Origin of the sequence: Streptomyces sp. NPDC017225, assembly GCF_044331465.1 — a bacterium.
Taxonomy (GTDB): domain Bacteria; phylum Actinomycetota; class Actinomycetes; order Streptomycetales; family Streptomycetaceae; genus Streptomyces.
Genome location: NZ_JBIRNE010000002.1, coordinates 112,680 through 154,958, shown reverse-complemented (window position 1 = coordinate 154,958; position 42,279 = coordinate 112,680). Strand labels below are relative to the sequence as shown.

The following is a 42,279-nucleotide window of genomic DNA, read 5'->3' as shown; positions in this document are numbered from 1 at the left end:
GCCCCGGGGCACCGGCCTCCGTCCCCGTCCGCCGCCCCCCGGCCGCGGGGTCGCTCCCCGCCCCGCCCGGGGGCCTGCGGCGGGCCCGGCGCGCGCCCCGCCGCGCGCGCGCCGGCCCGGCGTCGGTCACCCGGCGGCGCAGGCCCCGAGGTCTTCCCAGACGCCCCACTCACCGGTGGAGCCGGGCTCCTCGCCCGTCACCCACCACTTGGCGCGCCAGTTGTGCCCGTCGAAGGAGACGGTGTCGCCGCCGTTGTAGACGCTCCCGGCGGTCCACGCCGCCGCGGCGCAGTCGCCCTGCTCACCGCCGCCGTCGCCGCCGCCGTCGCCGCCGCCGTCGCCTCCCCCGTCGCCACCGCCGCCGATGCTGACGTCGATGCAGGAGTAGAAGGCGTTGCCGGTGTCCGCGACGTTCCAGACCGCGAGTACCTTCTGACGGCCGGTGAAGCCGCCGAAGTCCACCTGGTGACTGACGTCCGGGGCGGGCTGGGCGCCGTGACCGTCGTATTCGGCGATCTTCTGGTTCCCGATGAAGTACTGCCAGGTGTCGGTGGCGTGGCGCGCCGTGTGGTGCCAGGTGAAGGTGTGTGTCGCGCCGACCGGCGTGACCCGCCAGCCCAGGCTGTCGTCGTCGAGTTCGGAGAACTGACTGTTCCCGCCGCTACAGCTGCTCAGGCCCTTCGGCCCCTCGACGCTCTGCGGCTCGTACTTGATCTGGCCGCAGTCCACGACGCCCGCGGCGCACTGGTCCTGCCGGCTTCCGGGCGAGGTCACCCAGCCGTGGGCGTTCGCCGTGCTCGCCGGCAGGCTGACGGCGAGCAGGGGGGCGACCAGCGCTCCGACCGCGAGAGCCACCCGTCTTTTCGTGTTCATGCCATGCCCTTTCTTCCGATACGTCCATGCCGCCGTCCACCCCGCGGGGCTTGCCGTCGCCGGCGCGAGTGGCACCGGTGACCGAGGACGGAGGCCGATATAGGTCTAGACCTAGCAGCACTAGGTCTAGACCATAGCCATGGACGGGATTCGGTCAAGGGCTTGCGTGAAGCGAACCGGCGAGCGCGGACGCCGGCTTCGGACCGGATACCGGCCCCACGCCCCCATCGGCGGCCAGTCCCCCGAGGTCGCCCACGAGAGAGGAGCACCACGATGGAAGCGCTGGACAGAAGCCGTGAGTACGTGATCGGACTCTTCCGCATCGTCATGGGCCTGCTGTTCGCCTGCCATGGAGCCGCCACCCTGTTCGATGTGCTGGGCGGGCCGCACGGAGCCGGGCCCGAGTTCGCCGCGTGGCCCGGCTGGTGGGCCGCGGCCGTCCAACTGCTCGGCGGCGCGTTGGTGCTGTGCGGCCTCGCAACCCGGGCCGCCGCCGTCCTGTGCTCCGGGTCCATGGCGTACGCCTACTTCACCGAGCACCAGGCCGACGCGCTGTTCCCGCTCGAGAACGGCGGCGAACCGGCGGCCATGTTCTGCTGGTCCTTCCTTCTCATCGCCGCCATCGGCCCGGGCCGCTGGACGCTCGCCTCCCTTCTCCGCCTCCGGCGACGGGCCGGCGCCCGGCGGATCGGGACGCCGTCACTTCACTGAGCGGCGGGCGCTCCGTAGACACCCAACTCGTGGATCGAGTAGCCCCAGGTGGTCTTCCGCTCGACACCCCGCACACGGACGTACCGCACCGCCTCCGTGGCGGTGAGCCGGACGACGTCGAGGCCGCAGACATCCGGGCGCCGGGTGGAGGCGGTGGTCCAGTTCACGCCGTCCGGGGAGGTCTGGACGGTGTACTCCCTCGCGCACGCGCTCTCCCACGCGACGGTCACCGCCGCGACCGTCGCCGGAGCGGAGAGCTCCACCTGCACCCACTCGTCGTCCGAGTAGCCGGAGGCCCAGCGGGTGCCCGTCAGCCCGTCGTTGACGTGCCGGGGGGCCAGGCGGTCGAGGTTCTGCTCCACGCTGGACGCGGACGCCGTCCCCTCGAGGGCCAGGTTCTCCCCGCCTCCCGCCGTGTCCCACAGCCGCAGCCGGACGTCGGCCCGCACGAGGAAGGAGTCGAGTACTCCGTCGCCGACCTTGGGCTGGACCTTGCCCCAGGAGTTGTGCGGGGGGTCCACCCGTACGGCACGGGCCTGCCGCTGGAGTTCGTTCGATTCGGCCAGCAGCCGGTCGGACGCCTCCTTGTCCCCGGCCTGGCGTGCCGCGAGGGCGTCGAGCATCGTCACCATCGCCTTGCCCCACAGCTCGGTGGCGTCCAGCCAGTCGGCCGCGTCGACGGTGAACCCCTCCTCCACCTCGCCGCCGCGGATGGTGGCCGGGGCCTGTTCGACGGCCCTCGCGTAGGCGCGCAGTGACGTGACGGCGGCGGCGCGGTCCCCTTCGTCCCATGACGTCCAGAACTCCGTCACCCGACGGGCGAGTTCGGGTGCCTGGGGCTGCCAGGGGGTGGCGCCGAAGGTCGGGGCCAGGTGTTCGAGGTCGCCGAAGACGAGCAGGGCCTCGGTGGCCTCGCGGTCACCGCCCGCGAGGTAGGCCATGGCACGCGGCCAGTTACTCCTCGCGTCGTAGGCGCCGTCGTTCCAGGCGAAGTCCGCCGTGCCGAAGACGGCGACCTTGCTGGCGTACGGCTGGTTCATCGGGTTGGCCACGACGCCGGAGAGGTGCGCCGACAGGCCCGCCTCACGCTTGTCGTAGGGCGCGAGCAGCAGCCGGCCGCCGGTGTTGCCGAAGTCGTTGACCGGGTAGTTGTCCCACACGAAGACCTTGCGCCCGAAGAGCTCCGACGCCTTGTCGGCCTCCTCGTTGGTGATCTTCGGTGGGACGACGTCGGTACCGGTCCACATCACCTCGACCGCGGGGTCCAGGGTGTTCCGCAGGGTCTGTTTGTAGGCGGTGTCGGTGAGGTCGCCGTACTCGGTGGGCACCATCTGCAACGGCTGGGCGCCCTCGTGCGTGGCGACGAAGTCCCGCTGCACGTCGTTGAGCAGGTCGGCCTGTGCCCGCGCGGCCGCTTCCCGGCCGGGGTCGCCGAACGCCTCCCGGTCGCCCTCGCAGTTCCACCGGGTGTAGCTGATGTCGTCGAGCGGGACGGAGAACGCGCGGGTGCCCAGGTCGTACAGCGCCTGGAGTTTGGCCTTGAGGGCCTCGCGGTCGGCGGGGTCGGAGTAGCAGATCGACTCCCCGGGCGAGACGGCGAAGGTGAAGCGCACGTGGTTGGCGGTGGCCCGCCGCACCAGCTCGCCCAGTTCGTTCAGCTTGTCCGCCGGGTAGGGCTCGCGCCACTTGCCCCGGTGGTACGGGTCGTCCTTGGGCGCGTAGATGTAGGTGTTCGCCTTGACGTCTCCGTAGAAGTCCATCTGGTCGAGGCGCTCGGCGTGCGTCCACGGCTGCCCGTAGAACCCCTCGATGGTGCCCCGCAGCGGCATCGACGGGAAGTCGCTCACCCGCACGCCCGCGACCTTCCAGGACGTGCCGCCGGCGCGGACGAACAGCTGGCGCAGGGTCTGCACCGCGTAGAACTGCCCGGCCGCGTCCTCGCCGCCGAGGGTGATCTCCGCGCCCGGCCGGGCTCCCTCGACGCGCAGGGCGTAGCCCTCGTCGTGGCCGGGTGTACGGGTGTCCCCGAGTGCCGCCGCTATGTCGGGGCGCGTGGCCGGGCCGAGCCGTACGGTGAGCAGGCCGGCGGCGGCAGCGGGGACCTCTTCGGGGGCGACGACGTCCACCCGGTGGGCGCCGTGCGCCTTCAGTTCCCGGACGAGACGGTCGCGGGCACCGGCGTCCGTACCCTCGTCGGCCACGACGAGCACGCGGCCGGTCACCACGGCGTCGCGCCCTTCGCGGGCGAGGGTCTGCGGGGTCGGTGACACCGGCGGCAGCGGGGACGCGGCCGCGTCCCCGGCCGCATGGGTCACGGCGGTATCCGTCACGGCGGCGGCCGGTAGTGCCTCGAGCATCATGGTGCTTGCTATTGCGAAGCAGAGACCGGCTGCGGCGGCGGCTTTCGCGCGTCTTGCCATGAAACCTCCAAGCATGGTCTGGACCATTACTTTCCCTTGTCCCGACGATGGTGAAGGATGGAGACGGACAGAGGTAAGACGTATGGGGTCTAGACCTCTCGCCCGGTCACCTTTACTCTGGCCAACGCCGCCGACCCGACCGGCGCCGTGCTGGCGCGGACGATCAACGCGGGCTCGACGGACGCGGGTTCCGGCGTCGCGCCCGGGTCCGTGATGTGCCGCAGCAGGTGGGCGACCGCGAGGGCCCCCATCTCGGTGAAGGGCTGGGCCACCGTGGTCAGCGAGGGCGAGCAGTACTCGGCCAGCGCGATGTCGTCCACACCCACGACGGAGATGTCCTGGGGCACCCTCCGGCCGAGTTCGTGCAGGGCGCGGATCACGCCGAAGGCCATCTCGTCGCTCGCCACGAACACCGCGGTGACGTCGGGGATCTTGCCCAGGACCAGCCCGTTGCGATACCCGGAGGCCGGAGTCCAGTCGCCCTCCAGCACCGGCGGCACGGAGAGCCCGGCCGCCCGAAGGGTGTCGCGCCAGCCGACGCGGCGGCTGGCGGCGTCGAGCCACTCCCGGGGCCCCGCGACGTGCCAGACGGTCTGGTGGCCCAGCTCGATCAGGTGACGTGTCGCCAGGCGTGCCGCCAGGGCCTGGTCGACGGCGACGACCTCGGTAGCCGAGGTCCTCGATCCGTCGACGGTGACGGTCGGCACCGAGCGGGTGAGCCGCTCGATCCTCGGGCTCACATGGACCAGCGGCACCGAGAGGACGACCCCCTCGACGCCCTGCTCCGCCAGCCGGGACAACGCCCCCTCGATCGCCGCGGTGTCCAGCGAGGCGGTGGTCGCGGTGCTGACCGCGTACCCGGCCTCGCGTGCCGCGGTCTCGATGCCGAACGTCAGGTTCGTGCGCGAGTAGAAGTTGGTCCGCAGCGTCACGACCCCGATCGTCCGGCTGCGCCCCGACGACAGCACGCGCGCCGCGTTGTTCTTGCGGTAGCCGAGCTGTTCGACGGCGGCGAGGACCTTGGCGCGGGTCCCCTGCTGGACGTTGGGGTGGCCGGCCAGGGTCCGGGACACCGTCTGGGCGGAGACCCCGGCGAGCCGGGCGACGTCGGCCATGCCGGGTTGCCGCGCGACGCCGTCGTCGGCCGTCCGCCTGCTCGGGGGCCTCTTGCCGGCACCCGGTGTTTCCGATGACATCGCTCGCCTCTCCGGAGACGGCGCGGCTCCGGCCACGCCGCCGCAGATGGTGGTCCCGCTCGGCAGTCTAGCCACGTAGGCACTGTTGGCATCGATAACATCGCGGCTCGGCTCGGTGAGCGGCCCCGCCTGGCAGGGCTCCCGTCCGGTGAGCGGCGCTCCGGCCCGGTGAGCGACGGGACACCGCACTTTGGGTGCGCGGCGGCAAGGACCCGGCGGTGAAGACCTTCGACATCACTCCGGCGGTCAACAAGATGGCGGCCGACGAGAAGCGGGACACCTGCTCCCAGCGGGCCGCCGTCGCCTTCACGGCACCGCGCGGCGGCAGGGTCACCGTGGAAGAACACCCACTCCCCTACGACTCCGGCGAGTCGGAGGGCAAGGCGGTCGACGACGTGCTCGCCGGGCGGCACTCGCTGAAGTCCCACGCGGAGAACACGGGGCTGGTCCACCGCACGACCCCGGCCACGGTCCCGTTCGAGGAGGGCCACAAGTGGGTGGGGCCGAGGACGGTGCCGTCCGGCGCCGAACTGAGCCCCGGGGTGCCCGGTGAGTACGGACCCGCCGACGGGGCACCCCCCGGGCGAGCGCCCCGCCGACGCCCGCTGAGCCGGCGCGCGTCGGCCGTCCGCCCCGGCCGGCGGGCCGCCGACGCGCGCGGGGGTGAGGAGCTCACTCGAACGTCTCGACGTGCTCCTGCGGCGGTCCGAGGTCGGGCCGGTCGTGCAGGGTGATCCGGTCGCCGAGGCGTTCGAGCTCCAGCACGGTCAGGGTGTTGTCGCCCGGGTGCAGCAGTGGGCCGGGCAGATAGAGCGTGGTCTGGGGTCCGATCTCCCAGTAGCGGCCCAGCAGGGTGCCGTTGACCCAGAGGAATCCCTTGCCGAATCCCGGCAGGGCGACGAAGGTGTCCGCGGGCTCGACCACGGTCAGCGTGGCGGTGGCGAAGCCCGCCCTTCCGTCCGGCGGGGCCGCCGACGCGACGCGGGCGGTGTCCTGCCGCGTCCACTCGTCGAGCGGCAGCGGACGGATCGTCCAGCCGTGCACCAGCCGGCGTTCCACCCGCACCCCGCCGAGGATGCCCTTGCCCTGGCCGAGCAGGGGGCCGTAGTTGATCCGCCCCTGGTTCTCCACCAGCAGCGCCAGCCGGACGCGTGCTCCGGTGCCACGGACGGTGAACGAGGCGCTCTCGCGGTCCAGTACGGCGGCGGGTGTGCCGTCGACGAACACCTGGGCGCGGTCGTGCAGACCCGTGACGGTCACCTCGTGGTCCCCCGGCGGCAGCAGCGGCTCGGCCTCGTAGAGCACCAGGCCGGAGGCCAGGGAGAGTTCCTCGAAGCTGAGCGGCAGCGGTGCGTGTACCGGCTCGGCCGCCGCGCGCAGCGCGTCCAGCAGGGCCGCCTGCCGGGTGACCGGGAGCCGACGGGGCGCCAGCAGCGGCGGATCGGCGGGCAGCGGACGCTCGGCTCGCTCCGCTCCGGCGCCGTCGAGCGCGGCCAGCTTCTCCCTCAGGGCGTGGAACTTCGGTGTCAGGGCGCCGTGCTCGGCGATGGGGGCGTCCGAGTCGTAGCTGGTGACGGTCGGCTGGATCCGGCCGCCGTCGTGGTTGGCGCCCGCCCACAGGCCGAAGTTGGTGCCGCCGTGCGCCATGTAGAGGCTCACGGAGCCGCCCTCGTCGAGGATCTCGCCGACGGTCTCGGCCGCGCTCCGCGCCGACCGGACGTGGTGCTTCTCGCCCCAGTGGTCGAACCAGCCGTTCCAGAACTCGGCGCAGAAGAAGGGCTCCCCGGGCCGGCGCGAGCGCAGCAGCTCCGCGGCCCGGTCGGGACGTGAGCCGAGGGTCGCCGCGGCCAGTTCGCCGGGCAGGTCGCCGCCGTCCTGCATCAGCGGGGTCGGTCCGTCCGCCGTGTAGAGCAGTTCGGTGACTCCGCGCGCGACGAGGGCGTCACGCACGTGGCGGACGTAGGCGTGGTCGTCGCCGTAGCTGCCGTACTCGTTCTCGATCTGCACGGCCACCACCGGCCCGCCCCGGCCGGCCTGGAGGTCGGCGACGCGCGGGATCAGCTCGTCGAACCAGCGGTCGACCGCTTCCAGGAACGGGCCGTGCGAGGTGCGCAGCCGCATGCCGGGCGTGCCGGTCAGCCATGCGGGCAGACCGCCGTTGTCCCACTCGGCGCAGATGTACGGGCCCGGCCGCACGATGACGTCCAGCCCCTCCTCCTGGGCGAGCCGGGCGAAGCGGCCCAGGTCGCGCGGGCCGTCGAAGCGGACGTCGCCCTCGGCGCGCTCGTGGAAGTTCCACGGGACGTAGGTGTCCACCGTGTTCAGGCCGAGGGCGGCCAGCCGCCGGAGCCGGTCGGCCCACTGCTCGGGGCGGACCCGGAAGTAGTGCAGCGAGCCCGAAAGGACGCGGTACGGGCGCCCGTCCCGCAGGAGGGCGCCGTCGCCGTACGTCAGGGCGGCGGGGAGGGACGTGCTCACGTGACGGCTCCAGCGGTCGGGAAGGGGCGAGGACGACACAGGAGGGCACCAGCGGTCGGGGGTTGGAACTATGGCAGAGAATGTTATCGATGCCAATCGATTCGTCCGCCGTGCGCCAGTGGTTTGCGCCCCGCTGCTTCGCCCTGTAGGAGCGAGGCCATCAGCTCGTCCATCGGCTCCGAACACCCGGTCGCCTTGGGCACGGTGGAGCCCGTCCGCTCCCGGCGACCGGGCGGGCAGGATGCGGCCGACCAGTCTGGTGCCGTGCTGCGCCACCTCTGTCCCGAAGCGTTCGTACAGGGCGGTGGTGAAGCAGGCCGTATCTGTCCTGGTGCAGCGCGCGGACCGCCCTGCCCTCTCGCTCGGTGGGGTCGAGGGGCCGACGACCCCGCCGTACGCAATATCCGGTCACCGAGCATCTCGTCCGTGCGGCGGACCGGGCTGCTGCCGCCGACGGGCGTGACGTTGTCGGAGCGCCCCATCGCGAGGGCCGGCGGCGGCTGTTCGAGAAACTGCCTGAGCACTCCGGTCGAGCGCGTCATCGGGGAGACCCAGACGGCACTGAAGACCCTGCCGGGGGCGAGCTGATTCGACGGCGCCCGCACAGGGGCGGCGGAGGAGGGTTCCGGCACTGGAAGGGTGCCGTCACTCCGGGCCGCGTCTGCCGAGGAGGTAGGCGGCGGTGAGCGCGACGGCGCGGTCCTCGTCGTGCGTCAGCTCCGCGAGGGCGCGGGACGTCGTCGCTCCCGGGACGTCGGCGAGCGCCTGTGTCAGCCGTCGGCGCACGGACGGTTGCGCGGCGCCGTGGGCGAGACGGTCGACGAGCCCGGTGGCGATCCCGTCCGCCAGCTCCGGACGACTCGCCAGCGCGCTCAGGGCGTCCGCCGCGTCGACGTCGTTCGCGCCCTCGGCCACCATGTCGACGAGGGTGGGGACCGCGTCGGCGTCCCCGCGTGCACCCAGTTCCAGGGCCGCGTACCGGCGGACCCCGAGATCCGGGTGCGTGAGCGCGTCCCGCAGCAGCGCGGTCGCCGCGCCGTCCGGGACCTCGGTGATGGAACGCACCGCGCGCTCCCGCACCGCGGCCACGGGTGAACCGAGCCCCTCCGTCAGCAGTGCCAGTCCGCCACCATCCGATTGCGCCAGAGCCCAGCGGAGCGCTCCGGCGACGTTCGGGTCCGTCTCGTTCAGCACTGCCTCCACCAGTGCCTCCGCGGGCACCGGGACCTTGTCGGCCAAGGCCAGGGCCGCGCTCTGACGCCTGCCCGCGCTCTGTGATCCCAGCGCCTGGAGGAGGGCGACGGTCTGGAGGACGTCCTCCCAGCCCTCGGGTTCGGCGCTACCGATCCGACGGAGCCGGGTGAGCAGCTCCGTCTCGGCCGCGATGCGCTCTCGGGTCCGCCGGATCAGGTCCTCGACGAGGTCGGACGGCACGAAAGCGGGGTCGTCGAGCGCGCGCCCGACCTCGCGCAGGGACAGCCCCAGTGACCGCAGGCTCTCGATGTGGAAGACGCGCCGGCAGTCCTCGCCGGAGTACTCCCGGTAGCCGGCCCCGGTCCGGCCCGTGGGGCGCACCAGGCCGAGCGACTCGTAGTGCCTGAGCATGCGGGCGCTGACCCCCGACTTCCGTGCCACCTCACCGATCAGCACCGCCCGTCACCCCTCCTGGCCGTACGGGCCGAGGGCCACGACACGCTTCGCCTCGTCGATCGCGAACCCGAAGCCGGCATCGGGATCGCGCAGCAGCCGTTCCGTGGCGATCGCGTGCGCGCGCACCTGCGGGGCGGCGTCCGTCATCGCCGCGCGCAGCGTCGGCAGGATCACCTCACCGAGCGCGATCAGTGCCCTGCTGAGACTCAGCCGCGTCTCGCGCCCCCCACGTCCGAGCTGTGTCGCCAGCGCGTCGGCCAGCTCGCCCTCCTCATCGTCGGGCACGAGCACGACCGCCGCCCGCCAGGCGCTCCGGGCCACCTCGTCGTCGGCGTCGGCGAGCAGCGCCCGGGTGAGGGCCGGCCACGCCCGGCGGTCACCGATCTTGGACAGTGTGTGCAGGGCCTGGCCGCGTGCCTGCGCACGCTCCGACCTCACCTCGTCGACCAGCCTCGGGACCGTCGTGGACGCCGGGTGCCGGGTGAGCGCCCATGTCAGCATCTCCCGTACCTGGAAGTCGGGTTCGGTCGCGCAGCGTTCGACGAGCCTGCCGACGTACCGCGGGTCGGGGGCCGTTCCGACCGCCATCGCCGTACGCAGCCGCACCGACGCGTGGTCGTCCTCCAGCCCCCGCAGGGCCGGCGGCGTGTTCATGTCCTGTTCCGGCAGGGTCATCGGGACCACCTCCTCGACCCAGTGAAGGCCTTGTCACCGTGTCAAGGTCAAGCGGAGCGCGTAAGAGATCACCCGGCACCCGCTCCCGTCCGGTCGCCGAGGCCCCCCGGATCAGCCGGAAACCACCGGCGCGCTCCCGGTCGGAAGCGTTCTACGCGGGAGTCACCGACGACGAACCGGGCGCACCCCTCCAGGAATCCGCGGGCGTGGTTCCGTCCACCCGGCGCCCGCGGCCGCGGCCGCGGTGATCATTACCCGACCGCCCGCCCCGGGCCTCTCGTCGCGACGGCAGGAGCGGGGAGAGGCCCGGGGCGTGGGCCCGGTCAGGCCAGCAACTCCCGCGCGATGGCGCGGGCTTCCGTGAGCAGGCTCCGGCCGTGGACCCCGTGGTGGGCGAAGGCGCCCTCCAGGAGGAGGAAGAGGTGCCGGGCGAGGCGGTGGGGGCCGTCGGCGACGGGACGGTCCTCGGCGATCAGCTCACCCAGGCGCCGCTCGACCGCACCCTTGTGCGCCCGGATCACGGCGAAGGCGGGGTGCTCCACGGGCAGTTCGGCGGCGGCGTTGAGGAAGGCGCAGCCACGGGTGCTGGTCAGGGCGTCCTCGGTGTAGACGTCGAAGAGAGTCAGGGCGCGAGGCGCCGGGGCGGTGGCCAGGCCCTCCTCGAGGCGCTGCCACCAGTCCGCGTGCCGTTGCCGGAGGTAGGCGACGACCAGGGCGTCCTTGGAACCGAAGTTGTTGTAGAGGGTGCGCTTGGTCACCCCCGACTCGGCCGCGATCAGGTCGACGCCGACGGCGTGGATGCCGTTCTCGTAGAAGAGCCGGGACGCCGTCGCGAGGACGAGACGGGCGCGGGGAGTGAGGCTCGGGGCCTCCACGGAGGGCGGGACCGTGGCGGCACGCGGGGCGTCACAACGCTCCGCCGACCGGCTTCTTCGCTGCTCCAAGCCCTGCCTCCGGACTCCGCCGTTTTGACTTCCACTGATCTGTATACCTAGCCTGCCAGACGAATTACACAGATCAGTGTAGCCAGGTGGCGTCGAGTGCGCTCCGCCACCGACAGTGCGAGGCCGAGTGCTCGGGGGCGGGGTACAGCCGGGCCCGCACGGCTGCCGAGCGAAGGGAGTACGTGTGGGCGCCCAGTCCGCAACGCGGCCGGAAGCGAACCCCGTCACCGCAGCCTGGCGAAGCCTGAGCAAGCCGGTGTTCCTGCCGGCTCTGGCGATCATCATCGCCGCGCTGGCCTTCGCCACGTGGTACGGGTCCGTATACGGAACGGACGCGCAGGACGCCTTCACCGAACTGCGGGACGGTATCGGCCGGACCATCGGTTGGTGGTACGTCCTGCTGGTCACCGTGTTCGTGGTCTTCGCCTTCTGGGTGGCGTGCTCACGGGCGGGCGCCATCCGCCTCGGCCGGGACGACGAGCGCCCCGTGTTCTCCCGGTTCGCCTGGTTCGCCATGCTGTTCTCGGCGGGCATGGGCATCGGGCTCGTCTTCTGGGGGGTGGCCGAGCCGCTGACCCACATGATGTCGCCGCCGGAGATCGCCGGTGTGGAACCGGGCTCCGCCGAGGCCGGCCGCTTCGCGATCGGCGCCGCCCTGTTCCACTGGGGTCTGCACGCCTGGGCCATCTACGCCGTCGTCGGCCTGGGCCTCGCCTACATGTCCTTCCGCCGCGGCCGCCCGCTGTCGATCCGCTGGCTGCTGGAGCCGGTCTTCGGCCGCAAGCTGATCGAGTCCTGGGCCGGCCACGCCATCGACGTCTTCGCCATCGTCGGCACCGTCTTCGGCGTCGCCACCTCGCTCGGCCAGGGGGTACTGCAGATGCAGGCCGGCCTCGCCCATCTGGGCTGGTTCCAGCCGTCCAAGGGGCTGCTGCTGGTCCTCGTCGTGATCGTCACCGTGGCGGGCACCATCTCCGTGGTCACCGGTCTCGACAAGGGCGTGCGCTGGCTGTCCAACGCCAACATGAGCCTCGCCGCCTTGCTGGCACTCGCCGTCCTCCTGATCGGCCCGACGGCCTTCCTCTTCCAGTCCTTCGTACAGAACTCCGGCGAATACCTGCAGACCCTGCCGAAGCTGGCCCTGGTCACCGGCGCCGGCGCGGACGACGGCTGGACCCTCGGCTGGACCCTGTTCAACCAGGCGTGGTTCCTTAGCTGGGCGCCGTTCGTCGGCATGTTCATCGCCCGCATCTCGCGCGGCCGCACCATCCGCGAGTTCGTCTTCGGGGTCATGCTGGCTCCCACCCTGATCGCCGTCGTCTGGTTCACGGTATTCGGCAGCACCGGCATCCTGGAACAGCTCAAGAACGGCTCGATGGTCGGCGAGGGCGGCTCGGTCGACACCAACACCACGCTCTTCACCCTGTTCGAGCAGCTGACCGGCGGGTCCGGTATGGCCGTCGCCCTCTCCGTCGTCGCACTCCTGGTGATCACCCTCTTCTTCGTCACCTCCTCCGACTCGTGCGCGCTGGTCATCGACGTCCTCTCCCACGGTGGCAGCACCGAGACTCCGCGAACGACACGCGTGTTCTGGGCCGTGATGATCGGTGTCGCCGGTGCGCTGCTGCTCCTTGCGGGTGGCGAAGCGGCCCTGACCGTCCTCCAGGTCAGCTCCATCGCCAGCGCCGCACCCCTCTCGGTCGTCTACGCCCTCGCGGTCGTCGCGATGATCCGGATGTTCCGCCACGAGATCGCGATCATGCCGCGTTTCGTCCGCGTCCACCCCAAGGCCACCCCGACGGCGCTGGTCTCGGCCGCCCGTGAGAAGGCCCGGGGCGAGGACACCCGGGGCGGGGCTGCCCCTGGCCAGGAGGACCTGGAGCGTGATCTGCGCGCGCTGCTGCGTGCCTGGCGCGACGGCGACGGAGCGGGAGGAACCGCAGGAGCGGGAGAGACCGCAGGAGCGGGAGGAACCGGTGACGCGGAAGGAACTGCCACCCGGCGACGGCCCGCTGCCACCCCGCCCGGGGCACCATCGCCGGCCCCGGCGGCCACAGCCGTCCTGGAACAGTCCGCAGGCGCCCTTGCCCCTTCCGCCGCGCTGGCCGCCGTCGGCGCCTCCCCCGACCGTCCCGTCCGTGTCCTCACCGTCCTGGACGTCCCCGCCTACGCCACCACCGTGGACACCGCCACGGGTGCCGTCGAATGGGACGAGACGGCGATGCCCGGTGACCCGATCGAGGGCGAGGTCTTCGACACCCCCGAGTTCGCGTCCTCCGCGGCCGGGGTGGAGGAGCGCACGGCCCGGCTGCTGCGCGGCGCCGCCGACGGCGACGGCCCGGCCGGCTGAGCGGCCGCACCCGGCTCGAGAGGGCATCCGATCAGTGTTCACACGCGGAGGCGTTGCCACGCGTGACCTTCGCCGCCACAAGGCCGATACTGCCGACAGCGGCGCCCCGGCCGGGACTCGTCCGGCCGCCCGGCCGTCCAATCGATCTGACGCTCCGTCACCGAAGTCGGCACTAAGTAGGAGGAACCCTTGAGGATGCTCATCAACGTCCCCGAGACCGTGGTCGCGGACGCGCTGCGCGGTATGGCGGCCGCGCATCCCGAGTTGACCGTGGACGTCGAGAACAGGGTGATCGTGCGGCGGGACGCTCCCGTGGCCGGGAAGGTCGCCCTGGTGTCGGGGGGCGGCTCCGGGCACGAACCGCTGCACGGTGGGTTCGTGGGTCCGGGGATGCTGTCGGCGGCCTGTCCGGGCGAGGTGTTCACCTCGCCGGTGCCGGACCAGATGGTGCGGGCCGCGGCGGCCGTGGACAGTGGGGCCGGGGTGCTGTTCGTCGTCAAGAACTACACCGGTGACGTGCTCAACTTCGACATGGCCGCCGAACTCGCCGAGGACGAGGGCATCCAGGTGGCCAAGGTCCTGGTCAACGATGACGTGGCGGTGACGGACAGCCTCTACACGGCCGGGCGGCGCGGTACGGGGGCGACGCTGTTCGTGGAGAAGATCGCCGGGGCCGCCGCGCAGGAGGGCCGGCCGCTGGAGCGGGTGGAGGCGATCGCCCGGCAGGTGAACGACAGTTCCCGCAGTTTCGGCGTCGCGCTCGGCGCGGTCACCACGCCGGCCAAGGGCAGCCCGACCTTCGACCTGCCGGCCGGTGAGCTGGAGCTCGGCATCGGGATCCACGGCGAGCCCGGCCGGGAGCGGCGCCCGATGATGACCTCGGGGGAGATCGCCGAGGCGGCCGTGGACGCGGTCCTGACGGACCTCGGCCCGCGCGGTCCCGTCCTGGTCCTGGTCAACGGCATGGGCGCGACGCCGCTGCTGGAGCTGTACGGCTTCAACGCCGAGGTGCAGCGCGTACTCGGCGAGCGCGGTGTCGCCGTCGCCCGCACCCTCGTCGGCAACTACGTCACCTCGCTGGACATGGCGGGGGCCTCGGTGAGCCTGTGCGAGATCGACGAGGAGCTGCTCGGACTGTGGGACGCGCCGGTGAAGACGCCGGGCCTGAGGTGGGGCATGTGACGGTGGGCGGGGAAGGGATCACCACGTACCTACCAGGCAAGGAGATCCAGTGCTCGACGCCGAATTCTTCCGCCGTTGGATGACGGCGGCCGCCGCGTCGGTCGACCGCGAGGCGGAACGGCTCACCGCCCTCGACTCGCCCATCGGCGACGCCGACCACGGCAGCAATCTCCAGCGCGGGTTCGCGGCCGTGGTGGCCACGCTGGAGGAGGAGGCGCCCGACACGCCCGGCGCGGTTCTCACGCTCGCCGGGCGCCGGCTCATCTCCACGGTCGGCGGCGCCTCGGGGCCGCTGTACGGGACGCTGCTGCGCCGCACCGGCAAGGCGCTCGGGGACGCCGCGGAGGTGAGTCCGGATCAGCTGGCCGAGGCGTTGCGGACGGGGGTGGACGCCGTCCGGACGCTCGGGGGTGCCGCGCCGGGTGACAAGACCATGATCGATGCCCTGGTGCCCGCCGTGGAGGCCCTCGGCGACTCGTTCGCCGCGGCCCGCGCCGCGGCCGAGGAGGGGGCCGGGGCGACCGTGCCGCTGCGGGCCCGCAAGGGCAGGGCGAGCTATCTCGGCGAGCGCAGCATCGGGCACCAGGACCCCGGCGCCACATCGGCGGCGCTGCTCGTCGCGGCTCTGGAGGAGGCGGCCGGTGAGTGACGGGAAGCTGGTCGGAATCGTGCTGGTGTCGCACAGCGCCGAGGTCGCCGCGTCCGTGGCCGAACTGGCGAAGGCCTTGTCGGGCGGTGGCGTGACGGTGCCGATCGCGCCGGCGGGCGGGACCGCGTCCGGCGGGTTCGGGACCAGCTACGAGATGGTCTCGGCCGCTGCCGCGTCCGTGGACCGGGGCGCGGGGGTCGCCGTCCTCACCGACCTCGGCAGCGCGGTGCTCACCGTCAAGGCGCTGCTCTCCGAGGGCGACGAACTCCCGGAGAACACCCGTCTGGTGGACGCCCCGTTCGTCGAGGGCGCGGTGGCCGCGGTCGTCACAGCCGCGACGGGCGCCGACCTCGCGGCCGTGGAGGCGGCGGCCGCGGAGGCGTACTCCTACCGGAAGGTGTGACCGGCAGGTGTAATCGGCAGGTGTGGCTGGAACGTCCGGTGCGCCGGGCGGGAGGGCGCTCCCCCGCCGCGCCGCGCCGGTCGCGCGACCGGCGCGGCGCGGTCCGTCAGGAGAGGCCGGCCGCCGCGGCCCTGAGAGCGGTGCGCAGGGTCTTGGCCAGTTCGGCCCGCGCCGTCGCGGCGTCGGCGCGGCCGTCGGCCGTGTGCCAGGCGTGGTGTTCGACGGCCGCGCGCAGCGCCGCGTTGAACATGGCCGCCTGGATCGCCGGCCGCAGGTCCTCGGCGGGCAGCCCGGCCCGTTCGGCCAGTGCGCGGGCGAACGCCGGCTCGGCCTCGTCGTAGGTCTGCAGCCAGACCGCGCGCAGGCCCGGTTCGGTGCGGGTCAGCCGTACCAGTGCCCCGACGGTGGCCTGGGCGGGTCCGGCGAGGAGGCGGTCGTCGTCCGCCGCGCGCTGCTCGAAGTCGAAGGCCTCGTCGAGGGGCCGGCCGGGCCGCCACTGCCGCAGCGAGTCGGCGATCAGCTCGATACCGGCCGCGAGCAGCGGTCGTACACAGCTCTCCTTGGTCGGGAAGTAGCGCCACACCGTACGTGCGGAGATGCCGGCCGCCCGGCCGATCTGCTCGCCCGTGGTCGCGGCGACCCCCTGGGTGACGAAGAGGTCCACGGCGGCGCGGGCGATCTCCAGCCGGATCTCGGCCTTGCGCTCCTCGGTCAGGGGCGGTCTTCCTGTGCGTCCGCGAGCTGCGGCCATCTGTTCCTCCGACGCCGGTGGTGTTCCTCCCGGGATTCTCCACGACTAATTTTTGTCACTCACCGACATTAAGTCGTAGGGTGGCCGGGCAGCGGGCACGACGTCCCCGGGACCTCACACGAAGGAGCACCACATGACCGGCGGACCGGGCGGGCGCAGTGTCATCGTCACCGGAGCGGGATCGGGCATCGGGCGGGCCGCCGCCCTGGCGTTCGCCGCGCAGGGCGACCGGGTCGTGCTGGCGGACCTCAACGCCGAGGGCGCGGACGCGGCCGTCCAGGAGATCGAGCGGGCGGGCGGCACCGCCGTCGCCGTGACGGGCGACCTGAGCGAGCAGGCGGTCGTCGACCGGGTGACGGCGACCGCGGTCGAGCGGTTCGGCGGCGTCGACGTCCTGGTGAACAACGCCGGGATCATGGACCGGATGTCGGCGCTCGCGGACGTGAGCGACGCCGAGTGGGAGCGGATCCTGAGGGTCAACCTCACCACCCCCTTCCTGCTGAGCCGCGCGGTGCTGCCGCACATGCTGGCGGCGGGCCGGGGCGCCGTGGTGAACACCGCCTCCGAGGCGGCCCTGCGCGGCAGCGCCGCGGGCGCCGCCTACACCGCCTCCAAGCACGGCGTGGTGGGGCTGACCAAGTCCCTGGCGGTCATGTACCGGGGGCGGGGCATCCGCGCCAACGCCATCTGTCCGGGCGGCACACAGACCGCCATCACCGTCGACGCCGAGCAGGGCGCCCACGGGCCGGCCACGCTCGGCCCGCACTTCGTCAACCTCGGCCGGGTGTCGCAGCCGGAGGAGCAGGCCGCGGCGATCGTGTTCCTCGCCTCGGAGGCGGCGAGCAACATCAACGGCGCGATCCTGCCCGTCGACGACGGCTGGTCCGCCGTCTGAGGTCCCCTCCGCGCCACCGTCAGGGGCGACCCGCCGCGCGCGGCGCGTCGGCGGGCCGGCCGCCGTCGACGAACTCCCGCGCCAGCCGCTCTCCGGTCTTCTCGGCGGCGGCCCTGTCCTCCAGGGGCTCGACGTCGCTGCCCTCGAAGACGATGTACGTCACGCCGGACGGCGTACCGCCCCCGTGGGGGTCGGCCGGGATGCCGAGCGACCGCGCGGCGGCGTAGGAGGCCTCACCGATGAGGTCGCGTGGGCCGACGTCGCCGACGACCGCGTACCGCACCCGGTCCCCGTAGACGACGGCCGCGACCGATCCGCCGTGGACGTCGTGCTCGCGGTGGTCCCAGATGTCGCTCGGTTCGGGGAGGACGACGTAGGGCAGGCGTTCGGCGTCCAGAGGCAGGCCGTCCGACTGCGTGTAGGCGGTGGCGGAGGAGAAGTACGGGTCGGTGCCGCTGTTGCAGCGGTCGCCGGGCCGGCCGTCGCAGTCGACGTCCAGGTCGGCCTTCCAGTACACGGCGTCTCCCCTGCCGCAGACCGGGATGTCCGCCGGCGCTCCGGCGTCGGTGCGGTAGCGCCCGTGCGAGACGGGGTCGCAGCCCCGCACCCTCGCCAGCAGGTCTTCGGCGCGGACGGGCTCCTGACGTCCGCCGCCCTTCTGCCGGGCCCCGGCCCCGGACCGGATGCCGGACGGCAGTGCGGGCCCGGCCTGGGGTCGCGACACCGGTCCGGTCCGGGGGCCGGACCTGCCCGCCCGGACCGGGTCGGTGTGGGGCTGGTGCCCGGGCGGGGGCTGGACCCGCGGGGCGGGACGGGGCGGGAGCGGAGCGCCGGGGAACGTCGTCGGGGCGAGCAGGGCGGCGCTGGCCGCGACCAGAGTCAGCGACTGGACACGCACATCGTGGCCTCTCCTGGGGGACATGGACGGTCACTCGGCCTCATCTGTCCCCGAATCGCGCGGGGGGCCACCTTTTGTGGGCCAGACGGTGCATGCCCGGCCGCCCGTGCCGACGCGACTCCGACCGCCCTCTTGATGTGGCCGCGTCACTGGCGCCATATTGGTCCGGACCATTGCCGCCACGTCCGAGCCACCCCGGAGGCAGCGCCGTGCGCCACGCTCCCGTCCCCGCTGTCCCCTTCCCCGGCCCCGTTCCGCGGCGCTGCGCGCTGCTCTGCGGGGCGCTCGTCCTGGTCACGTCCTGCGGCTGGGGCACGGGCGACGGCGGTGCCGAGAGCGGCGGGCGGCCCGGCGCGCCGACGGGCGTCACCGCCGAGGCGGGCAGTGCCACGACCGTGCACGTGATGTGGAACGCGGTCGACGGCGTCGAGACCTACGAGGTCCATCGCGGCGGCACCCTGGTGGAGGAGGTACCGGCGTCCGACCGCATGGTGGACGTCACCCGGCTGCGCCCCTCGACGGCCTACGCCTTCACCGTGCGGGCGCGCGACGCCGGCGGGCGGCTCGGACCCCACAGCCGGGAGGTGCGGGCGACCACCCCCGCGGCGGTCGCCGACGACTCCGCCCCGACCCGCCCGGGAAGCACCCGCGGCCGGGCGGCGGGCAGCCGGGCGGTCCAGCTCACCTGGTCCGCCGCGACCGACGACCGCGCAGTGGTGTCGTACGACGTCTACCAGGGTGACGCCAAGGTCCACAGCGTCGGCGGCGGGCAGACCGCGGCCGTCGTCACGGGGCTGCGCGCGGGCACCCGCTACTCCTTCACCGTCCGGGCGCGGGACGCCGCCGACAACGTCTCCCCCTCCGGCGCCACCGTCCGGATCACCACCCCGGGCTCCGACGACGGCAGTGCCACGGCGCCCGAGGCACTGCGCGCGGCCTCGCACAAGGCCGACGGGGCCTACTACATCGACCTCACCTGGGTCCCGCCGCGCACGGACGGTGTGGTCACCGAGTACCGGATCCACCTGGACGGCCGTCCGGCGACCTCACTCGTCTACGGCGGCGACGCGCCGCGCGACCGGGCCGAGTACAGCTTCTACGCGGGGCGCCGGTCCGGTGTCACGCACCGGGTGCGCGTCCGGGCCAGGCTGTCCGACGGGACCTGGGGCGGCTTCTCGGACGAGCGGAAGGTGACCACGGGCGACGGCGGATGACGGTCGGGCCGGGGTGCGCCGGGCCGGCCTGGCCGGCCTGTCACCTGGGCGGTCGCGCTCGGCATGCGGGCACGGCCGCCGCCCTGTTGGCTGCCCGTGAGGCAGCACGGGCGTTCCCGATCTCGGCGGCGCAAGGGATGTACCGCCAACCGTGCCGCCGGAGAGCAGTCCACATGCGCATCTCATCGCCACTTCTCCGCTCCGGCCTGACCGTGGCGGCCGCCGCCGCGCTGCCCGTGGCCCTGGCCGCCGGGCCGGCTTCCGCGGGCCCGGGCATCTCCGTGAGCACCACCGGGACCACGGTGTCGGTCACGACCACCGCCTGCGCCCAGCTGAGCGGCAGTTGGGGCACCGCCTCGCTGCTCACCGGCGCCCAGGGGGACTTCGCCGAGGGGCGCCAGGTGGCACTGTCCGGCACGAGCTCGGGCCAGTCCGCCACCTGGTCCGGCATCAGCCCGGGCACGTACACGGTCATCGTCATGTGCTCCAACAACAGCACCGCCGGCTCCCAGACCGTCATCGTCTCCCCGGCGCCCTCCCCTTCACCCAGCCGGTCCCCGTCCCCGTCACCCTCTCCCTCCGCGTCACCACGCGGCGTCCTGGGCGGTCTCGGCGGGGCCGTCGAGGACTACGGCACGGCCACCCTCGTGGCGGGCGGCGCGCTGGTCGGCACGGGGGTCATCGCCGCGGCGTGGTTCCTGCGCCGCCGCCGGAAGCCGTACCGGTTCTGAGCCGCGGACGCGCTCACACCCGTCCGCCGCCCGCCGGCCCGTTCGTCGCCCGGCGGGCCCGTCACCGCCCGGCGGGCCCGTCACCGCCCGGCGACCGGTCGTCACCCGGCAGCTCGGCGAACTCCGCCAGGGCGTGTCTGAGCCACCGCGTCCAGAAGGTCTCCAGGTCGATGCCGGCGCGCAGCACCAGGTGCCGCAGCCGGTCCTCGGTACTGTCGCTCCCGGGCGGGAAGTCCCGCGTCTCGATCTCCTCGTACTCGGCCAACTGCCGTTCGTGCAACTCCAGATGGCGTCGCAGGTCTGTCTCGATGCCGGTGGTGCCGACCACCGCGGCCGCCCGCAGCCGCAGCAGCATCGTGTCCCGCAGGGGCTTGGGGTCCTGGGCGGCGGCGGCCCAGCGGGCCAGTTCCGCGCGGCCCGCGGGCAGCACCTCGTAGGACTTCTTCTGCCCGCGGGACGGCTGCTGTCCGGGCAGCGCGCGGATCAGGCCGTCCGCCTCCAGCTTTCCCAGCTCGCGATAGATCTGCTGGTGCGTCGCCGACCAGAAGTAGCCGATCGACCTGTCGAAGCGGCGGGTCAGCTCCAGCCCCGACGACGGCTTTTCGACCAGGGCGGTGAGGATCGCGTGCGGGAGTGACATGCGCTCATCCTAGGGACGGCACAAGCGCGTTCTCCGGTCCCGCACGCCCCTACAGCGCCGCGGCCAGCTCGGTGCCCTGCTTGATGGCGCGCTTGGCGTCCAGCTCGGCGGCCACGTCGGCGCCGCCGATGAGGTGCGCGCTGCGCCCGGCGGCGACCAGGTCGTCGTACAGGCCGCGGCGCGGCTCCTGACCCGTGCACAGGACGACCGTGTCGACCTCCAGGACCGTGGACTCGTCGCCGATCGTGACGTGCAGCCCGGCGTCGTCGATCCGGTCGTAGCGCACGCCCGGGACCATGGTGACGCCGCGGTGCTTCAGCTCGGCGCGGTGGATCCAGCCGGTGGTCCTGCCGAGTCCCGCGCCGACCTTGGAGGTCTTGCGCTGGAGCAGGTGCACGGTGCGCGGCGGTGCGGGCCGCTCGGGTGCGGCGAGGCCGCCGGGCGCGCGGTAGTCCATGTCGACGCCCCAGAGGCGGAAGTACGTCGCCGGGTCCTCGTGCGCCTTGTCGCCGCCGTCGGTGAGGTACTCGGCGACGTCGAAGCCGATACCGCCCGCGCCGAGGACCGCCACCCGGTCGCCGACGGGGGCGCCGTCGCGGAGCACGTCGAGGTAGCCGACGACGCTCGGGTGGTCGACGCCGGGGATGTCCGGGGTGCGCGGGGTGACGCCGGTGGCGACGACGACCTCGTCGTGGCCGGCCAGGTCGTCGGCTTCCACGCGGGTGTTCAGGCGCACGTCGACGCCGTGCTCCTCCAGCCGCGTACGGAAGTAGCGCAGCGTCTCGTCGAACTCCTGCTTGCCCGGGACCTTGCGGGCGACGTTGAGCTGGCCGCCTATGTCGCCCGCCGCGTCGTACAGGGTCACCTCGTGGCCACGCTCGGCGGCGCTCACCGCGCAGGCCAGTCCGGCCGGTCCGGCGCCGACGACCGCGACCCGCTTGCGCCGCCGGGCCGGGGCCAGGACCAGCTCGGTCTCGTGGCAGGCGCGCGGGTTGACCAGGCAGGAGGTGATCTTCCCGCTGAAGGTGTGGTCCAGGCAGGCCTGGTTGCAGCCGATGCAGGTGTTGATCGCCTCGGGGCGGCCGGCCGCGGCCTTGGCGACGAAGTCGGGGTCGGCGAGCATCGGGCGGGCCATCGACACCATGTCGGCGGCGCCCTCGGCGAGCAGACCCTCGGCCACCTCGGGGGTGTTGATGCGGTTGGTGGTGACGAGCGGCACCGTCACCTCGCCCATCAGGCGCTTGGTCACCCAGGTGTAGGCGCCGCGCGGCACGGAGGTGGCGATGGTGGGGATGCGGGCCTCGTGCCAGCCGATGCCGGTGTTGATGATGGTGGCTCCGGCGGCCTCGACGGCCTTGGCGAGGGTGATGACCTCGTCGAGGGTGGAGCCGCCGGGGACCAGGTCCAGCATGGAGAGCCGGTAGACGAGGATGAAGTCCTCGCCGACCGCCTCACGCACCCGGCGGACGATCTCGACGGGCAGGCGCACGCGGTTCTCGTAGGAGCCGCCCCAGCGGTCGGTGCGGTGGTTGGTGCGCGCGGCGATGAACTCGTTGATCAGGTATCCCTCGGAGCCCATGATCTCGACGCCGTCGTACCCGGCCTCGCGGGCGAGGCGGGCGGTGCGGACGTAGTCGTCGATGGTGCGTTCGACGTCGTCGTCGGTCAGCTCGCGGGGTACGTGGGGGCTGATCGGCGCCTGGAGAGGGCTCGGGGCTACCAGGTCGGCGTGGTAGGCGTAGCGGCCGAAGTGCAGGATCTGCAGGGCGATCCGGCCGCCCTCGCGGTGCACGGCCTCCGTGACGACGCGGTGCCGCTCGGCCTCCGCCCCGGTGGTGAGCCTGGCGCCGCCCTCGTACGGCCGGCCCTCGTCGTTGGGGGCGATGCCGCCGGTGACGATGAGGCCCACGCCTCCGCGGGCGCGGGCGGCGTAGAAGGCGGCCATGCGCTCGAAGCCGCGCTCGGCCTCTTCCAGGCCGACGTGCATGGAGCCCATCAGGACCCGGTTGGGGAGCGTGGTGAAGCCCAGGTCGAGCGGGCTCAGCAGGTGGGGGTAGCGGCTCATCGGGGCCTCCGTGCGCGGTGTGGTGCCTCTGTTGTAGAGGACGGCCGCCTTCTTGTGCAACTAGTTGCACAAGAAGGCGGCGCACGCCACACCGCCGCGCCGGCGGACCTCGCTCAGTGGCTCTCCAGCCGTACGTGCAGTTCCCGCTCCTGGTCCCCGGAGGCCGTGCTCAGGTCGTGCACGGTGAACAACGAGTCCAGGGTGGTACGGAACCGGTCGATCGCCCAGTAGCCGCCCTGCACGTCGGCCTCCACGGACGCCGTGAGCCGGGCCGGGTCGCACTCGCCCCTGGCCTCGGCCACGTCGAAGGTGCCGAGCCACACGGTGGGACGCACCCTGTCGTACTCCCGGGGCACCTCCTCCGAGCGCCGGTCGGAGGAGAAGCACGTGCACAGGGCGTCGAACACGGTCCGGGCGTCCTCCTTGCTGCACCCGCTCAGCTCCACCGAGACGGACTCCGGATGCAGTCGCTCACCGTCCATCGTGATCGCTCCTCTCGTGGGCCCATACCGCCACTACCACCAGAAAAGCACCACTTGTGGTCCGGCGCGAAGGGGCGGGTCAGCCCCGTGTGAAGCGGTAGGTCTTGCTGTCGGTGAGTACGCAGAAGCCCGGCGACACGACGATCACGCGCAGGGTGCCGGTACGGCGGTCGTAGTCGACGCCCTCCGCCTCGAAGGCGCCGGAGCAGGCGCTGCGCAGGGGCAGCTGCCGCAGGGCGGTGACGTGGCCGGTGACGTCCGCGGTGCCGTTCGGCGGGGCGGACAGGTCGATGCGCAGCAGCGGCTTGGTGATGCCGAAGAGGGTCCCCGCGGGATCGTCGGAGGAGCACAGCAGTGTGGTCGCGTCGAGGAAGTCGCAGCCCTGGACGTCGCGCACGGCGTGGTCCAGGTGGACGGTGGCCGCCTGCGGGAGGTTCGCCGAGGGCGAGTGCCCGGGTTGACGCCGGGTGTCGGGAAGACCAGCAGCCGGTTCATCGTGCCCCACTCGCCCGCCAGCATCCACTGGCCGTCCGGGGAGATCGCGGACCACGAGTTGTTCAGCGCCTCGCCGGGGCTCAGCGTGTGCACGTACTCCGACCAGCGCCCGTCCGGCGCCTGCACGCGGAACATCTTGGCGTTCCCGTCGTCCCGCTGGTACGGCTCGACGTAGTGGCCGTCGTAGGAGGCGTCGGGGTCGCCGACGTGGTTCCAGCCCCGGACACTCAGACCCAGGGGGATGGTGCCGATGCCGGTGTAGCGGTTGGGGCCGCCGGCCGGGACCTCGACGGAGGCCAGACCCTGGCTCTCGGTCAGCGGATCGGCTCGGTCGGAGCCCACCTCGGTCCAGGTGTCGGCGGCCGGGGCCGCCGCGGCGGCCGGCCCGGTGAGGGCGAGAGCGAGGGCGAGGACGGCGAGTCCGGTCAGGACCGTGTGACAACGTTGCCGGGCATGCGGGGGCATGGGCGGGCTCCTGGGTGAGGGTGGGGGTACGCACTCGGCGCACAGTCTGACCCACCCACCTAGTCATGTGCAGACCAAGTTCGGCCGTGTTCCGTACGGCGGTCGCCGCCGTACCGGGTGATGCTGGGAGGGAGAGAGGGCCAAGGCCCTGGAGCGGCCCTGTGCCCGGTGGAGCGAGGGAGTCGGCATCACAAGGGCGTGCGCGTGGAACGGCGAAGGCGGGGCGTGGGATGAGTGCAGCCGGAACTGCCGGATCGGCCGGATCGGCCACGGGCGCCGCGTCGCCGCGCGGACCGGAGCGGCCCAGTGGGCTGCTCGATGTACTGAACGTGGCCTCGGTCGTGCTGGACACCGAGGGCCGGATCGTGCTGTGGAGCCCGCAGGCCGAGGAGCTGTTCGGGTACTCGGCGCCGGAGGTGCTGGGGCGGTACGCCGCCCGCGTCATGGTCCACGAACGCCATTTCGACCTGGTCGTGAAGCTGTTCGCCGACGTGATGAAGACCGGCCGGAGCTGGGCCGGGGCCTTCCCCGTGCGCCGCAAGGACGGCGGCACCCGGCTGGTGGAGTTCCGCAACATGCGTCTCCTGGACGACCGGGGTGACGTCTACGCGCTGGGACTCGCGGCCGACCGCTCGACCGTGCGCCGGCTGGAGCACGACGTGGCGCTGTCCACGCGGGTGATCCGGCAGTCGCCGATCGGGCTGGCCGTCCTGGACACCGACCTGCGGTACGTCTCGGTCAACCCGTCCCTGGAGCGGCTCGACGGCATCCCCGCCGAGGAACACCTCGGCCGGACGGTCCGCGAGGTACTGCCGCGGGTGGACGCCGACGCCCTGGAGGCGGCGGCACGCCGGGTGCTGGAGACCGGGCGGCCGCTCGTCGACCGGCCCGCGACCGGACGCACCCCCGCCGACCCGGACGAGGACCACACCTGGTCGCTCTCGCTGTACCGGCTGGAGGACGCCGTCGGCGCCGTGCTGGGCGTGGCCGTCTCGGTCGTGGACGTCACCGAGCGGCACCGGGCGGCCGCGGAGGCCGAGGCCGCCCGTCGCCGGCTGGCCGCCGTGGCCGACGCCTCCGCGCGGATCGGCACCACGCTGGAGCTGGACCGTACCGCGCGCGAGCTGACCGACGTGGCCGTGCCGGGCCTCGCCGACATCGCGGCCGTGGATCTGCTGGACGCCGTGGTGAAGGGACGGCGCAGCGTCCTGGGACCGGCCGAGCCGGCGATGCTCCGGACCCTGGCGGTCCAGGCGGAGAACGCGCCGCAGGCGCTGCGGGCGGCCGACCCGCCCGGCGAGGTCGCCCGGTACGGGCCGGACCGCCTGGTCACCGAGTGCGTACGCACCGGCCGGCCGGTGATGGTCGCGCGGGTGACGGCGCAGGACCTGCCGCGCATCGCCCGTTCACCGGAGGCGGCCGAGCTGCTGCGCCGGGCGGGCGTGCACTCCTATCTGGCCGTGCCCCTGATCGCGCGGGGCGAGGTGCTCGGCGCCCTGGACCTCAAACGGGTCGGCAACCCGCTGCCGTTCGGGGAGGACGACCTGCTGCTCGCCCGCGAGCTGGCCGTCCGCGCGGCGGTACAGATCGACAACGCCCGCTGGTACCAGAACGCCCGCGACGCCGCCCTCACCCTTCAGCGCAGCCTGCTGCCGAGTCATCCGCCGGTGACGGGCGGGCTGGAGGTGGCCTCCCGCTACCAGCCCGCCGAGGCGACCAGCGAGGTCGGCGGCGACTGGTTCGACGTCATCGAGCTGGAGGGCCGCAAGACCGCGCTCGTGGTGGGCGACGTGATGGGCAGCGGCGTCGCGGCGGCGGCCTCGATGGGGAGGCTGCGCACCGCGACGAACACCCTGGCCGCCCTCGACCTCGATCCGGCGTTCCTGCTGGGGCACCTCGACCGGACCACGGCCGGCCTGGACCAGGCCATCGCCACCTGTCTCTACGCCGTCCACGATCCGCACCTCGGGCAGTGCCGGATCGCCAACGCCGGGCACCTGCCGCCGGTCCGGCTGCGGACCGGCCGTCCGCCGGAGTTGCTGGACCTGCCGACCGGGGTGCCGCTCGGCGTGGGCGGCGTCGCCTTCGCCACCACCACCGTCGACCTGGGGCCGGGCGACCGGCTGGTGTTCTACACCGACGGTCTCGTCGAGACGCGCCGGCATCCGCTGGACGAGCGGCTGGACACGCTCCTCGCCCTGCTGGAGGGTCCGGACCGCCCTCTGGAGGAGGTCTGCGACCTGCTCCTGCGCACCCTGCACGAACCGGAGAACTCCGACGACGTGGCCCTGCTGATCGCCCGGGCCACGACGCCGTCGGACAGGCCGGGCGCGGTCAGTCCCTGACGCCGATCACCACGTGGGCGTACAGCTCGTCACAGACCGCGAGGCGGGTCGTCAGGCCGGCGCGGGTGAAGGCTTCGACGGCGGCCGGTGCCTGGCGTTCACTCGTCTCGACCAGCAGGCAGCCGCCGGGCGCGAGCCAGCGGGGCGCCTCGGCGGCGACCCTGCGCAGCACGTCGAGGCCGTCGGTGCCGCCGTCGAGGGCGACCAGCGGCTCGTGGTCACGGGCCTCGGCGGGCAGCAGGCCGACCTCACCGGTGGGGACGTACGGCACGTTGGCCGCGAGTATGTCCACCCGGCCGCGCACCGCGTCGGGCAGCGCGTCGAACAGGTCACCCGCGTACACCCGGCCGCCGGCGGCCGCCAGGTTGCCGCGGGCGCAGCGCACCGCGGCCCGGTCGACGTCGGCGGCGTGCACCTCGGGCCGGCCGAGGGCGGCGGCCAGGGCGGCCCCGACGGCGCCGGAGCCGCAGCACAGGTCCACGACGACGGCCGCGTCCGGCGCGTGGGCGAGGGCCTCGGCCACCAGGAACTCGGTACGGCGCCGGGGGACGAAGACACCGGGGGTGACGGCGATGCGCAGACCGCGGAACTCGGCCCAGCCCAGGACGAGTTCGAGGGGCAGCCCGGTGACGCGGCGGTCCACCAGGGCGGTGAGCTCCCCCGCACTGCGGGCGGCTCCCAGGATCAACTCCGCCTCGTCCTCCGCGAAGACGCAGCCCGCGGCGCGGAGCGCGGCCACGACGGAGACGGGAGACGGGAGGGAGCCGGAGAAGGGGGGTGGGAAGGCAGGCGCGGAGAACAGTGGAGGCATGGAGGCCGAGAGCCTTTCGAGAACCGAAGGGCGCTCTCACGGTCACCCGTTGGCGGGGACCGCACTGCCGTGAGGTGAGAGCACCCGGGCCGACACAGCGGTAATGGGTCTCACCTCCCAGGCGTCCGGCGACCGGGGCTGTCCGCGGTCGCCGGTCACCCTACCCCAACGATCAGACGCCGACGGCCCCCTCCGTCTCCTCCTCCGCGCCCTCCTCGGCCGCGGACACGGCCTTGTGCCCGTCCGGCTTCGCGTGCTTCGGGAGGGTGGCCGGTGCCGGTGCGGCGCCGCCCCGTTCGCGCAGGGCGGCGACCGCCGTCACCAGGAGGCCGAGCAGCAGCCAGGCGGCCAGGGTCCAGACGCTGCGGCCCAGCCCGTCGCCCTCGAAGTAGAGCAGGCCGCGGGCGCCCTCGACGAACCCCGCGCCGTTCCAGAAGGCGTGCAGGGTGCCGAAGAAGTCGTTCTGCAGTTCGGGCCGGAACAAACCGCCGGAACTGGTGAAGTTGAGCATCACGAACAGCACCATCATGGCGAGCGTGGTCCACCGCTTGAGGAAGGTGTGCAGGCCGACCCCGATGAACAGGATGCCCGCGGCGTAGAGCCAGGCCATGCCCCACAGGCCGGCGAGGTCGTGGTGCGCGAGATGGAACACCGGCCCGGCGAGCAGGGCGCCGACACCGCTGACGACGACGGAGACGCCGAGTGTCAGCAGGACCCGGACGCGCATCGGCAGAGCGGCACCGGCGGCGCCGAGGGCGGCCACGGAGGCGTAGGAGCCGATGCTGACGGCGATCAGCAGGAAGAACAGCCCCTGGCCGGTGGGGTCGTCGTCGACCGGGGTGGCCACGTCGGTCACCTTCAGCGGGACGCCCCGCTGCTCGGCGAGCGGGGTGAAGACCTTCTCCGCGGCCATGGCGCCCATGTCGGAGGCGGCGGTGGCCACCACGACCTCGGGCGCCTTGTCGCCGGGCAGGTAGGCGCCGGTGATGTCGCGGGACTCGAGCAGGTCGACGGCGTCGGCGCGGGTGGCGACGGTCCGTACGTCGAGGTCGTCGCCGGCCTGGTCCTCGACGGACTGGGCGAGCACCTTCGCCTCGGGCCCGGAGCCGACGACGGCGACGGGCAGGTAGTTCGGCTCGGGGGTGACGAAGGCCCCCATGTACGCGAGTCCCATCCCGACGCACATCAGCAGCGGGGTGATCAGGTGCGTGAGCACGTGGCGCAGGGCGTGCGACCTCATCGCTCACATCCTCCAATGACTGGTTCGGCGGACGGAAGTGGTTGGCTTATACAACTCTTCATTTCAAGTTGTACTATACAACTAGCAAAGCGGAGGAGGACCTGTGACGGCAGCCGAGACGCCCGATGAGACGACTGTCACCCCCGGCGACCGCCCGGCGGACGCGGCCGTGGAGACCATCCAGCGGGAGATGACGGCCTTCGCCCGCCGTGCCCGCGCCTCGGCGGGCCGCATGCACCCCGAGTTGTCCCTGGTGTCGTACACACTGCTCGGTCATCTGGAGGAGCGGGACGGCTGCCGGGCCACCGACCTGGCCGCCCACTACGCCCTGGACAAGTCCACCGTCAGCCGCCAGGTGTCCGCCCTGGAGCGCACCGACCTCGTCGAGCGGCGCGTCGACCCCGACGACCACCGCGTCCAGGTCCTGCACCTGACGGAGGCCGGGCGGCGCATCCTGGCCCAGGTCACCGACAGCCGCCGGACGGCCTTCCGGGAGCGGCTCGCGAACTGGCCCGAGGAGGACCTGACCCGCTTCGCCGCGTATCTGGAGCGGTACAACGCGTGGCAGGGGGCCGCACCGGCCGAGAACGAGAAGTGAGGACCGGAGCCGAGGACCACCGCGGGGCCACGTACGGTTGAACGCGTACGCACTGAACCACGCCGGCCGCGAGCGTCCCTTCACGGCGGCCCGAAAGGCTCCACCGCATGAACACCACCCGAGGCTTCACCGGACGCCCGCGCGGCGCCCGGCCGGGGCTGCCGCCGGGCCAGTACGACGCCGGCGACGACTGGCCCGTGCTGTCCGCCGAGGTCACGCCCGACCTGTCGCCCGCCGACTGGTCCTTCCGTGTGGGCGGACTGGCGGCCGAGCCCCGTACCTGGGACTGGGCCGCCGCGCACCGGCTGCCCGCGTCGGCGTACGCGGGCGACATCCACTGCGTGACCGGCTGGTCGAAGTTCGGGGTGCGGTTCGGCGGAGTCTCGCTGGACGCCTTCCTGGACGCGGTGCGCCCGCTGCCGTCCGCCACACACGCCGTCGCCCACTCGCACACCGGCTACACGGCGAACCTGCCGCTCGCGGACCTGACCGGCGGGCGCGCCTGGATCGTGTGGGAGTACGACGGCCGGCCGCTCGCCCCCGAGCACGGCGGCCCGGCACGGCTGGTGGTACCGCACCTCTACTTCTGGAAGAGCGTGAAGTGGATCGCCGGACTGGAACTCCTCGACCACGACGAACCGGGTTTCTGGGAGCAGAACGGCTACCACGCGCGCGGCAATCCCTGGCAGGAGCAGCGGTACTCCGGTGACTGAGACAGCGACGCACACGGCCGGGTCCTTCACTCCCCCGGCGCGGTTCGCCGTACCCGGCCGCATCGAGGTGAACGGCGAGGTGGCCGGGACGTGGCAGACGGCCACGCTCACGGAGATCCGCCGCGAGACGCCCCGCGCGTCCACCTTCCGGTTCGCGGTGCCCGGGTGGGCCGGCCATCTGCCCGGCCAGCACCTGATGCTCCGGCTGACCGCCGAGGACGGCTACGTGGCCCAGCGCCACTACTCGCTGGCGTCCGCGCCGGACGACTCCGGGCACATCGAGCTGACCCTCGACCACGTCTCGGACGGTGAGGTTTCCGGCTGGTTCCACACGGTGGCCCGGCCCGGTGACCGGATCGAGGTGCGCGGCCCGCTGAGCGGCTTCTTCGCCTGGCCCGGCGACCGGCCCGCCCTGCTGCTGGGCGCGGGCTCCGGTGTCGTGCCGCTGATGTCGATGGTGCGGCACCACCGGGCGCGGGGGCTGACGGTGCCGTTGCGGCTGCTGGTGTCCGCGCGCAGCCCGAGGGACCTGATCTACGCCCGCGAGTTCGGCGCCGAGACGACGCCCGTGTTCACCCGGAGCGCGCCGGCCGGGACGCCGGTGGGCCGGATGACGGCCGCTCATCTGGCACCGCTGCTGGCCGAGCCACCCGCCGGCGGCTGGGAGGCCTACGTGTGCGGCTCCAACTCCTTCGCGGAGCACGCGTCCCGGCTGCTGGTGGCGGCAGGCCAACCGGTGCACCGGGTACGCATCGAGCGCTTCGGCTGACTGCCGCCGGCTTCGGTTGCCTTTGGTCGGCTTCGGTTGCCCTGGCTTGACTTCGGTCGGCTTCGGCCGAACCGCCCGAACCATCCCCTCGGCCGCCCGCGCCCGGAGGGAGCCCGCGCCCGGCACGGAGCGCCCCCATCGGCGCGGGGCCGCGTCGGCCTGCCGCCGGGCCGCGTGGGCGCGACCAGCCACCACCCACCCCCAGCCACTGACGCCCCTCGCCCGGACGGGGTTTCCCCGGTGTCCCCCGGGGCACCTGTCCGCGGCGCGGAACGGTCGTCCGGCACTCGTTCCGGGGTGGGCGACATGGTGGGCGGGGTCCGCCGCACGGGATACCGGACCGGTGCGGGCACTCGCACGCGTGGCGCGACACGGAGACACGGCGGCCCCGCTCTCGTACGGCCGTCCGGCCTCCGGTCGCGGTGATCGCGAGGAGGTCGAGATGCGAACCCGGGTGCGCGGTTGGCGCCTGCGGCGCAATCCGCTGCGGCGCCGGTCCGACGTCGTCGAGGCGTGGGCGGTGCTGGCTGTCGTCGTGCTGCTGTCCGCGGGGGCACCGCTGCTGGGGGCCGTCGCCGCCCGGTGGGGCCACGGGGAGGCGCGGGCGGTCGCGGCGCAGCAGCGGGCGGAGCGGCATCGCGTCAGCGCCGCGGTGACCGGCGAAACCCCCCACACCCTGCCGTCGGTGGAGGCGGGCGGGCGGCACTCGTACCGTACGACCGTCCGCTGGAGCACGCCGGGCGGCACCGAGCGGAGCACCTCGGCCCGCGTGCCCGCCGGTACCCGGCACGGTGACACGGTCGACGTGTGGCTGGACTCCCGAGGCCGGAGCGTGCCACCGCCCGCGGACGGTGCGGCGGTCCGGCAGCACAGCGTCGCCGTCGGCGCGTGCACCACGATCGGGGCGGCACTCACGGTGCTCCTCGCACACCGCGCCGTACGGACGGTGCTGCTGCGGCGCCGGATGGCCGGGTGGGACCGCGACTGGGCCCTCACCGAGCCGCAGTGGACGCATCGCCGGGCGTGACGACGCCTCCGGTCACCCGACCACCGGACCGGCCATCGGCGAACCGTCCCACTCCACGCGCCCGCCCACAAGGACCGACCAATCCCTTGACCTGCGGTTCGACGGATCGAACGTCGACCAGTGACGGCCGTTCCCCAGCCGGTCCCAGCGGGGATCTGGCGAGACCTCCGATCATTCACGTACGGTGTGATCATCCGCACGCTCCGGCACTGTCTCCCCCGCAAAGGCGGTTCTCGATGGCCCTGTTCGACCTTCCGCTCGACGAACTCCGCGCGTACCGCAGCGCGTCGGCCGAGCCCGAGGACTTCGACGCGTTCTGGAGCAAGACGCTCGAGGAAGCCCGGGAACACGATCTGGACGCACGCTTCGAACCGGTCGAGACGGGACTGTCCACCGTGCGGGTGTACGACGTGACGTTCGCCGGGTTCGGCGGTCACCCGGTGAAGGGCTGGCTGCTCCTGCCTGCCACGGCCGAGGAACCGCTGCCACTGGTCGTGGAGTTCGTCGGATACGGCGGCGGGCGCGGACTGCCGCACGAGCACCTGCTGTGGGCGTCCACGGGCCGGGCGCACTTCGTGATGGACACCCGGGGCCAGGGCAGCGCCTGGGGCGGCGGGGGCGGAACCGCGGATCCCGTCGGCGGCACACCCTCGTACCCGGGCTTCATGACCCGCGGCCTGGACGCCCCGGAGAACTACTACTACCGCCGCGTCTTCACGGACGCCGTGCGCGCGGTCGAGGCGGCCCGCTCGCACCCGCTGGCCGATCCGTCCCGCACGGTAGCCCTCGGCGGCAGCCAGGGCGGCGGCATCACCATCGCCGTCGGCGGCCTGGTGCCGGACCTGACGGCCGTCGCGCCGGACGTGCCCTTCCTCAGCGACTTCCCGCGCGCGGTCAAGCTCACCGACCGGCACCCCTACCGGGAGATCGGCCTGTACCTCAAAACGCACCGCGGCCGCACCGAGGACGCGCTGCGCACGCTCTCCTACTTCGACGGCGTGCACTTCGCGGCGCGCGGCCGGGCGCCCGCCCTGTTCTCGGCGGCCCTGGAGGACCAGACCTGCCCGCCGTCGACCGTCTTCGCGGCGTTCAACGCCTGGGCCCACGACGACAAGTCGATAGAGGTGTACGACTTCAACGACCACGAGGGCGGAGGCCCCTTCCAGGAGGCCGCCAAGCTGCGCTGGCTGCGCTCGTACGTCTGAGCCGGGCGGGCCGTCGGTCCCACGGCGCCCCCATGACCCCGCCTCGGCCCCGCCCCGGGCGCGTCGCCCTGTACGGCGCCTTGTGACGCGGTGACGGGCGGTCGACGCGCGGGTGAGGTTTCGGCCGAACCGACGGTCCGCCCTTCCCAGTTGGTTTAGACCAATGGTAGTTCTGGTGGCGCACCGAGCCCGCGCGGCTACCGCACGTCACCAACAGGAGGGCGCGGCATGGCCCGCACCACCCCGCACGACCACCCCCTCACCGCCCTCACGACCCTCTCCGAAGGGCAGCCCCTGTACTGGCGGGTTGCCGCGCGGTTGCTCGGCGAGCTGCGCGACGGGGCCGTCCCTCCGGGCGAACGGCTGCCGGGGGAACGCCGGCTGGCCGAGCGGTTCGGGGTGAGCCGGGAGACCGTACGGCAGGCCCTGGAGGTGCTGCGCCGGGACGGCCTGCTCGCCACCGACCGGCGGGGCAGTCACACCACCCTGCCCAGTTCACCGGCCCAGAGCCCGGCCTCCCTCACCTTCCCGGTGGGTGCCCGGGCGGCGGAGCCCCGCACCGGCGACCGGGCCACCGTCGCCTGGGAGCCGCCGTCGCCGGAACACGCCGCGGCACTGGGCCTGGCGCCGGGCCGGCCGACCCTGGTGCACCGCTACACCTCCGCGACCGCCGACGGAATCGGCCGGCGGACGGCCGTGACCTCGTTCTCCGCCGTGGCGCTCGCCGAGGTCGAGGAGCTGGCCCGCTACCGCGAGCGTGCCGACGGCACCGCCTCGGCGCAGTTGCGGCGGGCCTACGACTGGATGCGCCGGGCGGGCCTGGCCCTGCACCACCGCGACACCATCACCCGGCTCGCGGACACGCCGTCGGTGCGGGTCGTCCGGCGGGTGCACGACCAGTACGAGCGACCCCTGGAGATCACGGACCTCCTTGTGGACGCCGGACAGGACGCGCTGGTCTACGAGTTCACACTGCCGGCGGCCGGTTGATCCCGCCCGCGCGCCGCCTCACGGCAGCCGCCGTGCCACGACCAGCCGGGCACGCGGGCTGCCGTCGGGCCGGTGCCCGAACTCGGGCAGGGTGTGCAGGTCCGCCCGGAATCCGGCGCGCGCCAGCTCCCGGCCCACGTCCCCGAGCCGGAACGTCCGGTAGTACATGACGAACGGCGGCCGCCACAGCGCGTTGCGCACCCGCATCGCGGTGTCGAAGCCGAGCAGCGTCCAGTACTCCCGGGAGCCGGGTCGGGGCGGGGCGGCGACGGGGAAGGCGAAGCAGCCACCCGGCCGCAGCACGGAACGCACCTGGGTGAACAGGCCCGGCACTTCACGGGGCAGGAAGTGCCCGAACGCCCCGAAGCTGACCACGAGGTCGAACGCGGGACCGAAGGGCAGGGCGCGGGCGTCCGCGCGCACCCAGGAGACCGCCGGGCCCTCGGGCACGGTGCGCCCCCGGGCGACCTCCAGCATGCCCGCGCTGAAGTCGACCCCCGTCACGCTCTCCCGGCACACCCGGGCCAGTACGTCCACGCCGGCGCCGGTGCCGCAGCACAGGTCGAGTCCGGCGCCGAACGGCCCCGACGGCGCCAGCGCCGAGGCCACGGCGTCGAGCACCCGGTCCGGCGTCCGGTACGGGGTGTGGTCGAACTTCGGGGCGAGCAGGTCGTAGCCGCGCTCGACCGACGACAGGGCCTGGACGGCGAGTTCGCGCACAGTGGGGCCTTCGGGGCTGAACATCCGGTCAGCCTAGAGCCTGTGCGGCAGGGCCCGACACGGTCGGACTCCCGCAGGTACTCCTCCTCCGTACGGAATAGGCAGCGCGTCGGGCCTGTTGACGGGGGTTGGGACGGCTTCCGGACAGGTTTCGGCCGTTCCGCCCTCACCGCCCCGCACCGGACCCGGTGGTAGAGTGCGGTCAGCACTTGTGTACGCCCTCCTGGGGCGCCGGTGCCAGTTCTCCTTCGGTTCGCCGACCCGCCCGTCCTGACGAGACCGGCGTGTCCGCTTCTCAGCACAACCTCGTGAGCAGGGTCTTTTCCCCGTCATGTCCGAGGTGCTGTTACCGCCGTCCAGAGGCGTGTCGTCCGACCCCTCGCGCGGCTTCTCCCCTTCCTCGCTCATCTTCCGTGCCCGCGTCCTCGAAAGGACCGACTCCATGACCACCACGCTCGAACACCCCCCTGTGCAGCAGTCCCCGGCCGAGATCGCGAGCGGTGTCCTCGACATCGCCGCGGGCGGGCAGGGGCAGCTGCGGGGCCCCGGCCTCCAGCCCGAGCCCTCCGACCTCTCCCTCTCCCCCGCGCTGATCCGCCGCCACGGCCTGCGCAAGGGCGACCTGGTCGAGGGCGTACGCGGCGACCGGGGCGTCCTGACCGACGTCGTCCGCGTCAACGGCCGCACGCCCGACCGGCAGGGCGGCCGGCGGCACTTCCACGACCTGACCCCACTGCACCCGCACGAGCGGCTGCGTCTCGAACATCCGGGGGCCGGCCTGACCGGGCGGGTCACCGATCTGATCGCCCCGGTCGGCAAGGGCCAGCGCGGTCTGATCGTGGCCCCGCCGAAGACCGGCAAGACCGTCCTCCTCCAGCAGCTGGCCGCCGCGGTCGCCGGAAACCACCCCGACTCCCGCCTGATGGTGGTGCTGCTCGACGAGCGGCCCGAGGAGGTCACCGACACGCGCCGGTCCGTGCGGGGCGAGGTGTACGCCTCGACCTTCGACCAGAGCGCCAAGCAGCACATCGCGCTCGCCGAACTCGTGATCGAGCGGGCCAAACGGCTGGTCGAGGCCGGTGAGGACGTCGTCATCCTCCTCGACTCCCTCACCCGGCTGTGCAGGGCGCACAACAACGCCGCCTCCTCCGGCGGGCGCACCCTCAGCGGCGGTGTCGACGCCGGGGCCCTGCTCGGCCCCAAGCGGTTCTTCGGCGCGGCCCGGAAGGCGGAGGAGGGAGGCTCCCTCACCATCCTCGCCACCGCCCTGGTGGAGACCGGCTCGCGTGCCGACGACTTCTACTTCGAGGAGCTCAAGGGCACCGGCAACATGGAGCTGCGGCTGAGCCGTGAGCTCGCGTCCCGCCGGGTCTTCCCGGCCGTGGACATGACCGGCTCCGGCACCCGTCGCGAGGAACTCCTGCTGTCCGCCGGCGAGTCGGCGGCCGTACGCGGGCTGCGGCGGGCCCTGGGGACGCGGGACGGGCAGTCGGGCCTGGAGACGCTGCTGGAGCGGATGCGCCAGACGCCCGACAACGCCACGTTTCTGCGGCGCGTCCAGCCGACGCTGCCCACCGGCTGACGCCCCCGACGACCGATGCCGTCGGCCGGCCGACGGGCCCCGGCCGGCCGGTCCCCCTGTGGCATCCGGGTGCTTGCGTCCGCGACTCGGCCCGGGCAGCGTGGCGGTCCGGGGGTCCGTTCCTACGTTTGCGGTATGACTATCGGATTCGCATCCCGGGCGGCTCGATCCACCTGCGTGCTCTGTGTCGCGGGACTGCTGACGCTCATGCCCGCCGCCGCGGCCGCCCGGGCCGAGATGCCGGACCCCGGCCCGCCCGGGGGACCACGGTCGGCCGCGGCACCGCAGCCGTCGACGCTGTACCGCTCCGGCACACAGGTCCGGCCCCGGACCGGTGCGCCCGAGGTCCCCGAGGTCTCCGCACTGTCCTGGGTGGTGGCCGAGGCCGGCAGCGGTGACGTGCTGGCGGCACACGACGCGCATCGCAAGCTGCCGCCGGCCAGCACCCTCAAGACCCTGTTCGCCCTCACGGTGCTGCCGGCCCTGCCGGGCGGCATCCGACACGAGGTGAGCGCGGACGAGCTGAACGGCATCGGTCCGGGCAGCAGCCTGGTGGGTGTCGTCGAGGGCCGCACGTACCGGGTCTCCGATCTCTGGAACGGCGTCTTCCTCAACTCCGGCAACGACGCCGTCCACGTCCTGGCCTCGCTCACCGGCGGCTGGAGTGCCACGGCCGCCCGCATGCAGGCCGAGGCCCGTGCCCTCGGCGCCCGGGACACACACGTACGCTCGCCCGACGGCTACGACGCGCCGGGCCAGGTGTCGTCGGCGTACGACCTGGCGGTCTTCGGCCGGGCGGGGCTGCGCAACCCGGACTTCGCACGGTACTGCGCCAAGATCGACGCGATGTTCCCCGGCCGGGACGGGGCCTCGTACGGGATCATGAACACCAACCGGCTGCTCACCGGGGAGGACGGCGTGGAGCCGTACCCCGGGCTGATCGGCATCAAGAACGGCTACACCAGCAACGCCGGCAACACGCTGATCGCCGCCGCGCGCCGGGACGGACGGACCCTGGTGGTGACCGTGATGAACCCGCAGCGGGGCGGCGGCCACGCCGTGTACGAGGAGGCCCGCTCGCTGCTCGACTGGGGATTCGAGGCGGCCGGGCACGTCGACCCGGTGGGTTCGCTGGCCACCGGGGGCGTCAGGCCTCGACAGGGGCCGGAGGCAGTACCGGCGGCGGTCACCACGGCGCGGCCGTCGCAGGACGGCCCCGGCTGGCCGGAGACCGGTGCGATCATGGGCGTCGCCGGACTCGGCGCGGGGGTCGTGGCACTGGCACTGCGGCTCAAGCTCGTGCGGGACGAGGGACATTGACGTCGCCGGCGTCCGGCCGGCGTGTTCGGCCAACCGCTCAGAAGACCGACAGCCCCGTGAGCGTCGTGAAGCGGTCCAGCGCCGCCACCCCGGCCACCGAGTTGCCCCGCTCGTCCAGGCCGGGGCTCCACACGCACAGCGTGCAGTGACCCGGCACCACCGCGATGATGCCGCCGCCGACCCCGCTCTTGCCCGGCAGACCCACCCGGTAGGCGAACTCACCGGCCGCGTCGTACGTCCCGCAGGTCAGCATCACCGCGTTCACCTGCTTGGCCTGGCTGCGGCTCAGCAGCCGGGTGCCGTCGGACCGGATGCCGTGCCGGGCCAGGAAGCCGGTCGCCAGGGCGAGGTCCGCGCACGAGGCGGCGACGGAGCACTGGCGGAAGTACTGCTCCAGCAGGACCGGTACGGGGTTGTCGATGTTGCCGTACGACGCCATGAAGTGGCCGAGGGCGGCGTTCCGGTCTCCGTGGGCGGTCTCGGAGGCGGCGACCTCCTCGTCGTAGGTCAGGTCCGGGTTGCCGCTCTCGGCGCGCAGGAAGGCGAGCAGTTCGCCCGCCGCGTCCGAGGTACGGGTGTGCAGGCGGTCGGTGACGACGAGGGCACCCGCGTTGATGAACGGGTTGCGCGGGATGCCGTTCTCGTACTCCAGCTGCACCAGGGAGTTGAACGGGTTGCCGGACGGTTCGCGGCCCACGTGCTCCCAGAGGGCGTCGCCCTCGCGGGCCAGGTCGAGGGCGAGGGTGAAGACCTTGGTGATGGACTGCGCGGAGAACGGCTCGCGCCAGTCCCCCACCCCGTACACCGTGCCGTCCGGCTCGGCGACGGCCATGCCGAAGCGGCGCGGGTCGCAGGCGGCGAGCGCCGGGATGTAGTCGGCGGGCCGGCCACTGCCGGGGGTCCGCTCGATCTCCTCGGCGATGCGCTCCAGGACCGGCTGGAAGGTCGTCCGCGTGCTCATGATCGCCATTCTCCCTCCCGGTCCCCGGAGGTGGGGGTAGCTGCACCCCGCTCCGGGGGCAGACGTCATTCTGTGCCCGGGGAACATGGCCACATACTGTGCACATGGTCAACCCAACGGTGCTCATCGAGACCCCGCCCACGCGCGAACAGGAAAAGGGACGCGACAAGGGAAGCGACTTTTCCGAACTCTCACGGCGCATAGCCGACGCGGGTCTGCTCCGGCGCCGCCCCTTCTACTACACGGTGCGTTTCGGCGCCGTCGCCCTCGCGCTCGCGGGTGGTGTCGCCGCCTTCCTCACACTGGGCGACAGCTGGTACCAGCTGTTCGTCGCGGTGGCCCTGGCCCTCGTCTTCGGCCAGCTCGGTCTCGCCTCGCACGACCTCGCCCACCGGCAGGTGTTCTCCCGCCGGCGTCCCAGTGAGATCGGCGGCCTCCTGGTGGCCAACCTGCTGCTGGGCATGAGCTACGGCTGGTGGATGAACAAGCACACGCGCCACCACGCGAACCCCAACCACGAGGAGAAGGACCCGGACGTCGCCCCCGACATCCTGGTCTGGTCCCAGCGCCAGGCGCACAAGGCGAAGGGCCTGCCCGGTTTCGTCGGGAAACACCAGGCCGCCCTGTTCTTCCCGCTGCTGACGCTGGAGGGGCTCAATCTCAGTTTCAACAGTTTCAAGGCGCTGCGCAGCCCGCACATGAAGCGTCCGGTCGTGGAGGGCACGCTGCTCGTCGCCCACTTCGTCCTGTACTTCGGCGGTCTGTTCACGCTTCTCTCCCCCGGCAAGGCGCTCGCCTTCATCGCCGTGCACCAGGGACTGTTCGGGGTCTACCTGGGCTCGGTCTTCGCGCCCAACCACAAGGGCATGCCGATGATCGAGGAAGGCACGCGGCTCGACTTCCTGCGCCGACAGGTCCTCACCTCCCGCAACGTGCGGGGCGGCGCGCTGGTCGACGTCTTCATGGGCGGCCTCAACTACCAGATCGAGCACCACCTCTTCCCCAGCATGCCGACGCCCGCACTCGGCAGGGCCCAGGTCATCACCGAGCGGTACTGCGCCGAACTGGGCGTGCCGTACTACCAGACCGGGCTGCTCGCCTCGTACGGCCAGGCGCTGCGGCACCTCAGGAGCGTCGGGGAGCCGCTGCGCGCCGCCCGCTGAGAGGCGGGTGCGGTGCCGACCGGGTCTCGGCGTGCTGCGGTCAGCCGTGCGGCACGCTCGCGCCGAGCAGCCCGAACAGCACGCCGACGACGACCCCGTCCTTCGGCTCGTACAGCCTGGCGCCGGGATGCCGAGGAAGAAGGAGAGCCGGGTGGCGGCCGGCCGGTGGAGGACGACGGCCCGACCGCTGCCGACGACGCTCACGGGTTCCCGCTCCGCTCTGGGCGGCGGACGCCCAGGCGGCGACAGTCGTGTGGCGCGGCCAGTCCCGCCGCACGCGCGGCGGTGCCTCGCGTCATGCCCAGAGCGCGTCGGCCAGTGTCACCCCCGCGAACGCCGCACCCAGGCCGGCCGCCACACTCGCCCCCACGTTCACGGCGGCCTGGAGGCGGGCGCCCGTCTCGGCCAGCCGGAGCGTCTCGTAGGAGAAGGTCGAGTACGTCGTGAGGGCGCCGCACAGTCCGGTCCCGAGCAGCAGCCGCAGCTCGGAGCCCGCGGCGCCGGCGAGCGCCGCGCCGGTCAGCAGCCCCAGGACCAGACAGCCGGCGACGTTCACCGTGAAGGTGCCCCACGGGAAGACCGTGTCGTGCCGGGACCGCACCGCGCGGTCGGTGAGGTGGCGGAGGGGGGCGCCGACCATGCCGCCCACGACGACCAGCAGCCAGTTCACGGCGGTCACCCCCTCTTCTCGTCCGGAGGGCCGCCACCGGTGCGTGGTGCCAGGACCCGGCGGGTCGTCCAGGTGGCGAGCCACACCGCCGTGAGGGCCGCGAGGGGAGTCGCGGCGAGGCAGGCCAGCCCCGTGCGGACCTGGTCGGCGGCGAACAGGTGGCGGCTGTCGACGGCGTAGGTGGAGAAGGTGGTGAAGCCGCCGAGCACGCCGGTGCCCAGGAAGGGCCTGACCAGGCGGGGCGCGGCCCACACCTCGGTGACGACCACCATGAGCACGCCGATCACCGCGCAGCCGGCGACGTTGACCCAGAAGGTCGTCCAGGGGAAGCCGCCGGTCTGCGTCGGCCACCACAGCAAGGCCGCGTAGCGGGCGGCGGCACCCGTGCCGCCGCCGAGGGAGACCGCCGCGACGACCGGTGCCTGGACGCGCCAGGCGGGCCGGACGGTGGCGCTGTCGGGGTTCGCGGCCGGCACGGTCGTACGTCTCCTGCTCGACGGGCAGGGGGATGCCCCCCGTGCGCGAGTAGGGACCGTTGGCGGCGGACGTGCCGCGGTTCGGGTACGGCGGGCCCCACCGCCGCGCCGCGCGCACCGGCACGGCCGTCGGCCAGCCTAACGCCGGTGCGGCCTCCCGGTCACTCCTCGGTGGTGCCTCGCGGGCGCCGGTCTACCAGCCCTTCTCGAACATCCGCGCCACCTCGGCGATCCGCACCTCGTCGCGCCGGTAGTACGTCCGCCGGCGGAACCTGCTGGTGCGGAGCAGCCCGGTCCTCGCCAGGAGGTCGAGGTGGGTCGCGGCCGCCCGGCGGGACACGCCGAGCTTCGCGGCCACGGGTCCCACGCGGACGCCGTGCGCGACGACGTCCGCGTGGTGCCGCGGCGGGAAGTGGGCGGCCGGGTCCTTGAGCCACTCCAGGATGTCGAGACGCGTGCCGTGCACGGGGGTCCTCAGCATCTCGTCCTCCCTCCGTCCGGGCCCGTGGCCTTCCACTGTCCCGCAGCCGGGGCACCGCTGTCCGGGACTCCGGCGTCCTCGCGGCTACCCGACCGCCGCACGGCGGTCGAGTGCGTCAGCTCGTGCCGGCGAGCCGCACGACCCGCACGGCGCCGGCCGGGAGCGCGAGGCGGCCCGCGGGGTGTTCCCCGGTCAGCAGTTCGGTGCCGGGCGCGTCCAGCGGCACCTCGGCCGCCGAGTCGGTGTGGTTGATCGCGAACAGGTAGGTGCCCGACTCCCCGGTGCGGCGCACCACTTCGACGTCACGGGGCAGGCCGGCACGCGGGGCGATCCGCGCGTCCCGCTCGGCCCGGCCGAGGACGGCGTCCAGGCCTTCGGCGCCGAGGCGGGTGGAGACGTACCAGGCGGTGCCCTCGCCGAGGCGGTGCCGGGTGACGGCCGGGTGTCCCGCGGTGAGGCCGTCGGCGTACGTCCACACCGGCTCGGCGCCGCGCGGCACGACGAACTCCGTCCACACGTCGCCGACCGGTTCGCAGCCGTCCTGGCCGGTGAGCCGTACCCGCTCGCCCGCCTGCAGGGGTGAGAACTCCTCGACGGTGAGGCCCAGCACGTCCCTGAGCGCGCCCGGGTAGGCGCCCTCGTGGACGGCGTCGTGCTCGTCGACGATGCCGGAGAAGTACGAGACGACGAGCGTGCCGCCCCCTTCGACGTACTGCCTGAGGTTGTTCCCGGCCGCCTCCGTCGTCAGGTACAGCGCGGGGACGACGACGAGGGGGTAGGCCGACAGGTCGGCTTCCGGGTGGGCGAAGTCGACCGTGAGGTGGCGGTCGTAGAGGGCCTCGTAGAAGGAGTCGGCGCGTTCGCGGGGGTCGTGGTCCTCGCTGGGGCGCCACTGGAGGTTCTGCGCCCACCAGGAGTGCCAGTCCCAGACCATGGCCACGTCGGCCTCGGTGCGGGTGCCGCGGACGGGGTTCAGCGAGTCGATCGAGGCGCCGAGTCCGACCACCTCACGCCATACGCGTGTCCCGGTGCCGCCGTGCG

Annotated in this window: 39 protein-coding genes and 1 pseudogene (1 of these 40 cut by a window edge); 19 read left to right on the top strand and 21 right to left on the bottom strand. The window is 73.3% G+C overall.

What is annotated here, in order from left to right; all coding sequences use genetic code 11:
- Nucleotides 1–126: 126 nt before the first annotated feature.
- On the bottom strand, nucleotides 127–873 hold the full coding sequence (locus ACH4NX_RS04330; protein WP_398127006.1) for a lytic polysaccharide monooxygenase: 747 nt from the start codon (nucleotides 871–873) through the stop codon (nucleotides 127–129).
- 273 nt (nucleotides 874–1,146) lie between these two features.
- Here ACH4NX_RS04330 and ACH4NX_RS04325 point away from each other — a divergent pair, with 273 nt between their 5' ends.
- Entirely contained in the window at nucleotides 1,147–1,584 is a 438-nt protein-coding gene (locus ACH4NX_RS04325) for a DoxX family protein (RefSeq protein ID WP_351398956.1), read from the top strand.
- Here ACH4NX_RS04325 and ACH4NX_RS04320 read toward each other — a convergent pair.
- Together ACH4NX_RS04320 and ACH4NX_RS04315 are read right to left on the bottom strand one after the other, a co-directional pair.
- Nucleotides 1,578–3,944 (bottom strand): beta-N-acetylglucosaminidase domain-containing protein, encoded by a 2,367-nt coding sequence (locus ACH4NX_RS04320; protein WP_398127007.1) that lies wholly within the window; start codon nucleotides 3,942–3,944, stop codon nucleotides 1,578–1,580. The two genes, ACH4NX_RS04325 and ACH4NX_RS04320, sit on opposite strands and share 7 nt — an antisense overlap.
- A gap of 149 nt (nucleotides 3,945–4,093) precedes the next feature.
- On the bottom strand, nucleotides 4,094–5,200 hold the full coding sequence (locus tag ACH4NX_RS04315; protein WP_351398958.1) for a LacI family DNA-binding transcriptional regulator: 1,107 nt from the start codon (nucleotides 5,198–5,200) through the stop codon (nucleotides 4,094–4,096).
- A gap of 218 nt (nucleotides 5,201–5,418) precedes the next feature.
- Between ACH4NX_RS04315 and ACH4NX_RS04310 the strand changes: the two genes are divergently transcribed.
- Nucleotides 5,419–5,934, top strand: coding sequence for a hypothetical protein (locus tag ACH4NX_RS04310; RefSeq protein WP_398127008.1), 516 nt, complete (start codon nucleotides 5,419–5,421; stop codon nucleotides 5,932–5,934).
- Here the strand turns inward: ACH4NX_RS04310 and ACH4NX_RS04305 are convergent.
- The 4 genes from ACH4NX_RS04305 to ACH4NX_RS04290 form a co-directional block, all read right to left on the bottom strand.
- The gene (locus tag ACH4NX_RS04305; RefSeq protein WP_398127009.1) at nucleotides 5,873–7,678 is read right to left on the bottom strand and encodes a glycoside hydrolase family 35 protein; all 1,806 of its coding nucleotides are present in this window, start codon (nucleotides 7,676–7,678) and stop codon (nucleotides 5,873–5,875) included. The genes ACH4NX_RS04310 and ACH4NX_RS04305 overlap by 62 nt on opposite strands.
- A 645-nt stretch (nucleotides 7,679–8,323) precedes the next feature.
- The gene (locus ACH4NX_RS04300; protein ID WP_398127010.1) at nucleotides 8,324–9,328 is read right to left on the bottom strand and encodes a HEAT repeat domain-containing protein; all 1,005 of its coding nucleotides are present in this window, start codon (nucleotides 9,326–9,328) and stop codon (nucleotides 8,324–8,326) included.
- Nucleotides 9,329–9,334: 6 nt separating this feature from the next.
- Nucleotides 9,335–10,003, bottom strand: coding sequence for a HEAT repeat domain-containing protein (locus ACH4NX_RS04295; protein WP_398127011.1), 669 nt, complete (start codon nucleotides 10,001–10,003; stop codon nucleotides 9,335–9,337).
- Between the two features lie 323 nt (nucleotides 10,004–10,326).
- Complete coding sequence (locus ACH4NX_RS04290) at nucleotides 10,327–10,878, bottom strand: TetR/AcrR family transcriptional regulator (RefSeq protein ID WP_351402445.1); 552 nt, start codon at nucleotides 10,876–10,878, stop codon at nucleotides 10,327–10,329.
- 253 nt (nucleotides 10,879–11,131) lie between these two features.
- Here ACH4NX_RS04290 and ACH4NX_RS04285 point away from each other — a divergent pair, with 253 nt between their 5' ends.
- From ACH4NX_RS04285 to ACH4NX_RS04270, 4 genes are all read left to right on the top strand, one after another.
- Nucleotides 11,132–13,297: a BCCT family transporter gene (locus tag ACH4NX_RS04285; RefSeq protein WP_351402447.1), complete on the top strand. Its 2,166-nt coding sequence runs from the start codon at nucleotides 11,132–11,134 to the stop codon at nucleotides 13,295–13,297.
- A 189-nt stretch (nucleotides 13,298–13,486) separates the two neighbouring features.
- Nucleotides 13,487–14,479, top strand: a complete 993-nt coding sequence (gene dhaK / locus ACH4NX_RS04280; protein WP_351402449.1) for a dihydroxyacetone kinase subunit DhaK — start codon at nucleotides 13,487–13,489, stop codon at nucleotides 14,477–14,479.
- Between the two features lie 49 nt (nucleotides 14,480–14,528).
- A complete protein-coding gene (gene dhaL / locus ACH4NX_RS04275; protein WP_351402451.1) occupies nucleotides 14,529–15,128 on the top strand; it encodes a dihydroxyacetone kinase subunit DhaL in 600 nt (199 codons plus the stop codon).
- Entirely contained in the window at nucleotides 15,121–15,531 is a 411-nt protein-coding gene (locus tag ACH4NX_RS04270) for a PTS fructose transporter subunit IIA (protein WP_351402453.1), read from the top strand. The genes dhaL and ACH4NX_RS04270 overlap by 8 nt, the downstream gene beginning before the upstream one ends.
- A gap of 106 nt (nucleotides 15,532–15,637) precedes the next feature.
- On the opposite strand, the gene ACH4NX_RS04265 is transcribed toward ACH4NX_RS04270, so the two are convergent.
- Nucleotides 15,638–16,282: a TetR/AcrR family transcriptional regulator gene (locus ACH4NX_RS04265; protein ID WP_398127012.1), complete on the bottom strand. Its 645-nt coding sequence runs from the start codon at nucleotides 16,280–16,282 to the stop codon at nucleotides 15,638–15,640.
- 133 nt (nucleotides 16,283–16,415) lie between these two features.
- On the opposite strand from ACH4NX_RS04265, the gene ACH4NX_RS04260 reads away from it, so the two are divergent.
- Nucleotides 16,416–17,177 (top strand): SDR family NAD(P)-dependent oxidoreductase, encoded by a 762-nt coding sequence (locus ACH4NX_RS04260; RefSeq protein WP_351397922.1) that lies wholly within the window; start codon nucleotides 16,416–16,418, stop codon nucleotides 17,175–17,177.
- A gap of 19 nt (nucleotides 17,178–17,196) precedes the next feature.
- Here ACH4NX_RS04260 and ACH4NX_RS04255 read toward each other — a convergent pair whose 3' ends face one another.
- Nucleotides 17,197–18,075, bottom strand: a complete 879-nt coding sequence (locus ACH4NX_RS04255; protein ID WP_351397920.1) for a glycoside hydrolase family 75 protein — start codon at nucleotides 18,073–18,075, stop codon at nucleotides 17,197–17,199.
- Between the two features lie 209 nt (nucleotides 18,076–18,284).
- Between ACH4NX_RS04255 and ACH4NX_RS04250 the strand changes: the two genes are divergently transcribed.
- Together ACH4NX_RS04250 and ACH4NX_RS04245 are read left to right on the top strand one after the other, a co-directional pair.
- Nucleotides 18,285–19,289, top strand: coding sequence for a fibronectin type III domain-containing protein (locus tag ACH4NX_RS04250; protein WP_398127013.1), 1,005 nt, complete (start codon nucleotides 18,285–18,287; stop codon nucleotides 19,287–19,289).
- 173 nt (nucleotides 19,290–19,462) lie between these two features.
- Nucleotides 19,463–20,020, top strand: a complete 558-nt coding sequence (locus ACH4NX_RS04245; protein WP_398127014.1) for a hypothetical protein — start codon at nucleotides 19,463–19,465, stop codon at nucleotides 20,018–20,020.
- Nucleotides 20,021–20,081: 61 nt separating this feature from the next.
- Here the strand turns inward: ACH4NX_RS04245 and ACH4NX_RS04240 are convergent, their stop codons facing one another.
- The 4 genes and pseudogenes from ACH4NX_RS04240 to ACH4NX_RS04225 form a co-directional block, all read right to left on the bottom strand.
- Nucleotides 20,082–20,660, bottom strand: a complete 579-nt coding sequence (locus tag ACH4NX_RS04240) for a PadR family transcriptional regulator (protein WP_351397914.1) — start codon at nucleotides 20,658–20,660, stop codon at nucleotides 20,082–20,084.
- A gap of 49 nt (nucleotides 20,661–20,709) precedes the next feature.
- Nucleotides 20,710–22,725: an FAD-dependent oxidoreductase gene (locus ACH4NX_RS04235; protein ID WP_398127015.1), complete on the bottom strand. Its 2,016-nt coding sequence runs from the start codon at nucleotides 22,723–22,725 to the stop codon at nucleotides 20,710–20,712.
- A gap of 113 nt (nucleotides 22,726–22,838) precedes the next feature.
- Nucleotides 22,839–23,207, bottom strand: coding sequence for a hypothetical protein (locus tag ACH4NX_RS04230; RefSeq protein WP_345593617.1), 369 nt, complete (start codon nucleotides 23,205–23,207; stop codon nucleotides 22,839–22,841).
- Between the two features lie 79 nt (nucleotides 23,208–23,286).
- A pseudogene (locus ACH4NX_RS04225) lies at nucleotides 23,287–24,167 on the bottom strand (hypothetical protein).
- 230 nt (nucleotides 24,168–24,397) lie between these two features.
- On the opposite strand from ACH4NX_RS04225, the gene ACH4NX_RS04220 reads away from it, so the two are divergent.
- Nucleotides 24,398–26,512 (top strand): SpoIIE family protein phosphatase, encoded by a 2,115-nt coding sequence (locus tag ACH4NX_RS04220; RefSeq protein WP_398127016.1) that lies wholly within the window; start codon nucleotides 24,398–24,400, stop codon nucleotides 26,510–26,512.
- Here ACH4NX_RS04220 and ACH4NX_RS04215 read toward each other — a convergent pair.
- Together ACH4NX_RS04215 and ACH4NX_RS04210 are read right to left on the bottom strand one after the other, a co-directional pair.
- A complete protein-coding gene (locus ACH4NX_RS04215; protein WP_351397905.1) occupies nucleotides 26,502–27,323 on the bottom strand; it encodes a putative protein N(5)-glutamine methyltransferase in 822 nt (273 codons plus the stop codon). The genes ACH4NX_RS04220 and ACH4NX_RS04215 overlap by 11 nt on opposite strands.
- Before the next feature lie 172 nt (nucleotides 27,324–27,495).
- Nucleotides 27,496–28,563: a hypothetical protein gene (locus ACH4NX_RS04210; RefSeq protein WP_398127017.1), complete on the bottom strand. Its 1,068-nt coding sequence runs from the start codon at nucleotides 28,561–28,563 to the stop codon at nucleotides 27,496–27,498.
- A 103-nt stretch (nucleotides 28,564–28,666) separates the two neighbouring features.
- Between ACH4NX_RS04210 and ACH4NX_RS04205 the strand changes: the two genes are divergently transcribed.
- The 6 genes from ACH4NX_RS04205 to ACH4NX_RS04180 all read left to right on the top strand — a co-directional run bounded on the left by ACH4NX_RS04205 (nucleotide 28,667) and on the right by ACH4NX_RS04180 (nucleotide 33,865).
- Nucleotides 28,667–29,161 carry a MarR family winged helix-turn-helix transcriptional regulator gene (locus ACH4NX_RS04205; RefSeq protein WP_351397901.1) on the top strand — a complete coding sequence of 165 codons (495 nt, stop codon included), beginning with the start codon at nucleotides 28,667–28,669 and terminating at the stop codon, nucleotides 29,159–29,161.
- 107 nt (nucleotides 29,162–29,268) lie between these two features.
- A complete protein-coding gene (locus tag ACH4NX_RS04200; protein ID WP_398127018.1) occupies nucleotides 29,269–29,874 on the top strand; it encodes a sulfite oxidase-like oxidoreductase in 606 nt (201 codons plus the stop codon).
- Nucleotides 29,867–30,643, top strand: a complete 777-nt coding sequence (locus ACH4NX_RS04195) for a ferredoxin reductase (protein ID WP_351397897.1) — start codon at nucleotides 29,867–29,869, stop codon at nucleotides 30,641–30,643. Before ACH4NX_RS04200 ends, ACH4NX_RS04195 begins: the two co-directional genes overlap by 8 nt.
- Before the next feature lie 442 nt (nucleotides 30,644–31,085).
- Complete coding sequence (locus ACH4NX_RS04190) at nucleotides 31,086–31,670, top strand: hypothetical protein (RefSeq protein ID WP_351397896.1); 585 nt, start codon at nucleotides 31,086–31,088, stop codon at nucleotides 31,668–31,670.
- Between the two features lie 236 nt (nucleotides 31,671–31,906).
- Nucleotides 31,907–32,875 carry an acetylxylan esterase gene (locus ACH4NX_RS04185; protein ID WP_398127019.1) on the top strand — a complete coding sequence of 323 codons (969 nt, stop codon included), beginning with the start codon at nucleotides 31,907–31,909 and terminating at the stop codon, nucleotides 32,873–32,875.
- Nucleotides 32,876–33,103: 228 nt separating this feature from the next.
- On the top strand, nucleotides 33,104–33,865 hold the full coding sequence (locus tag ACH4NX_RS04180; protein ID WP_351397892.1) for a GntR family transcriptional regulator: 762 nt from the start codon (nucleotides 33,104–33,106) through the stop codon (nucleotides 33,863–33,865).
- An 18-nt stretch (nucleotides 33,866–33,883) separates the two neighbouring features.
- On the opposite strand, the gene ACH4NX_RS04175 is transcribed toward ACH4NX_RS04180, so the two are convergent.
- Nucleotides 33,884–34,609 carry a class I SAM-dependent methyltransferase gene (locus tag ACH4NX_RS04175; protein WP_351397890.1) on the bottom strand — a complete coding sequence of 242 codons (726 nt, stop codon included), beginning with the start codon at nucleotides 34,607–34,609 and terminating at the stop codon, nucleotides 33,884–33,886.
- Between the two features lie 418 nt (nucleotides 34,610–35,027).
- Between ACH4NX_RS04175 and rho the strand changes: the two genes are divergently transcribed.
- Both rho and ACH4NX_RS04165 read left to right on the top strand, forming a co-directional pair.
- A complete protein-coding gene (gene rho, locus ACH4NX_RS04170) occupies nucleotides 35,028–36,167 on the top strand; it encodes a transcription termination factor Rho (RefSeq protein ID WP_398127020.1) in 1,140 nt (379 codons plus the stop codon).
- 135 nt (nucleotides 36,168–36,302) lie between these two features.
- Nucleotides 36,303–37,487: a serine hydrolase gene (locus ACH4NX_RS04165; RefSeq protein WP_351397886.1), complete on the top strand. Its 1,185-nt coding sequence runs from the start codon at nucleotides 36,303–36,305 to the stop codon at nucleotides 37,485–37,487.
- A 37-nt stretch (nucleotides 37,488–37,524) separates the two neighbouring features.
- Here ACH4NX_RS04165 and ACH4NX_RS04160 read toward each other — a convergent pair whose 3' ends face one another.
- The gene (locus ACH4NX_RS04160) at nucleotides 37,525–38,457 is read right to left on the bottom strand and encodes a glutaminase (protein WP_351397884.1); all 933 of its coding nucleotides are present in this window, start codon (nucleotides 38,455–38,457) and stop codon (nucleotides 37,525–37,527) included.
- A 95-nt stretch (nucleotides 38,458–38,552) separates the two neighbouring features.
- Here ACH4NX_RS04160 and ACH4NX_RS04155 point away from each other — a divergent pair, with 95 nt between their 5' ends.
- The gene (locus ACH4NX_RS04155; protein WP_351397882.1) at nucleotides 38,553–39,611 is read left to right on the top strand and encodes an acyl-CoA desaturase; all 1,059 of its coding nucleotides are present in this window, start codon (nucleotides 38,553–38,555) and stop codon (nucleotides 39,609–39,611) included.
- 295 nt (nucleotides 39,612–39,906) lie between these two features.
- Here the strand turns inward: ACH4NX_RS04155 and crcB are convergent, their stop codons facing one another.
- The 4 genes from crcB to ACH4NX_RS04135 form a co-directional block, all read right to left on the bottom strand.
- The gene (crcB, locus tag ACH4NX_RS04150; protein ID WP_351397934.1) at nucleotides 39,907–40,281 is read right to left on the bottom strand and encodes a fluoride efflux transporter CrcB; all 375 of its coding nucleotides are present in this window, start codon (nucleotides 40,279–40,281) and stop codon (nucleotides 39,907–39,909) included.
- Nucleotides 40,282–40,286: 5 nt separating this feature from the next.
- The gene (locus tag ACH4NX_RS04145; protein WP_398127021.1) at nucleotides 40,287–40,757 is read right to left on the bottom strand and encodes a fluoride efflux transporter FluC; all 471 of its coding nucleotides are present in this window, start codon (nucleotides 40,755–40,757) and stop codon (nucleotides 40,287–40,289) included.
- 193 nt (nucleotides 40,758–40,950) lie between these two features.
- A complete protein-coding gene (locus tag ACH4NX_RS04140; RefSeq protein ID WP_351397878.1) occupies nucleotides 40,951–41,238 on the bottom strand; it encodes an ArsR family transcriptional regulator in 288 nt (95 codons plus the stop codon).
- 115 nt (nucleotides 41,239–41,353) lie between these two features.
- On the bottom strand, nucleotides 41,354–42,279 hold the 3' end of the coding sequence (locus tag ACH4NX_RS04135) for a beta-galactosidase (RefSeq protein ID WP_398127022.1). It continues 1,102 nt past the right edge of the window; only the last 926 of its 2,028 coding nucleotides appear in the window; the start codon falls outside the window, past its right edge; the stop codon is at nucleotides 41,354–41,356.

What these genes read in the sequence shown, in the direction of transcription:
- ACH4NX_RS04230 (WP_345593617.1), bottom strand. Translation starts at nt 23,207, where the DNA reads ATGGACGGTGAGCGACTGCATCCGGAGTCCGTCTCGGTGGAGCTGAGC.
- ACH4NX_RS04155 (WP_351397882.1), top strand. Translation starts at nt 38,553, where the DNA reads ATGGTCAACCCAACGGTGCTCATCGAGACCCCGCCCACGCGCGAACAG.
- ACH4NX_RS04180 (WP_351397892.1), top strand. Translation starts at nt 33,104, where the DNA reads ATGGCCCGCACCACCCCGCACGACCACCCCCTCACCGCCCTCACGACC.
- ACH4NX_RS04315 (WP_351398958.1), bottom strand. Translation starts at nt 5,200, where the DNA reads ATGTCATCGGAAACACCGGGTGCCGGCAAGAGGCCCCCGAGCAGGCGG.
- ACH4NX_RS04185 (WP_398127019.1), top strand. Translation starts at nt 31,907, where the DNA reads ATGGCCCTGTTCGACCTTCCGCTCGACGAACTCCGCGCGTACCGCAGC.
- ACH4NX_RS04265 (WP_398127012.1), bottom strand. Translation starts at nt 16,282, where the DNA reads ATGGCCGCAGCTCGCGGACGCACAGGAAGACCGCCCCTGACCGAGGAG.
- ACH4NX_RS04165 (WP_351397886.1), top strand. Translation starts at nt 36,303, where the DNA reads ATGACTATCGGATTCGCATCCCGGGCGGCTCGATCCACCTGCGTGCTC.
- ACH4NX_RS04330 (WP_398127006.1), bottom strand. Translation starts at nt 873, where the DNA reads ATGAACACGAAAAGACGGGTGGCTCTCGCGGTCGGAGCGCTGGTCGCC.
- ACH4NX_RS04215 (WP_351397905.1), bottom strand. Translation starts at nt 27,323, where the DNA reads ATGCCTCCACTGTTCTCCGCGCCTGCCTTCCCACCCCCCTTCTCCGGC.
- ACH4NX_RS04235 (WP_398127015.1), bottom strand. Translation starts at nt 22,725, where the DNA reads ATGAGCCGCTACCCCCACCTGCTGAGCCCGCTCGACCTGGGCTTCACC.
- ACH4NX_RS04320 (WP_398127007.1), bottom strand. Translation starts at nt 3,944, where the DNA reads ATGATGCTCGAGGCACTACCGGCCGCCGCCGTGACGGATACCGCCGTG.
- rho (WP_398127020.1), top strand. Translation starts at nt 35,028, where the DNA reads ATGACCACCACGCTCGAACACCCCCCTGTGCAGCAGTCCCCGGCCGAG.
- ACH4NX_RS04190 (WP_351397896.1), top strand. Translation starts at nt 31,086, where the DNA reads ATGCGAACCCGGGTGCGCGGTTGGCGCCTGCGGCGCAATCCGCTGCGG.
- ACH4NX_RS04200 (WP_398127018.1), top strand. Translation starts at nt 29,269, where the DNA reads ATGAACACCACCCGAGGCTTCACCGGACGCCCGCGCGGCGCCCGGCCG.
- ACH4NX_RS04220 (WP_398127016.1), top strand. Translation starts at nt 24,398, where the DNA reads ATGAGTGCAGCCGGAACTGCCGGATCGGCCGGATCGGCCACGGGCGCC.
- ACH4NX_RS04175 (WP_351397890.1), bottom strand. Translation starts at nt 34,609, where the DNA reads ATGTTCAGCCCCGAAGGCCCCACTGTGCGCGAACTCGCCGTCCAGGCC.
- ACH4NX_RS04210 (WP_398127017.1), bottom strand. Translation starts at nt 28,563, where the DNA reads ATGAGGTCGCACGCCCTGCGCCACGTGCTCACGCACCTGATCACCCCG.
- ACH4NX_RS04240 (WP_351397914.1), bottom strand. Translation starts at nt 20,660, where the DNA reads ATGTCACTCCCGCACGCGATCCTCACCGCCCTGGTCGAAAAGCCGTCG.
- ACH4NX_RS04260 (WP_351397922.1), top strand. Translation starts at nt 16,416, where the DNA reads ATGACCGGCGGACCGGGCGGGCGCAGTGTCATCGTCACCGGAGCGGGA.
- ACH4NX_RS04140 (WP_351397878.1), bottom strand. Translation starts at nt 41,238, where the DNA reads ATGCTGAGGACCCCCGTGCACGGCACGCGTCTCGACATCCTGGAGTGG.
- ACH4NX_RS04295 (WP_398127011.1), bottom strand. Translation starts at nt 10,003, where the DNA reads ATGACCCTGCCGGAACAGGACATGAACACGCCGCCGGCCCTGCGGGGG.
- ACH4NX_RS04245 (WP_398127014.1), top strand. Translation starts at nt 19,463, where the DNA reads ATGCGCATCTCATCGCCACTTCTCCGCTCCGGCCTGACCGTGGCGGCC.
- ACH4NX_RS04160 (WP_351397884.1), bottom strand. Translation starts at nt 38,457, where the DNA reads ATGGCGATCATGAGCACGCGGACGACCTTCCAGCCGGTCCTGGAGCGC.
- ACH4NX_RS04325 (WP_351398956.1), top strand. Translation starts at nt 1,147, where the DNA reads ATGGAAGCGCTGGACAGAAGCCGTGAGTACGTGATCGGACTCTTCCGC.